Annotated in this window: 45 protein-coding genes, 1 tRNA gene and 6 pseudogenes (2 of these 52 running past the window's edge); 19 read left to right on the top strand and 33 right to left on the bottom strand. The window is 65.9% G+C overall.

Going from position 1 to position 57,671, the window contains the following annotated elements:
* From KIV56_RS14260 to topA, 4 genes and pseudogenes are all read right to left on the bottom strand, one after another.
* Positions 1–457 carry the 5' portion of an alpha/beta fold hydrolase gene (locus tag KIV56_RS14260; RefSeq protein ID WP_281533963.1) on the bottom strand. Its footprint begins 260 nt before the window's first position, so only the first 457 of its 717 coding nucleotides appear in the window; it begins with the start codon at positions 455–457; its stop codon lies off the left edge, out of view.
* Between the two features lie 235 nt (positions 458–692).
* Positions 693–1,914: pseudogene (locus tag KIV56_RS14255) on the bottom strand (DNA polymerase III subunit delta').
* A gap of 50 nt (positions 1,915–1,964) precedes the next feature.
* Positions 1,965–2,564: pseudogene (tmk, locus tag KIV56_RS14250) on the bottom strand (dTMP kinase); the annotation flags it as partial.
* 89 nt (positions 2,565–2,653) lie between these two features.
* Positions 2,654–5,678, bottom strand: a pseudogene (topA, locus tag KIV56_RS14245) (type I DNA topoisomerase).
* A gap of 141 nt (positions 5,679–5,819) precedes the next feature.
* Between topA and KIV56_RS14240 the strand changes: the two are divergent.
* On the top strand, positions 5,820–6,062 hold the full coding sequence (locus KIV56_RS14240; RefSeq protein ID WP_281533962.1) for a hypothetical protein: 243 nt from the start codon (positions 5,820–5,822) through the stop codon (positions 6,060–6,062).
* Between the two features lie 117 nt (positions 6,063–6,179).
* Here the strand turns inward: KIV56_RS14240 and KIV56_RS20540 are convergent.
* Positions 6,180–6,374, bottom strand: a pseudogene (locus KIV56_RS20540) (Rv3654c family TadE-like protein); the annotation flags it as partial.
* Between KIV56_RS20540 and KIV56_RS14235 the strand changes: the two are divergent.
* Positions 6,286–6,483, top strand: a complete 198-nt coding sequence (locus KIV56_RS14235) for a hypothetical protein (RefSeq protein WP_281533961.1) — start codon at positions 6,286–6,288, stop codon at positions 6,481–6,483. The pseudogene KIV56_RS20540 and the gene KIV56_RS14235 overlap by 89 nt on opposite strands.
* A 46-nt stretch (positions 6,484–6,529) precedes the next feature.
* Here the strand turns inward: KIV56_RS14235 and KIV56_RS14230 are convergent, their stop codons facing one another.
* A complete protein-coding gene (locus tag KIV56_RS14230) occupies positions 6,530–6,904 on the bottom strand; it encodes a TadE family type IV pilus minor pilin (protein ID WP_281533960.1) in 375 nt (124 codons plus the stop codon).
* Between the two features lie 49 nt (positions 6,905–6,953).
* Positions 6,954–7,154: a DUF4244 domain-containing protein gene (locus tag KIV56_RS20535; protein ID WP_432432640.1), complete on the bottom strand. Its 201-nt coding sequence runs from the start codon at positions 7,152–7,154 to the stop codon at positions 6,954–6,956.
* An 839-nt stretch (positions 7,155–7,993) separates the two neighbouring features.
* On the opposite strand from KIV56_RS20535, the gene KIV56_RS14220 reads away from it, so the two are divergent.
* Positions 7,994–9,511 carry a DUF2142 domain-containing protein gene (locus KIV56_RS14220; RefSeq protein ID WP_281533958.1) on the top strand — a complete coding sequence of 506 codons (1,518 nt, stop codon included), beginning with the start codon at positions 7,994–7,996 and terminating at the stop codon, positions 9,509–9,511.
* Positions 9,512–9,559: 48 nt separating this feature from the next.
* On the opposite strand, the gene KIV56_RS14215 is transcribed toward KIV56_RS14220, so the two are convergent.
* Both KIV56_RS14215 and KIV56_RS14210 read right to left on the bottom strand, forming a co-directional pair.
* Positions 9,560–10,636, bottom strand: a complete 1,077-nt coding sequence (locus tag KIV56_RS14215; RefSeq protein WP_281533957.1) for a hypothetical protein — start codon at positions 10,634–10,636, stop codon at positions 9,560–9,562.
* Positions 10,637–10,668: 32 nt separating this feature from the next.
* Positions 10,669–11,683 (bottom strand): annotated as a pseudogene (locus tag KIV56_RS14210) (TadA family conjugal transfer-associated ATPase).
* A gap of 495 nt (positions 11,684–12,178) precedes the next feature.
* Between KIV56_RS14210 and acs the strand changes: the two are divergent.
* Both acs and KIV56_RS14200 read left to right on the top strand, forming a co-directional pair.
* A pseudogene (acs, locus tag KIV56_RS14205) lies at positions 12,179–14,135 on the top strand (acetate--CoA ligase).
* 403 nt (positions 14,136–14,538) lie between these two features.
* A complete protein-coding gene (locus KIV56_RS14200) occupies positions 14,539–15,453 on the top strand; it encodes an acyltransferase family protein (RefSeq protein ID WP_281536164.1) in 915 nt (304 codons plus the stop codon).
* Between the two features lie 67 nt (positions 15,454–15,520).
* Here the strand turns inward: KIV56_RS14200 and KIV56_RS14195 are convergent, their stop codons facing one another.
* Together KIV56_RS14195 and KIV56_RS14190 are read right to left on the bottom strand one after the other, a co-directional pair.
* Positions 15,521–16,036 (bottom strand): RidA family protein, encoded by a 516-nt coding sequence (locus KIV56_RS14195; RefSeq protein ID WP_281533956.1) that lies wholly within the window; start codon positions 16,034–16,036, stop codon positions 15,521–15,523.
* A 2-nt stretch (positions 16,037–16,038) separates the two neighbouring features.
* Positions 16,039–16,200: a DUF4177 domain-containing protein gene (locus KIV56_RS14190; protein ID WP_166787392.1), complete on the bottom strand. Its 162-nt coding sequence runs from the start codon at positions 16,198–16,200 to the stop codon at positions 16,039–16,041.
* A gap of 110 nt (positions 16,201–16,310) precedes the next feature.
* On the opposite strand from KIV56_RS14190, the gene KIV56_RS14185 reads away from it, so the two are divergent.
* From KIV56_RS14185 to KIV56_RS14165, 5 genes are all read left to right on the top strand, one after another.
* Positions 16,311–18,827: a transglycosylase domain-containing protein gene (locus tag KIV56_RS14185; protein ID WP_281533955.1), complete on the top strand. Its 2,517-nt coding sequence runs from the start codon at positions 16,311–16,313 to the stop codon at positions 18,825–18,827.
* Positions 18,824–19,810: a metallophosphoesterase gene (locus tag KIV56_RS14180; protein ID WP_281533954.1), complete on the top strand. Its 987-nt coding sequence runs from the start codon at positions 18,824–18,826 to the stop codon at positions 19,808–19,810. Before KIV56_RS14185 ends, KIV56_RS14180 begins: the two co-directional genes overlap by 4 nt.
* A 171-nt stretch (positions 19,811–19,981) precedes the next feature.
* Positions 19,982–20,055, top strand: a tRNA-Pro gene (locus KIV56_RS14175).
* Positions 20,056–20,190: 135 nt separating this feature from the next.
* Complete coding sequence (locus KIV56_RS14170) at positions 20,191–20,754, top strand: PadR family transcriptional regulator (protein ID WP_281533953.1); 564 nt, start codon at positions 20,191–20,193, stop codon at positions 20,752–20,754.
* 2 nt (positions 20,755–20,756) lie between these two features.
* Positions 20,757–22,301 (top strand): DHA2 family efflux MFS transporter permease subunit, encoded by a 1,545-nt coding sequence (locus KIV56_RS14165; protein ID WP_281533952.1) that lies wholly within the window; start codon positions 20,757–20,759, stop codon positions 22,299–22,301.
* 117 nt (positions 22,302–22,418) lie between these two features.
* On the opposite strand, the gene KIV56_RS14160 is transcribed toward KIV56_RS14165, so the two are convergent.
* The 4 genes from KIV56_RS14160 to KIV56_RS14145 all read right to left on the bottom strand — a co-directional run bounded on the left by KIV56_RS14160 (position 22,419) and on the right by KIV56_RS14145 (position 27,278).
* Entirely contained in the window at positions 22,419–23,228 is an 810-nt protein-coding gene (locus tag KIV56_RS14160; RefSeq protein WP_281533951.1) for a hypothetical protein, read from the bottom strand.
* 413 nt (positions 23,229–23,641) lie between these two features.
* Positions 23,642–24,292 (bottom strand): DUF559 domain-containing protein, encoded by a 651-nt coding sequence (locus KIV56_RS14155; RefSeq protein WP_281533950.1) that lies wholly within the window; start codon positions 24,290–24,292, stop codon positions 23,642–23,644.
* A gap of 695 nt (positions 24,293–24,987) precedes the next feature.
* Entirely contained in the window at positions 24,988–26,037 is a 1,050-nt protein-coding gene (locus tag KIV56_RS14150) for a hypothetical protein (RefSeq protein ID WP_281533949.1), read from the bottom strand.
* A gap of 203 nt (positions 26,038–26,240) precedes the next feature.
* Positions 26,241–27,278, bottom strand: coding sequence for an LLM class flavin-dependent oxidoreductase (locus tag KIV56_RS14145; protein WP_281533948.1), 1,038 nt, complete (start codon positions 27,276–27,278; stop codon positions 26,241–26,243).
* A 223-nt stretch (positions 27,279–27,501) separates the two neighbouring features.
* On the opposite strand from KIV56_RS14145, the gene KIV56_RS14140 reads away from it, so the two are divergent.
* Positions 27,502–28,527, top strand: a complete 1,026-nt coding sequence (locus KIV56_RS14140) for an ATP-binding cassette domain-containing protein (protein WP_281533947.1) — start codon at positions 27,502–27,504, stop codon at positions 28,525–28,527.
* Between the two features lie 149 nt (positions 28,528–28,676).
* Here KIV56_RS14140 and KIV56_RS14135 read toward each other — a convergent pair whose 3' ends face one another.
* Complete coding sequence (locus tag KIV56_RS14135; protein WP_281533946.1) at positions 28,677–30,815, bottom strand: O-antigen ligase family protein; 2,139 nt, start codon at positions 30,813–30,815, stop codon at positions 28,677–28,679.
* A 253-nt stretch (positions 30,816–31,068) separates the two neighbouring features.
* On the opposite strand from KIV56_RS14135, the gene KIV56_RS14130 reads away from it, so the two are divergent.
* Together KIV56_RS14130 and KIV56_RS14125 are read left to right on the top strand one after the other, a co-directional pair.
* The gene (locus KIV56_RS14130) at positions 31,069–31,578 is read left to right on the top strand and encodes a VanZ family protein (protein WP_281533945.1); all 510 of its coding nucleotides are present in this window, start codon (positions 31,069–31,071) and stop codon (positions 31,576–31,578) included.
* A gap of 276 nt (positions 31,579–31,854) precedes the next feature.
* Entirely contained in the window at positions 31,855–32,106 is a 252-nt protein-coding gene (locus KIV56_RS14125) for a hypothetical protein (protein ID WP_281533944.1), read from the top strand.
* A gap of 36 nt (positions 32,107–32,142) precedes the next feature.
* Here the strand turns inward: KIV56_RS14125 and KIV56_RS14120 are convergent, their stop codons facing one another.
* Both KIV56_RS14120 and KIV56_RS14115 read right to left on the bottom strand, forming a co-directional pair.
* Positions 32,143–32,904, bottom strand: a complete 762-nt coding sequence (locus tag KIV56_RS14120) for a GntR family transcriptional regulator (protein ID WP_281533943.1) — start codon at positions 32,902–32,904, stop codon at positions 32,143–32,145.
* Positions 32,905–33,010: 106 nt separating this feature from the next.
* The gene (locus tag KIV56_RS14115; RefSeq protein WP_281533942.1) at positions 33,011–34,039 is read right to left on the bottom strand and encodes an LCP family protein; all 1,029 of its coding nucleotides are present in this window, start codon (positions 34,037–34,039) and stop codon (positions 33,011–33,013) included.
* Between the two features lie 200 nt (positions 34,040–34,239).
* Here KIV56_RS14115 and galU point away from each other — a divergent pair, with 200 nt between their 5' ends.
* The 5 genes from galU (at position 34,240) to KIV56_RS14090 (ending at position 42,700) form a co-directional block, all read left to right on the top strand.
* Positions 34,240–35,133: a UTP--glucose-1-phosphate uridylyltransferase GalU gene (galU, locus tag KIV56_RS14110; protein WP_281533941.1), complete on the top strand. Its 894-nt coding sequence runs from the start codon at positions 34,240–34,242 to the stop codon at positions 35,131–35,133.
* Positions 35,134–35,149: 16 nt separating this feature from the next.
* On the top strand, positions 35,150–36,166 hold the full coding sequence (locus KIV56_RS14105) for an acyltransferase family protein (protein WP_281533940.1): 1,017 nt from the start codon (positions 35,150–35,152) through the stop codon (positions 36,164–36,166).
* Between the two features lie 439 nt (positions 36,167–36,605).
* Positions 36,606–37,529 (top strand): carboxypeptidase-like regulatory domain-containing protein, encoded by a 924-nt coding sequence (locus KIV56_RS14100; RefSeq protein ID WP_281533939.1) that lies wholly within the window; start codon positions 36,606–36,608, stop codon positions 37,527–37,529.
* A complete protein-coding gene (locus KIV56_RS14095) occupies positions 37,429–40,770 on the top strand; it encodes a cell wall-binding repeat-containing protein (RefSeq protein ID WP_281533938.1) in 3,342 nt (1,113 codons plus the stop codon). The genes KIV56_RS14100 and KIV56_RS14095 overlap by 101 nt, the downstream gene beginning before the upstream one ends.
* A 220-nt stretch (positions 40,771–40,990) precedes the next feature.
* Positions 40,991–42,700, top strand: a complete 1,710-nt coding sequence (locus KIV56_RS14090) for a cell wall-binding repeat-containing protein (protein ID WP_281533937.1) — start codon at positions 40,991–40,993, stop codon at positions 42,698–42,700.
* Positions 42,701–42,706: 6 nt separating this feature from the next.
* On the opposite strand, the gene KIV56_RS14085 is transcribed toward KIV56_RS14090, so the two are convergent.
* The 7 genes from KIV56_RS14085 to KIV56_RS14055 form a co-directional block, all read right to left on the bottom strand.
* The gene (locus KIV56_RS14085) at positions 42,707–43,480 is read right to left on the bottom strand and encodes an HAD-IIB family hydrolase (RefSeq protein WP_281533936.1); all 774 of its coding nucleotides are present in this window, start codon (positions 43,478–43,480) and stop codon (positions 42,707–42,709) included.
* Between the two features lie 50 nt (positions 43,481–43,530).
* Positions 43,531–44,844 (bottom strand): UDP-glucose dehydrogenase family protein, encoded by a 1,314-nt coding sequence (locus tag KIV56_RS14080; protein ID WP_281533935.1) that lies wholly within the window; start codon positions 44,842–44,844, stop codon positions 43,531–43,533.
* 194 nt (positions 44,845–45,038) lie between these two features.
* Positions 45,039–45,587, bottom strand: a complete 549-nt coding sequence (locus KIV56_RS14075) for a sortase (RefSeq protein ID WP_281533934.1) — start codon at positions 45,585–45,587, stop codon at positions 45,039–45,041.
* A 211-nt stretch (positions 45,588–45,798) separates the two neighbouring features.
* Positions 45,799–46,782: a GDP-L-fucose synthase family protein gene (locus KIV56_RS14070; protein WP_281533933.1), complete on the bottom strand. Its 984-nt coding sequence runs from the start codon at positions 46,780–46,782 to the stop codon at positions 45,799–45,801.
* A gap of 2 nt (positions 46,783–46,784) precedes the next feature.
* On the bottom strand, positions 46,785–47,816 hold the full coding sequence (gene gmd / locus KIV56_RS14065) for a GDP-mannose 4,6-dehydratase (RefSeq protein ID WP_281533932.1): 1,032 nt from the start codon (positions 47,814–47,816) through the stop codon (positions 46,785–46,787).
* Positions 47,813–48,346: a glycosyltransferase gene (locus KIV56_RS14060; RefSeq protein ID WP_281533931.1), complete on the bottom strand. Its 534-nt coding sequence runs from the start codon at positions 48,344–48,346 to the stop codon at positions 47,813–47,815. The genes gmd and KIV56_RS14060 overlap by 4 nt, the downstream gene beginning before the upstream one ends.
* Positions 48,258–49,133, bottom strand: coding sequence for a glycosyltransferase (locus tag KIV56_RS14055; RefSeq protein ID WP_281533930.1), 876 nt, complete (start codon positions 49,131–49,133; stop codon positions 48,258–48,260). Before KIV56_RS14055 ends, KIV56_RS14060 begins: the two co-directional genes overlap by 89 nt.
* A 302-nt stretch (positions 49,134–49,435) precedes the next feature.
* Between KIV56_RS14055 and KIV56_RS14050 the strand changes: the two genes are divergently transcribed.
* Entirely contained in the window at positions 49,436–50,023 is a 588-nt protein-coding gene (locus tag KIV56_RS14050) for an acetyltransferase (RefSeq protein WP_281533929.1), read from the top strand.
* Between the two features lie 27 nt (positions 50,024–50,050).
* Here the strand turns inward: KIV56_RS14050 and KIV56_RS20530 are convergent, their stop codons facing one another.
* The 8 genes from KIV56_RS20530 to KIV56_RS14015 form a co-directional block, all read right to left on the bottom strand.
* Positions 50,051–50,572 (bottom strand): acyltransferase, encoded by a 522-nt coding sequence (locus KIV56_RS20530; RefSeq protein ID WP_432432557.1) that lies wholly within the window; start codon positions 50,570–50,572, stop codon positions 50,051–50,053.
* 38 nt (positions 50,573–50,610) lie between these two features.
* Positions 50,611–51,327, bottom strand: coding sequence for a glycosyltransferase (locus KIV56_RS14040; protein WP_281533928.1), 717 nt, complete (start codon positions 51,325–51,327; stop codon positions 50,611–50,613).
* 474 nt (positions 51,328–51,801) lie between these two features.
* Entirely contained in the window at positions 51,802–52,584 is a 783-nt protein-coding gene (locus KIV56_RS14035) for a hypothetical protein (protein ID WP_281533927.1), read from the bottom strand.
* An 89-nt stretch (positions 52,585–52,673) separates the two neighbouring features.
* Positions 52,674–54,107 (bottom strand): O-antigen ligase family protein, encoded by a 1,434-nt coding sequence (locus KIV56_RS14030; protein ID WP_281533926.1) that lies wholly within the window; start codon positions 54,105–54,107, stop codon positions 52,674–52,676.
* Positions 54,108–54,111: 4 nt separating this feature from the next.
* Positions 54,112–54,468 (bottom strand): serine O-acetyltransferase, encoded by a 357-nt coding sequence (locus KIV56_RS20525; RefSeq protein WP_432432556.1) that lies wholly within the window; start codon positions 54,466–54,468, stop codon positions 54,112–54,114.
* Between the two features lie 183 nt (positions 54,469–54,651).
* Positions 54,652–55,494, bottom strand: coding sequence for a glycosyltransferase (locus KIV56_RS14025; RefSeq protein WP_281533925.1), 843 nt, complete (start codon positions 55,492–55,494; stop codon positions 54,652–54,654).
* Between the two features lie 66 nt (positions 55,495–55,560).
* Positions 55,561–56,625 carry a lipopolysaccharide biosynthesis protein gene (locus KIV56_RS14020; RefSeq protein WP_281533924.1) on the bottom strand — a complete coding sequence of 355 codons (1,065 nt, stop codon included), beginning with the start codon at positions 56,623–56,625 and terminating at the stop codon, positions 55,561–55,563.
* Between the two features lie 119 nt (positions 56,626–56,744).
* Positions 56,745–57,671, bottom strand: partial view of a polysaccharide biosynthesis tyrosine autokinase gene (locus KIV56_RS14015; protein ID WP_281533923.1) — the 3' portion only. The gene runs 339 nt beyond the window's last position; only the last 927 of its 1,266 coding nucleotides appear in the window; its start codon lies beyond the right edge, outside the window; it ends in the stop codon at positions 56,745–56,747.

Raw genomic sequence — 57,671 nt, 5'->3', positions numbered from 1 at the left:
TCCAGGCGTCCGTGCCGCGGGCCGCGGCCGGGATCGCGTAGAGGTACTGGTCCATGTCGGCGGCCCCGTAGCATTTCACCGCTGACGAGCGGCCGACACCGCGCGGGTCGAACCCGACGATGTCGAATCCGGCCTGCAGCTTCGCATCCGTGGCGTAGTCGAGGGAGGCCTTCACGAAGTCGTACCCGGACCCGCCGGGACCTCCGGGGTTGACCAGGAGCGAGCCGACCCGGGTGCCGGTGGCGACGTGCCGCACGAGGGCGAGGTCGACGGTGTCCGTTCCGGGCGCACTCCAGTCGAGCGGGGCCTTCGCGGTGGTGCACTGCAGGCTGTTGCCACAGTCGGTCCAGGTGAGCACCTGGTTGTAGAACGGGTCGAGGGCGCTGCTGACGCTCTCCCCGGTGGGGGGACGACGTCGAGGCGGAGGGTTGCGGCAGGAACGCCGGCACGCATCCACTCAGCCCCAGCGTGACGACGACGGCTGCGGCGAGGATCGCGAAGCGTCGGGCGGCCGGGCGGCGCGTCACTGCGCCATTCGACGCCGGGCCATTCGACGCCGGGCGCTGGCGGATGCGTGTGGTCAACGGTTCCTCATTACTGGTCTGGTCGTGCAGGTGTGCTCAGGCTTTCACGAGCGCCGCGGGTGGGCGGTGCCATTGTCGCGGTCTTCGTCCTCGTCATGGTCATCGGTGTCAACGTCGAATGGCGGACACCAGCATGGCCTCGAGGGCCAGGGCCGGTGCCACATTGGATTCAATTCTTTGCCGGGCGATCGCGATGGCGTCCAGGGTCGCGAGCGTCGTGACGGTCGCACAGGCCGCTGCTGCAGCACGCACTCCGGCGAGGAGCTCACGGTTGATCACTTCATTCTCGCGGCCAAACTGTACCATCATCACATCCCGGTACAGCGAGGTCAGATCGACGAGAATCCGGTCGATCCCGTCGCGCAGGCTCCGGGTGGCCCGCCGTTTCTGGTCGTCTTCGAGCGCCTTGATCTGGCCGCGCAACGCAGGCGGCACCGACTTGCCCGGCTCGACGCCGAGGGAGCGCAGCACGCTTTCGCGTTCGGCGGCGTCCCGCTCGAGAGTGATCGCCTTCGCGTCGTCTCCCGCGATCGCGAGCAGTCGCGCCGCGGCGTTCACCGCGTACGACACCCCACGGATGCCGAGCGCGGCCTTGAGGGTTTCCTCGCGCCGATCGCGGGCCTCGGGGTTCGTGGCGAGGCGCCGGGCCATGCCGATGTGGCTTTGCGCCTCGCGGGCGCACCGCTCGGCGACGACGGGGATCGACGCCCTCGCGGGCGACGAGGAGCGCGGCGACGTCGGCGACGCTCGGCACGCGCAGCCGAACGGTGCGCACCCGGGACCGGATGGTCGGCAGCAGGTCGGCCTCGCTCGGCGCGCAGAGGATCCAGACGGTGCGTTCCGGCGGCTCTTCGAGCGCTTTGAGCAGCACGTTGGAGGTGCGCTCGACCATGCGGTCGGCGTCTTCGACGACGATGACCCGGTACCGGCCGACCGATGGCGAGTACTGCGAGCGTTTGACGGCCTCTTTGACGGAGTCCATCTTGATGATGACGCCCTCGGTGGCGAGCACGACGAGGTCGGGGTGGGTGCGGGCCTCCACGAGCCGTTCGGCGGTCGCGTCTTCGGCGGGCGTTCCCGGGCTGAGGAGGGCGGCGGCGAAGGCGAAGGCGAGGTTGGACCGGCCCGAACCGGGCGGGCCCGTGATGAGCCAGGCGTGCGTCATGGACGCAGAGGCGCTGGACGCGGAGGTACCGGAGGCGGCCGTGCCGGCTTTGCTCGCGGGGGCGTCAGCCGTTGTGCTCTGTGGCTCCTTGCCCTGTGGCTCCGCGGCGGCACGGAAGATCGCGATCGCATCCGCCTGGCCGGTCAGGTTGTCCCACACGCTCATTCCTTCAGGGTACCGGTCGCCACTGACATCCCGCCCAGAGGCCTGCGGTGTCAGAGGAGGGGTGCGATGCGGGCGCGGATCGCGGCGGCGATCTCGTCGACCGGGCTCGCGGCATCCACGACCAGGAACCGGTCGGGTTCTGCGCGGGCGAGGTCAAGGAACGCGGCACGAACCCGGCGGTGGAAGTCGCCCTTCTCGGCCTCGAGGCGGTCGAAACGCTTGTTGGCGGCGTCGAGCCGGCCGCGCGCGACGGTCTCATCAAGGTCGAGCAGGATGGTCAGCTCGGGCAGCAGCCCTTCCGCAGCCCAGAGCGACAGGTCGCGGATCTCGGCGGCGCCGAGCACCCGCCCCGCACCCTGGTAGGCGACGGATGAGTCGAGGTAGCGGTCCTGGACCACCACTTCGCCGCGGGCGAGCGCCGGACGCACGGCCGTGGCGATGTGCTGGGCGCGGTCAGCCGCATACAGCAGGGCCTCGGCGCGCGGGGACACCTCGCCGGTGTGGTGCAGCACGATCTCCCGAATTTCGACGCCGACGACGGTGCCGCCGGGCTCCCGGGTGCGCAGCACCGTACGGCCCTGCTCGCCGAGCCACTCGGCGAGCAGCCGGGCCTGGGTGGACTTGCCGGACCCGTCACCGCCTTCGAGCGTGATGAAGAGACCGGTCGGGGCCTGACCGGTCGGGGCCTGACCGCTCGGGGCGGCCTCGGTGGAGGCTGCCCCGGTCACGTCTGGCACGGTCACGACTGGGTGGTCGAACCCGCGGGCGTCTTCGTCGCTGCAGTCCTGGTCGTCGCGGTCTTGGTGGAGGTCCCCGTCTTGGTGACGGCCGGCTTGCGGACGGCGGTCTTGGTGACCGTGGTCTTCGCGGCGGTGGTCTTCGCGGCGGTGGCCTTCTTCACGGCGGGCTTCTTGACGGCCGCAGCTTTCACGGCCGGCTTCTTGGCGACCGGCTTCTTGGCCGGGGCCTTCTTGGCGGGCGCCTTCTTGACCGCCGGTCCCTTGGCGCGCTTGTCGGCGAGGAGCCTGTACGGCCCGGTCGAAGTCGATCTCCTCGACCGTCTCGGCCTTCGGGATCGTCGCATTCGTGACGCCGTCGGTGACGTACGCGCCGAAACGGCCATCCTTGATCTTGATCGCCTTGCCGCTGTCCGGGTCGGGCGTCTCGAATTCCTTCAGGGCGCTCGAGGCGCGACGCGCGCCGTACTTGGGCTGGCTGTACAGCTCGACCGCTCCGGGCAGGTCGATCTCGAAGATCTGGTCTTCGCTCGTGAGCGAACGGGTGTCGACGCCCTTCTTCAGGTAGGGGCCGAACTTGCCGTTCTGGGCGGTGATCTCGGTCTGCGTTTCGGGGTCGAGGCCGACGATGCGCGGGAGGTCGAGCAGCCGGAGCGCGGTCTCGAGGTCGATCGTGGCGAGGTCCATCGACTTGAACAGCGACGCGGTGCGCGGCTTGTCCGCGAGGGCGATCTTCTTCGCGGCCGGCTTGCGCTTGGGCTTCGCTGCGGGAGCTCCGGCGTCGACCAGCTGGGTCACTTCACCGGTGAGCGGGTCGATGGTCTCGCCGGCGGACTCGGTCTGGGTCTCGACGAGTTCGACGACGACGGGCTCGGCGGGTGCCGGGTCGAGCTCGGTGACGTATGGACCGAACCGGCCGTCCTTGGCGACGATGTTCTTGCCGGTCTCCGGGTTGACCCCGATGACGCGGTCGATGACGACAGGCGCATCGATGAGCTGACGTGCCTTCGCGGGCGTCAGTTCGTCGGGTGCGAGGTCCGGCGGGATGTTCACCCGGCGCGGCGGGGCATCCGCTGCGGCAGCGGGGTCGATGACCTCGAGGTAGGGGCCGTACTTGCCGATGCGGAGGGTGATGTCATCGCCGATCGGCATCGAGTTGATCGAACGGGCATCGATCTCGCCGAGGTTGTCGACGACCTGGCGGAGACCGCGGTGCTTCTCCGAGCCGAAGTAGAAACTGTTGAGCCAGTCGACGCGGTCGGCCTTGCCGTCGGCGATGCGGTCGAGGTCGTCTTCCATCTCGGCGGTGAAGTCGTACTCGACGAGGTCGGTGAAGTACTCCTCGAGCAGGCGCACCACGGAGAAGGCGATCCAGTTCGGCACGAGCGACTGGCCGCGCGGGGTGACGTAGCCGCGGTCGGTGATCGTGGAGATGATCGAGGCATACGTGGACGGACGGCCGATGCCGAGCTCTTCGAGCTTCTTGACGAGGCTCGCCTCGGTGTACCGGGCGGCCGGGGTGGTCTCGTGGCCCTTGGCCTCGACCTCGAGCAGGGACAGCGACTGGCCCTCTTCGAGCGGCGGCAGCTTGGACTCGGTCGGGTCGGTGGGCGCGTTGCGCTCTTCGTCGCGGGATTCCTCGTAGGCGAGCATGAAGCCGCGGAAGGTGATCACCGTGCCGCTCGCGGAGAACTCGGCGAGAACGCCGGACGCCGCGGGGTGCGGCGAGACGCCGGTCGGGCCGGCCGCGATGGTGACGGATGCGGTCGAACCGGTCGCGTCGGCCATCTGCGAGGCGACGGTGCGCTTCCAGATCAGGTCGTAGAGGCGGAAGTCGTTGCCGCGGATGGTGTTCGCGAGCGAGGAGGGCGTGCGGAACGTGTCGCCCGAGGGACGGATCGCCTCGTGGGCCTCCTGCGCGTTCTTGCTCTTGCCCTTGTAGAGGCGCGGCTGGGCAGGCACCGTCTCGGGGCCATACAGCGAGGACGCCTGGTTGCGGGCGGCGTTGATCGCCTGCTGCGAGAGCGACGGCGAGTCGGTACGCATGTAGGTGATGTAGCCGTTCTCGTAGAGCGACTGGGCCACGCTCATGGTCTGCCGGGCGGTGAAGCGCAGCTTCCGTGCCGCTTCCTGCTGCAGGGTCGACGTCGTGAACGGGGCGGCGGGGCTGCGGCGGTACGGCTTGGACGCGACCTTGGTCACGGTGATCGCGACGTGGGGATCCTTCAGCGCGTCGGCGAGGGCGAGGGCGGATGCCTCGTCGAGCGTCGTCGCCGTGACCTTGGGCTTGAGACGACCGAGGTCGTCGAAGTCGCCGCCGGAGGCGATGCGCTCACCGTTGAGGCGCACGAGCTTGGCCTGGAAGGCGGCATCCGTCGTTGCGGCACCGGAAGCGAGCTGGGCCGAGAGGTCCCAGTAGCCGGCGGAGACGAAGGCGAGGCGTTCGCGTTCGCGGTCGACGACGAGGCGGGTCGCAGCGGACTGCACACGGCCGGCGGACAGGCCGGGGCCGACCTTGCGCCAGAGCACGGGGGAAATCTCGTAACCGTAGATGCGGTCGAGGATGCGCCGCGTCTCCTGCGCATCGACGAGGGCCGTGTCGAGGTCGCGGGTGTTGTCCTTCGCCTTGAGGATCGCTTCCTTGGTGATCTCGTGGAACACCATGCGCTTGACGGGAACCTTGGGCTGGAGGACCTGCAGCAGGTGCCAGGCGATGGCCTCGCCTTCGCGGTCCTCATCAGTTGCGAGCAGGAGTTCGTCGGCCGTCTTCATCGCCCGCTTGAGTTCGGCGACGGTCTTCTTCTTGGCGTCGGAGACGACGTAGTACGGCTCGAAGCCGTTGTCGACGTCGACGGAGAACTTGCCGAGGGGCCCCTTCTTCAATTCAGGGGGCAGGTTTTTTGGCTCGATCAGGTCCCGAATGTGGCCGACCGAGGACAGGACCTCGTAGCCGTCGCCGAGATACGCGGCGATCGACTTCATTTTTGTCGGCGATTCGACAATGACCAGCTTCTTAGTGCCTGGCACCAGACTCCTCTTTATAGGTATCGGCCCGTTGAAGGGCCAAGGCACACCATACACACAGAAAGATGGTGCCCACCTAATCGGCCACACGTCACACAGGGCTTTGGGGCTTGCCAGCCTCGCCTTGGTGAGGACAATGGAGGCATGGGTACAGCAGCTACGGGCACGTACACCGCGAAGCTTACGGACGGCCCCCTCGAAGGCAAAACGATCACCACCGAATTCCTCGACACGGGCGATATCCGGCCTCGTCTGGAGATTCCCGCGGAGTCCGGTGGCAAGCGCTACCTCTATACCCGGGGAGCGGGTCTGGAGTTCGACTCCACCGAATTTCCCGAGCGACCGACGGCCGTCGACTACCGCTACCTCGAGGCCCTTTTCGACTGATCCGGCGCCTCCTCCTGGAGCGATCCCGGGCGACGGCGAGTCTCCCGCCGAACCCGGTGGACCGGCCCGGGCGTGCGCCCTCAGAGTCCAGCCGAGAAATTCCCGGGTGACCGTGACGCTCGCGATCGGGCCGGCCGTTGTGCAGAGCTCCACGGATGCCCCGTCGAGTGCCGCGATCTCGGCCGCGGCCTGACAGGGCACCCCGGCCACGAGTCCCGACAGCGTGTCCGCTGCGGCGAGCGCCCCGGCATCCGCCGCCGCCCGCACGGTCTGGCCGACGACGAACACCGCCAGGACCGGGAGCAACATCACCGTCAGCAGCACAACCGCCCCAATCACACCCACGGCAAGCACCGAGCCGGAGCCGCGCTCGCCGTCGCCGTCGCCGCTGCCCACACGGAGGGGCGAGCGCCCGTACTGACCGGTGCCGGCGCAGCGAACGCTCGCGCCCGACGAACGGATGCGCGTCACGTCGCGCCGCCGAGCGCGCAGGAGCCCGCCGTCACGGTGATCCCGAGCGCGGCGGGCGCGCTCAGCCGGGCGCACACCGCAGAGCCCCGCTGGTCCACCGAGACGACCGCGTCGCCGACGAGTTGACGAGCCAGGCTGGTTGCGTGGTCGAGCCCGTCGCCCCGGGCGAGGGACCGGGCGGCCTGGGCCGCGGCATCCGCCAGCCGGACCTGCTGGCCGCCGACCTGCACCCCGCCGAGGCAGAGCAGCAGCACGAGGAGCACGGCCGGAATGACGGCGGCGAACTCGGCCGTGACACTGCCGCGCTCCCCCGAGACGCTGCTCCCTGCGATACGGGACATCGCGGCACGGGACATCGCGGCACGGGACATCGCAGCACGGGACCCGGCTCGGCAGGCGGCGCGGGCCGCACCTCCCCGGCTACCCCACCGTGAGGGCATGGCGCACCAGCTCGGTGAGGATGCCGCGCACTTCGTCTCCCCGCAGGATGAGGATGAGCAGCCCCGCGAAGCCGACGGCCGCCATCGTCGCGATCACATACTCGGCGGTCGCGGCGCCCGCCTCGTCGCGCAGCCGTCGCAGGGCGCGCGTCGTGTTGGTGGGCACAGTTCGGGTGCGCACGATGCCGTGCGGCACCGCGCCCGCCGCAACGTCGGCCAGGCCGGAGACCCGCCTTCTCGGTTTCGGCGGAAGCGCGCCCTCCGAGACCGGCGGCTCTGAGACGCGCAGGGCGGGCACGGACCCGGTCTGGTCGTGGGACGTTGCTGTGGTGCTCGGCATCGGTTCTTCTCCTCTCGCGTCCAGCGACGCGGTAGTCCGGCGGCACGATCGAGTCCAGATTCGCCCCGCCGGTCGCCGGTGCCGGCTTCCGTCCGAGATCCGTGCAGAACCCCGCCCGACCCGGTCCCGTTGAGGACCCGCGCACCCCGCACAGCTTCCGCGAGAGTACGATTTCGGCCCTTAAAACGGCGGTTTAAGGGCCAAAATCGTACTCTCGCGGAAAGACGCGGGACGATTCTGGGACCCGATTTGTGGTCCCCGGAGACCAATTTGAGAAAGGGGTTACCTTTGGCGAAAGATGAGCGTAGTGTCTTCCCAACGGCACCCACCAGGGTCCGGGGAACGAGGCGCTGATGGCAGACAAATCCCCTAAGAAGAGCACCGGCAAGACTGCCGCAGCGAAGACTCTGAAGGAAAAACGCGCCGACAAGAAAGCTCGTCCGGAGCGCAAGGACTAGAGCAGCTGGACAGATTTACCGTGACTTCGAAAGAGCCGGGCCCTCGGGTCCGGCTCTTTTTCGTGTGCCCTATGCGGGTACCGGCCGGCTCAGGTGACCTGTACAACCCGACAGGCTCGTTAGGCGGCACCGGCGCACGGGTCGTCCGACCGAGCGCGAGCCCGTAGTAGATTCAGTTCCTGCGCCCGGCATCCGCTTTCGGCACGAAATGATCGGATCTACATGACTGAGCGACGCAGCAAGATTCTGCGGATCGTTGCGTATTGCCTGGCACCCATCACTCTGCTCGTCGCGCTTCTGTCCTGGAGTGCGTCGTCGCCGGTCGGCTCCGGCGCAGACGAAGACTTCCACCTCGCCAGCTCGTGGTGCGGTGCCGGACTCCGGGACGGCCTCTGCGAAGCAGGATCTGACGACGCACATCGGCAAGTCCCGCTCCAGCTGATCGTCGCGAGCCAGTGCTTCACTCACCTTCCGGGACAGTCTGCCTCGTGCCCCGCTACACCGTCATCGGTCTTGACGGACACGGACCGGGGAAACTTCGTCGGCGTCTACCCGCCGGTCTTCTATGCCACGATGAGCATTTTCGCGGGCACCAACATCTCCCTGTCGGTGCTCTTGATGCGTGCATTCAACTCTTTGCTCTACGTGGTGATGATGTCGCTGCTGTTCCTCCTGCTCCCCCGCGCCCGTCGCGGGCTCCTGGTGTGGGCAACGCTGGCCACTCTCGTGCCCTTCGGCGTGTTCCTGATCGCCAGCGTCAACCCCAGCGGCTGGGGAGTTCTGTCTGCCTCGACCCTGTGGCTGGCGATACTGGGATTCTTTGAGGCTGAGACTCGGGGCCGCCAGATCGGCCTCGCTGCGCTCGCGTTGGTCTCCACGGTCATCGGCGCCGGCTCACGGGCCGACTCCGCGGCGTACGCGGTTGTGGCGATCGTGCTGGTCGGTGTGCTCAAGGCCGAACGGACGCGCGCCTTCGTGCGCCGCGCCGTGTTCCCGATCGCACTCGTGGCACTCGCCGGCGTGGGCTATCTCACCTCAGGCCAGACGAGAGCGGTCAATCTGGTGGGGGAGAACATCTCCAGCCCGGAGGGCAGCGTGCCAGGCGGTTGGGCAGATCTGTTCTGGAACAACCTGATCCGGCTGCCAGAGCTCTGGGCCGGTGCTTTCGGTACGCCCGTTGCCGGACGCACGCCGTCGCTCGACGCCGGTGCGCCGGGCCTCGTGTGGTTCCCTGTGATGCTCGCGTTCGGCGGCGTCGTCTTTCTCGGCCTGCGGCGGCTCAGCGTCAGGAAGGGTCTCAGTTTGGCGATGATCATCGGCCTGCTGGTGCTGCTGCCGATGGTGTGGCTCATGCGCGACCATATCCTTGTCGGGCAACAGGTGCAGTCGCGGTATCTCTATCCGTTGTTGATCATTCTTGCCGGAGTCAGCCTTCTGGGCTTCCGCAGTGCCAGTGCCGGACTGGGGCGTGTGCATATGGTGCTCGTTGCCACCGCTGCGATTCTCAGCAACCTCACCATCCAGTGGTTCACCCTCCGCCGGTTCACGACGGGGCTCGACGTCTTCTGGCCGAACCTCGATAAGAACGTCGAGTGGTGGTGGGGTCTCCCCATCGGGCCCATGCCGCTGTGGATCATCGGCTCAATCACCTTCGCGATCGTCTGCGCGCTTGCTGTTCTTTACGCGTGGCGCGCCACCGACTCGTCAGACAGCGCTGAGCGGACCGCGATTCGCCTCTGAACGGGCCGTACACTCTGGTCTGGCTCTGTCGTGTCCGGACGCCAGCGGCTAGAACTCCGACAGTGTCGTCGACAGCACCGTGACGAGGAGCGGGACCACGCCGAGCAGCATGAAGGCCGGGAGTACGCATAACCCGAGGGGAACCAGCAGGGCCATCCCAAGCGCAATCACCCGCCGCTGGCCCTCTGTGCGGGCGTCGCGGCGCTGCTGGTCGGCTTCACTGCGCAGGAGCTCGGCGGCGGGCACGCCGGCGCGCACCGCCAGGTCCAGCACCCGGTCGCCGGCGGTGCGCCGGACACCGTCGGCAGGGAGATACCGACCGAGCGCCTCCGTCACCAGAGCCTGGGCGCGTTCGACCGAACCGCCGCCGCTCATCGCGATCGCGGTCAGGTCGAGTTCGAGACCCGGCGTCGGGGCCCGTGCCCGTGCCCGCCGCAGCAGCCGGCGATTCCACACGCTCCCCGCGAGCATGAGTCCGGCACCGCTTCCGAGACACAACCAGCCCGGTACCGTGAGGAACAGCGTCGCGACAGTGTTGAACCCGAGCAGGCCGCCGAAGGCGATCCCGACGAGCGGCAGGACGGCGACCAGCCGCGCGGTCGCGGCCGGTCCGGCGAGCGCCGTCTCGAGGTCGGCGTGCAGCTGGCCGAGGTCGCGCAGGCTGGCCGCGAGTTGACGCAGGCACGCGGCGAGCGGCGCCCCTGACCGCGTCGCCACCTCCCAGGCGGCGGCGACAGCGAACCAGGCGTCTCCCGGCTGCCCGCCCACGGCCCGCGCCTCCCCCGCAATGGCCTCCGCGACGCTGTCTCCACGGCCTGCCGCGAGACCGGCGGCCCTCACGACACGGATGCCCACGGCCGGCCCATCGGCACCGGGGCGGTTCGCGCAAGGTCGCCTTTGATGGGTACCGAGCGGGACAACACGAGAGGCGTCCGGGCCGGTGTCGTCGTCCAGATATCCCCACGCGGTCACGGGCGACACCCCCGCCGAGAGGAGAACGGCCAGCCGCTGCACGATCCGGGCCGCGTGCTCGATGTCGACGTCCCGTCGCGGGTCTCGGCGAGCCCGGCGGCGCCCCGTCCCGCGACGATGCCTCCCGGCATCCGCACGCGGCGCACGGCCCACACGCGCCGCCGAGTCGGCCTCACGCCGGCGCATCACGGGACGACCGGCACGGCAACAGGCACGGTGACAAGGAGCCCCCGGGCGTCGAGCTCGAATCGCCCGAGCTGGGCGATCCTCCGCGAGCCGCCGCGGCGCTCGAGGTGCAGCACAAGGCCGATCGCGCTGACCGTCTGCCGGGCGACGGCCGCCTGGCTCATCCCGGCGAGCGCCCCGAGGGCCTCGAGCCGGGCGGGCACGTCGCCCAGCGAATTCGCGTGCAGGGTGCCCGCCCCGCCGTCATGCCCGGTGTTGAGGGCGGCGAGCAGTTCGCGCAGGCTCGCCGCCACGGCACTCACCGAGCACCAGCCGGTCCGGGCGCATCCGCAGCGCCTCGCGCAGCAACGCATCGAGGCCGACCCGGCCGGCGCCCTCGAGATTCGGCTGCCGCGACTCGAGCGCCACAACGTGCGGGTGCTCGATGCGAAGCTCGGCGACGTCCTCGATGACGACGATGCGCTCCCCCGGCGGCGCCTCGCCGAGGAGCGCAGCCAGCAGGGTCGTCTTGCCGCTTCCCGCCGCCCCGGTCACGAGCAGGTTCTCCCGGCCCTGCACGGCGGCGCGCAGGCGCGCCGTGAGCGCCTGGCCGGCCGCCCCGGAGCCGCAGAGCCCCGCGGCGGCGAGCGCGGCCAGTCTCGGCCGGTCGGGCCGCGGCAGCCGGATCGAGAGCAGGGTGCCCGTACTCGACACCGGCGGCAGCACGGCGTGCACGCGGATGCCGTCGGAGAGCCGCACATCGACGCACGGGCTCGCCTCGTCGATGTGCCGGCCGCCGAGCGCGATCAACCGCACGGCGAGCGCTCTGACCTCCGCCTCGGCGCTCCGCCAGCCCGGCTCCCGCACCGGGCCGAGGCCCGCGTCGACCCACAGGCCGGCCTCGCCGTTCACGAACAGGTCGGTCACGCCGGTGGATGCCGCGTACCGCGCGAGTGCGCCCAGTTCGGAGAGGTCCCGCCCGGGCAGCGACCGCGCCACCGACGCGGGCTCCCCCGTGCCGGGGGCGCCCGGCATCCGCTCACGGCTGAGCGACGGGACGGCGATGAACGGTTGCACCATGCCCCGACGGTAGGCCGTGACGAGCGATTGACCGGGGCCGCCGCGAAGACTGTGGACAATTCGTCCAGCGCGGCAGCGGTGCAGGAGGGGCCGTCGACCGGCCACACAACCGCCGAGTCGTTAAAAAAGGGGGCGGCACCTATTGGGGGAACAGGTGCCGCCTCGGCATCACGCTGATTGGGGGGAACCAAACGTGATGCAGGTCAAAACTTTCGTTCGGACGTGTCTAAGTGTATAAGGAAAATCCAGATGCGCAAGTCCCCCGTGTCCTCATAAATGAGGACACGATTCCGTGGCCCCTATCCAGGGGGTCTTGCGGCGATCGCGGCGCGTTCGGCGCGGAGGGAGCCGCTCCGCAATTCCCCGCAACGTGGGTTCGCGGATCCTCAGGGTATGGTGCACGAGGGGCTTGTTACGCACCCGGCCGTCATCGCAAAGGAGCGACAAGCTATGAGCGTTCAGATCGACCACCTTCTCAACGAAACCCGCAGGTTCGCACCGAGTGCCGAGTTCGCGGACCACGCCGTCGGCACTTCGCAGCTTTACACGGATGCCGCGGACGACCGCCTCGAATTCTGGGCCGATCAGGCCCGCAGCCTGCTGCATTGGCACAAGCCGTTCACCAAAGTGCTGGACTGGACCAACCCGCCGTTCGCGAAATGGTTCGAGGACGGGCACATCAATGTGGCCTGGAACTGCCTCGACCGGCACGTGCTCGCGGGCCATGGCGACCGGGTCGCGCTCTACTTCGAGGGCGAGCCCGGCGACTCCCGCGCGATCACCTATGCCGAGTTGACGGCGGAGGTGAAGCGAGCTGCGAATGTGCTGACAAAGCTCGGTGTGCAGGCCGGGGACCGGGTCGCGATCTACCTGCCGATGATCCCCGAGGCCGTGATCTCGATGCTCGCCGTCGCCCGCCTCGGTGCGGTTCACTCGGTCATCTTCGGCGGCTTCAGCGCCGAGAGCCTGCGCTCCCGGATCGACGACGCGAACGCCGTGCTCGTGATCACCGCGGACGGCGGCTACCGCAAGGGCCGGGTCACGCCCCTCAAGCCCGCGGTCGACATGGCACTGTCCGGCACGCCGACGACCGTGCGCAACGTGCTCGTCGTCAAGCGCACCGGCAACGACGTGGAGTGGACCGACCACGACCTGTGGTGGCACGACGAGCTCGCGAGCGTCGACGCGGAGCACGAGGCCGAGGGCTTCCCCGCCGAGAATCCGCTGTTCATCCTGTACACCTCGGGCACGACCGGCAAGCCCAAGGGCATCCTGCACACGAGCGGCGGCTACCTCACCCAGGTCGCCTTCACGCACAAGAACGTCTTCGACCTGCACCCCGAAACGGATGTCTACTGGTGCACCGCGGACGTCGGCTGGATCACGGGTCACAGCTACGTGACCTACGGCCCGCTCGCCAACGGGGCAACGCAGGTGCTCTTCGAGGGCACCCCGGACACCCCGCACCCGGGCCGCTGGTGGGAGATCGTCGAGAAGTACAAGGTCAGCATCCTCTACACGGCGCCCACCGCGATCCGCACGTTCATGAAGCTCGGCCGCCAGATTCCGCAGGGTTTCGACCTGTCGAGCCTGCGGCTGCTCGGCTCGGTCGGCGAACCGATCAACCCTGAAGCGTGGATGTGGTACCGCGAAGTGATCGGCGGCAATGTCGCCCCGGTTGTGGACACCTGGTGGCAGACCGAGACCGGCGCGATCATGATTTCCGCGCTTCCCGGGGTCACCGTCGCGAAGCCGGGCGCCGCGCAGGTGCCGATCCCCGGGGTGTCGATCGACGTGCTCGACGAGGCCGGCGTGCACGTCGGGCACGGCAACGGCGGGCTGCTCGTCGTCACCGAACCCTGGCCGTCCATGCTCCGCGGCATCTGGGGCGACCCCGAGCGGTTCATCGAAACGTACTGGGAGAAGTTCGGCGAGGAGAACCCGCGCTACTTCGCCGGCGACGGCGCCCGTCTCGACGAGGACGGCGACATCTGGCTGCTCGGCCGGGTCGACGACGTGATGAACGTCTCCGGGCACCGGCTCTCGACCGCGGAGATCGAGTCGTCGCTCGTGTCGCACCCGATGACGGCCGAGGCGGCTGTGGTCGGCGCGCACGACGAGACGACCGGCCAGGCCGTCGTCGCGTTCGTGATCATCAAGTACAGCCACCTCGAGGAGAGCTCGCACGAGGACATCCAGGCGGTGTTGCGGGCGCACGTGGCGCAGCAGATCGGCGCGATCGCGCGTCCGCGGCAGATCTTCATCGTGAACGAGCCTGCCGAAGACCCGCTCGGGCAAGATCATCCGCCGCCTGTTACAGGATGTCGCAGAGGGCCGCGAAATCGGCGACACGACGACCCTCGCCGACACCTCGGTGATGCAGGTGATCAAGAGCACCCTGAAGTAGGCGCATCGGCGCCGGACGAGGGGGCAGTGAGGGTTTTCACAAGCGGCCCCCCTATCGTGGGGACAATGCCTCGCCTTCCCTCGTCCGGACGCCTGGTCGCCCTCGATGCCCTCCGCGGTGTCGCGGCCGGCATCGTGCTCGTGCACCACGTCTCGATGACCGCTCCCGGCATCGCCGCCGCCTACCAGTCCACTGTCGGCGTGAACACCGGTTCGGCGGGCTGGTGGTCGACCCTGACCCCGCTCAAGTTCCTCGTTGCAGGCCCCGAGTTCGTGCTCGTCTTCTTTGTGCTGAGCGGCTTCGTGCTTGTGCGCTCCCCCTCGCAGCCCGAGCCATCGGCACCGGCTACGACTGGGTCGCGTACTACCCGCGCCGCATCATCCGCCTGGCGATCCCCGTCGTCGTGTCCGTCGCCCTCGCCGCGGCGTGGATCCTGCTCGTGCCGCGCACGGGCATCGACGTCGGCGGCAGTTGGCTCAAGCGGCAGGACAGCCCCGACATCGGCCTCCCCAACCTGCTCGGTGAGGCGAGCGTCATCGGCGGCTCCGGCCGGCCGGACGTCAACCCGCCCCTCTGGTCGCTGACCTGGGAGATGTGGTTCTCGCTTCTGTTGCCGATCTGCGTGCTGCTCGCCGTCGCGACGCGCCGGCTGCCCGCGCTCTGGGCCGCTGCCTTCCTCGCCGTGAGTGCGACCGGGTACGTCACCGGCATCGAACCGCTGATGTACCTGCCCGCGTTCGGCCTCGGCGCCCTGCTCGCCGCGAACTACGAGTCCCTGCGCACCTGGGCCGCCCGGGTCGCCGCGCGACGCGGGGGCACCGCCGTCTGGATCGGGCTCACCGCCCTCGGCCCAGCCCTGCTCGTGTCGCACTGGCTGCTCCGCCCGCAACTCAGCGGGCTCTGGGGCGACCTGACCCTCGCGCTGCGGGTGCCCGGCGCCGTGCTCGTCGTCGCCGTCGTCGCACTGTGGCCTCCGCTGCAGCGCCCGCTCTCCGCCCGGCCGCTGGTCTGGCTCGGCACGGTGAGCTTCAGCCTCTACCTCGTGCACTTCCCGGTCGTCGTCGCCTTCGGCACGATGTTCGGACCGGGCCGCTGGTGGCTCGGCGCGCTCGTCTCCGTGCCGCTCAGCCTCGTGCTCGCGCAGCTGATGTACCTGTGGGTCGAGCTGCCCGCGCAGCGCCTCGCGACCTGGACGGGCCGGTGGGCGAGCGAGAAGGCCGGGGCGCTTCGCGGGCGCGGCGGCAGGCAGGCGGATGCCGCGGCATCCGCTGACCTCGCAGCCCGCGCCCCCGAAAACGACCGCGCCCTCGCCGAGTAGTGACCGGCCCCTCACCAATTCGACGGAGATTTTGTCCGGAAAGCGCTTAAAACGCGCTCCTACGTACTCAAAACCCAAAAACTCCGTCGAATTCGTTAGAGAAAAACGGGCTAGGCGAAGGAGACGATGATGGCTCCACCTCGACGGGCGAGTCGAGCGGCAGCACGGCGACGCCGACCGCCGAGCGGGCGTGCACGCCGCGGTCGCCGAAGATCTCGCCAAGCACCTGCGATGCCCCGTTGACGACTCCGGGCTGGCCGGTGAACGCGGGGTCGGATGCGACGAAGCCGGTGACCTTGACGACCTGCGTGATGCGGTCGAGCGACCCGATCACGGCCTTGATCGCCGCGAGCGCGTTGAGCGCGCACAGGCGGGCGTACTCCTGGGCGTCCGCTGCGGGCACGAGTCCGTGGCCGTCGCCGACCTTGCCGGTCTCCGGCAGCACGCCGGACACCATCGGCAGCTGGCCGGAGGTGAAGACCAGGTTGCCGGAGATGACGGCGGGAACATACGACGCCACCGGAGGAACCACGCTGGGCAGGTCGATCCCGAGTTCGGCGAGGCGAGCATCAATGATCGACATGATCAGGCCTCTTTCACAACGGGACGCTTGAGGTAGGCGACGAGCCCGCCCTCCGGTCCGGGTACGACCTGGACGAGCTCCCAGCCGTCCGATCCCCAGCTGTTCAGAATGGCCGCGGTGTTGTGGATCATCAGCGGGGTGGTGAGGTACTCCCAGGCAGGCATAAGACTCCGATTCAGGCGATTTTACAGATTTGTCCCTTACGCTCAATTGTATGTCTGCCAAAAATCGAACGGTCAGCGGCTCCCTGGGCGGTCTCCTGGGTTTCGTTGGAATGAGTGCAATCGTCGGTGTTCTCGTGACGGCTGCGGTCACTCCCGCTCTCGCTTTGTCGGGCATGGCCGCGACGAACACGATCAATGTCTTCGAGAATCTGCCGGACTACCTGAAGATCGACCAGCTCTCGCAGAAGAGCAACATCTACGCGACCACGGGTGACGGAACGCAGACCCTTCTGGCCTCGTTCTACGACCAGAACCGCGTCGAGGTCGGGTCGGACGCGATCAACCAGTTCGTCAAGGACGCCGCGACCTCCGGTGAAGACCCCCGGTTCTACGACCACGGCGGCGTCGACCTGCAGGGCACCGTCGGCGGCCTCGTCTCGACCCTCGCCGGCGGCGGAACCCGCGGTGGCTCCTCGATCACCCAGCAGTACGTGAAGAACGTCCTCGTGCAGAAGTGCGAAGTGCTCACGGATGCCCAGAAGAGGTCGGACTGCTATGACGCGGCGACGGCAACCACTCCCGACCGCAAGCTCAAGGAGATGCGCCTCGCGATCGGCGTGGAGAAGAAGTACGCGAAGGACGACATCCTCCGCTCATACCTGAACATCACCGGCTTCGGCGGCACCGTCTACGGCATCGAGTCCGCGGCGGAGTACTACTTCGGCTCGACCGCGGCGACGCTGACGCTCCCGCAGGCGGCGAGCCTCGTCGCGATCGTGAACAACCCGGTCAAGTTCCAGCTCGACCAGCCCGACAGCGCGACCAACGGTGCAGCGAACGGCTACGCCGCGAACAAGGACCGCCGCGACTACATCCTCGACGAGATGCTGAAGTACGGCAAGATCAACCAGGCCGACCACGATGCCGCGATCGCCTCGGCCATCGAGCCCAGCATCCACGAGCCCTCGACCGGCTGCCAGACCGCCGGCGGCAGCGCGTACTTCTGCGACCTCGTCGTGAACACCCTGCAGAACGACCCCACTTTCGGAGCCGACGACACCACCCGGATGGCCAACTTCCGCCGGGGCGGGTACAACGTCTACACGACCCTCGACCTGGACCTGCAGATTGCCGCCGAGACCACGATGAAGGCCAACGTTCCCGATACCTACCCCGGCTGGGACGTCGGTGGCGTGATCGTCAGCGTCGGCGTCGGCACCGGCAAGGTTCTCGCGATGACGCAGAACAAGGACTACAGCCAGGACCCGGCCGTCCAGGCGACCGGAGCGAACTACACCGGCATCAACTACAACACCAATATCGACCAGGGCGGCTCGAGCGGCTTCCAGCCCGGCTCGACGTACAAGGTCTTCACCCTCGCGGAGTGGCTCACCGAGGGGCACTCCCTCAACGAACGGGTCGACTCTCGGCGCAAGGCCAACTGGGGTACCTTCCGGGACAGCTGCGCGACTGGTGGCACGGTGAGCTTCCCGGGCTACAACCCGAAGAACGACTCCGGTGAAGCCGGCGCCAACTACAGCGCCCTTGAGTCCACGATCGGGTCGATCAACACCGGCTTCATCGGCATGGCCAAGAAACTCGACCTGTGCGGCATCCGCAAGACCGCCGAGGCGTTCGGCGTGACCCGGGCCGACGGCGCCCCGCTCGAGCAGGGTGCCTCCGCGGTGCTCGGCACCAACGAGGTCGCGCCGCTGAGCATGGCGGTCGCCTTCGCCGGCATCGCCAACAAGGGCACCACCTGCAGCCCGATCGTGATCGACCACATCACCGGCACGGACGGGGCCGCAATCCCGGTGCCGGCCAGCTCGTGCACCCAGTCCGTCGATCCGGCCGTCGCCGCAGGCATGACGACGGCGATGCAGCAGGTCATGACCCGGGGAACGGCGACTGCGTCCAACGCGGCTACGAGCCCCAAGGTGCCGATGATCGGTAAGACCGGAACCACAGACGGCAACAAGGACACCTGGATGAGCGGTGCGACGACCAAGGTCGCCACGGTCGTCGGCGTCATGAGCGTCACCGGAGACCGCGATCAGCGCAACACCCGGTTCGACAGCGGTACCGCGGCCACCGCCCGGCACCGGATGTGGCCGGTCGTGATGAGCGTCGCGAACGCCAAGTACGGCGGAGACGCCTTCCCGGTCGCGTCCGGTGCCATCGTCAATGCCGTCCAGGTGCCGATCCCCGACCTCCGCGGCAAGAGCATCACCGAAGCCCAGTCGACACTCGAGGCTGCCGGATTCCTGTTCGTGAACGGCGGGATCACCGACTCCGAGCTTCCCGCAGGCACGGTCGCGAAGACCGACCCCGCCGGCGGAACCAGCACCAACCGTGGCTCGAGCGTGACGGTCTACACCAGCAACGCCTCGCAGATCGTCGTCCCCGACGTCGTCGGCAAGAGCGAGGCTGAGGCGAGATCGCTGCTCGGCAACTTCGCGGTGGTCAAGAATGAGGTCGACGTGACCGACCCGGCACAGGTCGGCAAGGTCGTCTCGATGAGCCCGGCCGCCGGTGCAGGCGCCAAGCCCGGTGACACCGTGACGATCTCGATCGGAAAGCTCGCGGCCGCCGCCAACAAGAACGGCAACGGCAAGGCCGGCGGATGAGCACCCTCGGCACCGGGGCCAAGGCCCTCCTCGTCGGCACAGGCGCGCTGACCGCGGTCGGTGCCGGTGCGTTCGCCTGGGGGTCTCTGCTCGAACGCCGGATGTTCACCCTGCGTGAGGCATCCGTGCCCGTGCTCGCCCCCGGCTCGAAACCGATTCGCGTGCTGCACATCTCCGACCTGCACCTCGCCCCCTGGCAGAAGGACAAGCAGGAGTGGGTGCGCGGGCTCGCTGCCCTGAAGCCCGACCTCATCGTCGACACCGGAGACAACCTCGGCCACGCGGATGCCTTCGACGCCCTCGCGTACACGCTCGAGCCGTTCGCGGGGATCCCCGGGATCTTCGTCAACGGGTCCAATGACTTCTGGGGACCGCAGGTGAAGAACCCGTTCCGGTACTTCGGCGGACCGTCGATGCTCAAGGCCGCCCCGCAGAACCGGCTCGACACCGACCGGCTGCACGGGATCTTCGCGAACCTCGGCTGGAACGACATCAACAACGCCGCGGAAGCGCTCGACATCAACGGCACCCACCTCGAGCTGTTCGGCGTGGACGACCCGCACATCGGACGCGACCGCCTCGACCTGATCACCCGGGCCGTGGACGACCTCCGCGGCGACGACCCGCTCGGCGACGAGACCTGGCCGGACTCCGCGGAGCACCGCGAGCCGCGGCCGACGGTCACGATCGGCGTCGCCCACGCGCCCTACCGCCGGGTGCTCACCTCCTTCGTGAACCACGGTGCGCAACTGATCCTCGCGGGGCACACCCACGGCGGCCAGGTCTGCGTGCCCGGCTTAGGCGCCCTCGTCACGAACTGCGACATTCCCCGGTCGCAGGTCAAGGGGCTCAGCCTCTGGGGATCCGGACTCCGCAGCGCGTACCTCAACGTCTCGGCCGGCCTCGGCACCTCGATCTACGCCCCGGTGCGCTTCGCCTGCCCGCCCGAGGCGACCCTGCTGACCCTGACCGCCTCGGCGTAGGCCGCGCTCGCGCCGATTTCGGCAGGCCGCGCCCGAAACGGCGGTAGCGGCCTGCGCAAACCGGCGCGGTGGCGAGAGCGGATGCCTCGCGGCGGCCTGCGCGGGGTCCGTTCGGGGGTGCACCGAGCATCCGTGTGCATGGGGTTATACTTGACAAGGCTTACGGGCCATCGGGGTATGGCGCAGCTTGGTAGCGCGCGTCGTTCGGGACGACGAGGTCGCAGGTTCAAATCCTGTTACCCCGACAGCAAGACACAGAAACAGAAAACCCCCACTCGCGAGAGTGGGGGTTTTCTGCTGTGCGCGCGGCAGGCATCCGCTGGAGAAGTGCGACGACTTACGGCCTTGACTCACGCGACTACTCATGCGAGAGTAAGCGCATGTCCTCGATCCGTCTGTTCATCCTCGGCTCCCTCGCCGAGCGCGGGCCGATGCACGGGCACCAGCTGCGGCTGCTTGCCGAGGAGGAACACGTGCACATGTGGACGGATATCTCCGTCGGCGCGGTGTACGGCGCAATCAAGCGGCTCGCGACCGAGGGGCTGATCCACGTGGCCCGCGTCGAGCGCGAGGGCAACTACCCCGAGCGGCAGGTCTACGAGATCTCGGATGCCGGGGGCCGGGACCTCGCGGCCCTCCGGCTCGACGGGCTGCGCACGATCGTGCTCAAGCCCGACCCGTTCGACCTCGCAATGACCCGGCTCGACCCTGAACGACTCGACGAACTCCCCCTGATGATCGAGGCGCGCCTGCTCGCCCTGCGCGCCCTGCTCACCGATTCCGAGGCCACCACGGCCCACGCCCTCCCCTATCTCACCGCCAGCGAAGCCTTCGTCATGCAACACAAGGCCGCCCGCCTGCGTGCCGAGATCGCCTGGCACGAACACCTCGTCACCGTCCTCCCCGACATCGTCGCGGACGAACTAGCCCGAAAGGCCGACTGACCATGTCAGACACCAACGCTCCGACCACCACCGGGACCGGCTCCGGCTCCGGCACGCCCGGCGCCCCCGGCACTCCCGGCACTCCCGGCACCGCCGGCGCCCGCCCTCCCGTCGTGATCCCCCGCCACGCCTGGCAGGCCCTGATCGTGCTGCTCGCCGGCATGTTCATGGCCCTGCTCGACACCACGATCGTGAATGTGGCCCTGCCGACCATCCGCGAGAGTCTGAACGCCTCCGAGGCGACGCTCTCCTGGATCATCTCCGGGTACGCGCTCGCGTTCGGCCTCGCGCTCATCCCCGCCGGGCGCCTCGGCGACCGCATCGGCCACAAGTGGGTCTTCTTCACCGGCCTCGCGCTCTTCACCCTCGCGAGCCTCGCCTGCGGCCTCGCGCAGAACGACCTCCAGATGATCATCGCCCGCGTCGTGCAGGGCCTCGCCGGCGGCATCTTCGTGCCCGCCGTCACCGCCGTGATCCAGCTCGTCTTCCCGCCGCAGGCGCGCGGCAAGGCCTTCGCGATCATGGGCTCGGTCATCGGCGTCTCGACCGCGCTCGGCCCGATCCTCGGCGGCCTGATCATCCAGGCCTTCGGCGACGAGAACGGCTGGCGCCTGGTGTTCTGGGTCAACCTCCCGATCGGCATCGTGGCCCTCGTCGCCGCCGTGTTCATGCTCCCCGCCGGCGCCGAGCGCGACCCGAACAAGGCAAGCTCGGGCATCGACTTCGTCGGACTCGTGCTGCTCTCCGGCGGTCTCGTCGCCCTGCTCGTGCCGCTTATCGAGGGCCAGGACCAGGGCTGGCCGCTCTGGACCTACCTCACCCTCGTCGGCGGTGCGCTGCTCCTCGCCGCGTTCGGCGCCTGGGAAGTCAACTACACCCGCCGCGGCAAGAGCCCCCTCGTGCCGCCGCACCTCTTCTCGCACCCCGCCTTCTCCGGTGGAGTGGTGCTCGCCCTCGTCTACTTCGCGGCTTTCACGAGCATCTTCTTCACGATCTCGATCCTCTGGCAGGCCGGCCTCGGCCACACCGCCCTCGAGTCCGGGCTGGTCTCGATCCCGTTCGCCATCGGCAACATCGTCGGCGCCTCGCAGAGCAACCGGCTCGCGCAGCGGCTCGGCCGCACGGTGCTCGTGATCGGCGTGACTCTCGTCACCATCGGCCTGATCTGGATCTACCTCGCCCTGCTCCTGATCGGCCCCTCGATCACGAACTGGGAGCTGCTGCCGCCGCTGCTCATCGCGGGCCTCGGCAGCGGGTTCTTCATCGCTCCGAACGCGCAGTTCATCGTCGCAACCGTCGACCGCGCAGAGGCCGGCGCCGCGAGCGGTGTCGTCGGCGTGATGCAGCGGGTCGGCGCCGCGACCGGCATCGCCGTGATCGGCAGCGTACTCTTCGGCAACCTCGTCGTCACCGGTCCGGGCAAGGACGCGCTCGCGTCCGCGTTCACGACCGCTGCGACGGATGCGATGGCCGTCAGCGCCGCGTTCAGCGTGCTGGCGCTGCTGCTCGTCTTCGTGCTGCCCAAGCGGGTCGACGCGCACTTCTAGCGCGGCGGCATCCGCTCTCGCCTCCGCGCCGGTTTCCGCAGACCGCCGCCGCCCTTTCGGGGTGCGGCCTGCCGAAACCGGCGCGGGCGTCAGGAAGGAGCGGGTCGACGCGCACTTCTAGTGTGGCGGCATCCGCCCGTCGGGTGGCCCTGAGGGTTCCAGCGGCTCAGGCGTGTCGTCTCCGACGACCGTTTCCTGGGCATCGGGGTCGACGGGTTCCGGCGGGTGGATCGCTGAGATCTGCACGTCCCGTGCCACCTGCCAGTGTGCGCACGCCGCTCTCCGGTTGCGCACCGAGACCCGGATGTTCCATTGGAGAGTCGCCGCGGCACCGAAGACGATCGCGAGTGCACCGGCAATGACGCCGAGATACCCGCCCACGTGGGCCCCCACGTCGGCGAGTGCGTAGAGGGAAATCGTCGCACCGGTTGCCACGGCGCTGACCAACCACCACATGGCCAGGCGCTTGAACGGCGGGCGCTCAGATGATCGGCCGACGTTCAGGCTCGCGTCGATCCACTCGAACACCTGCACGTCGTTCGCCAATCTGAGCCGGTCCCCCACGGCCACCGTGTACGGCCTGACCGCGCGCCGTTCGTCACCGGCCGCGTTCTCCACCATGAACTCGACAGCGGTCGCGTTCGTCGCACCCCGGGCTTCGACGTGTCTCGGGTAGATGTACTCAGCGGACTCGGCAAAAGCCACCCGGGTGTGGTCACCGGTGCCCACCTCAAGCCACCGCCCGAGGCCGTCCTCGATCGACGTGAGCACGACCGCGTACGGGTCCATCGCCGCCGCCTCGAGGAGGAGAACCCGCGCGAGCTCCGCGGGAGTCGCTCCTGCCCGGCTGTCCGTGACGTCGCCATCCCCGGGGTCGCCGTGACCTCCGGGGTCACCGCCGGTCGGCGCCTTGGGTGGTTGCGTCATGCCCTTTTTCCTTCGCTGGGCGATGGCCGATGCGGAGCGCATCGCCGGCCAGACGACGCACTGGAACGTCGCCTGGGGCCTGGTACCGTGCGCGCAAAGCCAGTGAGGGCGAAGCGAAGTTGGTGAGGCTAACTAAACAATATCGGTAGCGTCTGCCCCGGCGGATGCGGCGGGTCGCCTGGCTTCGTGAAGTGTCGCATATCGACGTTCGCAAGCCACGGGAACCTCGATCTGCGACACCTCACCAAGTGGATGCGCACAATTGCGACTGCGAGCTGGCAAGGCAGGAACAATACACACCTCACGCAAGTGGATGTGGCGCGTCGCCTGAACTTCGTGAAGTGTCGCATATCGACGTTCGCAAGCCACGGGAACCTCGATCTGCGACACCTCACCGAGTGGATGCGCGCAGGTCAGCGAGCGGGGTGCAGCGCGAGGGTGTCCCGAATGATCTGCAGCAGCATCCGTCGGTTCTCGAGCTCGTCGCCGGCGATCTCGACGACCGTCCATCCCGCTGCGGCCAGTCGGGCCTTGCGGGTCTGATCCTTGCGCCATCGTTCGGGTTCGGTTCGGTGATAGTCGCCCTGGTACTCGAAGATCACCCGGTGCGCAGGGAAACAGAGGTCGCCTTCGGCTATGACGACGCCCCGGGCATCCGCGATGGGCTGGTTCACGACGAGCCCTTCGATGCCCGCGAGCACGATCGTGGTCCGGATGATTGACTCGGCCCGTGACCGCGACCGGTCGGAGAGCAGCCCCAGCGCTTCGAACAGGCGCGCCCGGCCGCGCCGACCGCGGTGACGCCTCGCAGCGGCCTCGAGTTCTGAGTATGTTGCGAGCCCGTATTCAGTGTTGATCACGTAGTCGCCGGCCGCGACGAGGTCCTCCAGATCGAGAACAGTCGCGAGATCGCACCACGTGCGTACCGGGGCCGTCATCCGCAGGCCGTTCCACTCGCAGAGGTCACGCCGGTCGATCAGGAACTTGTGCCCCACCGTCCCGACACACCGGCTCGAGCGCAACGGTGACGGCATCCCTACGTGCAGGCTCGTGCGTGCGTTCATGCCGTCGTGAGAGCGGCATCCCCTGAATGAGCGCCGCCGTGATCGAGCAGAAGAACCCCGGCTCGGGAAGCCGGAGCCTGTAACGCTCGCGCGCGATGCCCGAGCGCGACCGCGGACTGCGGTGAGCGCACGCCGTGGAACGGACGGGCGAGGTCGGGGCCTCTGAGACGCGCCTCACCGACGCCCAATTCGGCGGCGACGCGCGTCGTGAAGGGTCCATCGCCAAGGCCTGGCGGGAGAGGAATGCGACTGGTCATGCGACGAGGATGCGCAGCCGGGCCACTGCCGGTGCCGTTGTGCACACAGCGGATCATTGTGCGCGAACTACCCACCTTGTTAGGGAGCCGCGCACACGGGTCGTGGTGGCCGTTCCTCCCGCTGAGGTGTCGCAAATCGAGGTTCCCGCAGCCCCTAAACCTCGATATGCGACACCTCACGGCTGGTCATCGGGGCAGGCCGGTCCGCCACGAGCGTCGCCCTCGTGAGGTGTCGCAAATCGAGGTTCCCGCAGCCCCTAAACCTCGATATGCGACACTTCACGGCTTGGGAGAGGCGGTGGCTAGTGCATCCCCCGGTGAGGTGTCGCATATCGACGTTGGCAAGCCCCAGGAACCTCGATATGCGACACCTCAGCTCAACTAAGGTCGCCCCGCGGGCCGACCCGGCGGTGAGCTCCAGCCGGCGGATGCGGCGGGTCAGCCGACGCGGGTCAGCTCGGTGAACGACATGGTCGCGTTCGAGCCGTTGATGCAGGTTTGGTAGAGCAGGTCGTAGCCGCGCGGGATGGAGTCGGTGCGTTCGGTGTTGGCGTTGAGGATCGCGACGACCGGGCCGACCCGGTAGGTGCCCGACCGCACGCCGGTCAGCGCGATGATCGTGCCGTCCGCCGGGAAGTGCGACCCGCCGCACGACCAGTGCTCGGCAATGACCGCGACTCCGTAGTTGCCGCTGAGGTCGACGGCACCCTGGCAGCTGTCGATCTCGGCCTGCCAGCCGCTGGTCCAGACGTACTTCGTGTAGGTGGGCGCGCCCTGCGCGGCGGCGGATGCTGCCGCTTCCGCCTCCGTGGCGGCCTGCGCGGCCGCGGCGACCCGTGCGGCCTCGGCAGCAACGGCTGCGGCTTCCGCGACTCGCACCTCCTCTGCAACCCGCGCCACTTCCTCAACCCGCGCGACCTCCGCGACCCGGGCTTCCTCCGCGACCCGGGCGACCTCGGCGACGCGCGCCGATTCCGCGATCCGCTCCGCGTGCGCCGCGGTCGCCTGGGTTGTACCGAACGCGAGCCGAGCCACCGCCCCGGGGAACCCCTGCCGCGGGGACTGCCAGTCGACGAGACCGCGAGAGGCACCTTTCCGGTCGAGGGTGACCGGTACAAGGGTCACTCTCGACCGGAAAGGGGTCCGTTGCAGGTTCGCGTACCGGCCGGACCCGCCGGCGCCGACCGACGAGCCAGCGCCGACCGATGAGCCGGAGGAGTCGGACGTGGCGGAGGAGTCGGGCGAGGTGGAAACGGTCGCGCGGGCCCCGGCGGCCGACGGCGCGAAGCCCGTGACCGAGGCGGTGCTGGAGCCGGGCGCGACACCGGCGGACGCGGAAGCAGGGTCGGGCGCGGGGGCATCCGCTGTGATGCGGGCGGCCGCGAACGTGGGCGTCGCCGCGACGAGCACGAGGCTCACCGCGCCGGCGACGCGGGCGCACCCGCCGACCGCGCGACGGAACCACGACCGGTGGTGTGGCGCGTCCATAGCAACCTGCCCGTGCCGCCCCTGTTCGGGTGGGGACGGCCCAGTCAGTAAAGCCCGGTCAGCGGGACGTGACTACCCCTCAGTTTCTTGCCCGAACAGGGGTATTATGCCGCGCTGCCGACGCCCGAACCGGTGCTGAGGTGTCGCATATCGACCTTCGCAGGCCCGGGGAACCTCGATATGCGACACCTCACGCAACCGCGCTATGCCGCGGCGGGCTCGACCGGCTCGACGGGCTCTTCCCGCAGGCCGGCCACGATCTCGAGCGAGCGGATGCGCCCGGCGAGTGTCGCCGACTGGGCACTGAGCATGAGTTCGTCGGCCCCGGTGGCGTCGAGGAGCGCCGTGAGCCGGGCATCCACCTCGGCCGGGGTGCCCACGGCCTGGCGGCGGTTCCGGGAGGCGACAAAGGTGAGCTCGTACTCGGTGAACCGGTACGCGAGCGCCTCCTCGAGCGACACCGGGGCGGGCTTCTTGCCCTGCCGCATCCGCAGGAAGGTGATCAGCCCGGGCAACGACTCCCGGCGCACGACCTCGGGGTCGTCGTCGCTGATCAGCCCGACGGCGATCATCGCGTGCGGGGTGGCCAGGAACGCACTCGGCTCGAAGTGCGCCCGGTACAGGTCGAGGGCTTCCTCGGTGTGCTCGCCTGCGAAGTGGTGCGCGAACGTGAACGGCAGCCCGAGCGCCCCGGCGAGCTGCGCGCTGAAGCCGCTCGAGCCGAGCAGCGACATTTCGGGGGCGTCGCCGAGTCCGGGGTATGCGGTGATGCCGCGCAGCGGATTGTCCGCCGCCATGCCGCCGTGGAAGAACCCGATCAGGTCGACGAGCTGCTGCGGGAAGTCGTCGACGCCGAGCCCCTCCGCGCTGCGGCGCAGGGCGAGCGCGGTCGCGCCGTCGGTTCCGGGTGCGCGCCCGATCCCGAGGTCGATCCGGTCGCCGTAGAGGGCGCGCAGGGTGCCGAACTGCTCGGCGACGACGAGCGGGGCATGGTTGGGCAGCATCACGCCGCCGGATCCCACCCGGATCCGCGTCGTGCGCGCGGCGATCCCGGCGATCAGCACGGGCGGCGCGCTTGAGGCGATCGCCGGCATGTTGTGGTGCTCGGCCACCCAGAACCGGTCGTAGCCGAGCTCCTCCGCACGCTGCGCCAAATGGATGCTGCCGGCCACGGCCTCCGCGTTGGTGCCGCCCGCGGGGCGGCTGGCCAGGTCGAGAACGTTGATCGGCAAAGTTTTCATCGTCCGTTCCAACCGTGGACACCCATGCTTGATTCCCCGCTTTCCGGCCTGCACGGAGCATAACTCCTGCAAATTTTCGCCCGACCCCGCAGAATGGGCGTTTTTGGCCCATTTCGGGGAAATCTGCAGGAGTTATGCCGTTCCTGAGAATCTCTCTGGAATCGGCTGCAGTTGAGGGCGATTGGATACAGTCAATCACCAACGCAACACGATAGGCCCGGCCATGAACCACTTACGTGACCACACCGTCAGGGATGCCGGAACCAAGTCAATCACTTCGGAGCGCGAGCGCCCCGACCAGAACCCCATGCCCTCGCACGCATTCCGGGCCATGGCGTTGCTGGATGTGCGCGGACTCACCGTGACCACCACCCGTCCGGTCCCCCGCCGGAGCGCCGCTCAGCCCGGTGAAAACGAGGTGTTCCGGGTCGCGCTCACCCTCATGCAGGGAGAGTCGCTCGCCCTCGTCGGCGAGCCCGGCAGCGGCATGACCGCCACGGCGCTCGCCATCGCCGGGCTGCTGCCTTCGACCGCGACCGTCACGAGCGGGTCGATCCTGTTCAACGGCCAGGAACTCGCCGGCCTGAACGGCCGAGCCCAGGCCCGCCTCCACGGCACCAACATTGCATACCTTCCTCCCAACCTTGCGGGGTCCCTCGACCCCACTCGCACCATCCTCAGCCAGCTCGCAACCCCGCTGCGGCGGCGCCTTGGCCTCGACCGCCCAGCCGCCCGCGCACGTGCCCTCAAGGCCCTCGTCCGCGTCGGCCTGGACAACCCCGAGGTCGTGGCCCTGTCCTACCCGGGCGACCTCTCCACCGTCGTCGTGCAGCGGGTGGCGCTCGCGGCGGCGCTGTCCCTCAACCCCGAACTCCTGATCGCCGCGATCCCCGCCGACCCCGCGCACGCTCGCCCCCTCGCCGATCTGCTCCGCCTCGTGCGCGCCCTGCAAAGCAAGCACCAGTTCGCGCTCATCCTCGTCACCGACGACGTCGGCGTCGCCGCCGAGTGCTGCGAGCGCATCGCTGTGCTGCAGGCCGGCCGCATCGTCGAACAGGGCTCGGTCGACGAGTTGTTCGCGTCCCCGCGGCATCCGCACACCCAGCGGATGCTCGACGCCCGCCAGCGGTACAGCTTCAGCCCCCAAGACTCCACGCCCGGCGCCGGCACCGGCGTTCTGCAGGTCGTCGCGCTCCACTCCGTCGACGCGTCAGCGTTCTACCACGGTGCGGACGCCATCGCCGGGTAACACCACCGAGCGCGCCGGGCGGTGACCGCTCGGCGAGGCAGCGCGGCCGGGCTCCGCGGCGTCTGTGCGCGGCGTGGATACCGCGCACGCTGAACTCGGCGCGGTCGAGCGTGAGGGTTCGACGAACCTCGAGGCGGCCGACCGGAGCCTCAGTGCGCGGCGAGGAAGTCGCGCACCGTGAGCGCGGCAGGGTCGGCCGGGTCGAGCGCGAGGGCCCGACGGACTTCGAGGCCGCTCGCGTTCGCGTCACCGCCCAGATACAGGGCGACCGCGTGCTGCACCGCGACCGCGACATCGTTCGGAGCCCGGGCCGCGAGGGCGGCGAGGGTTGACTGCGCGCCGGCGAGATCCCCGGTGCCGATCTGCCCGACCGCGAGCGCCCGCTCGGTCGCAACCGTGCCCGGCAGCAGCGCCCGCGATCGCTCCGCCCACTCCACGGCCAGCCCGGCGGCACCCGCCACCTGCGCATCGGCCTCCGCCGCAAACGACTGCGCCGCGATGCTCGCCAGATCGCCATCCCACGGTCGCAGCGCCTGCGCCCGCTCGAACGATGCCGCGGCACCGGCGACATCGCCGCGAGCGGCGGCGCTCACACCCGCGGCGAGCGGCACATCCGAGCCGACGAGTACGACCAGCCAAACCGCCCAGGCGACCAGCAGCACCGAGCGGACGCCCGCTGCCCCGCGCCGCATCGCCGCGCCCTCGCCCGCAGATGCGGACGGAGACGGCACCGGGGCCGTGGGCGCCTGCGACACCAGGAGACCGAGGAGCACTGCGGCAACGATCGTCGTCGACGGTGCCGTGAAGTGGGTCAGGAGCGCCACACCGTAGCCGGCCAGACCGGCACCGGCGGCGGCGAGAACGTCGGCGCGGGCGGCATCCGCCTGCCCGGTCGCGGCCCTAAGCCAGGCCCGGACCCCGAGAACGCCCACCGAGACCAGAATGGCCAGGACGACCAGGAGCAAGGGGATGCCTCCGGCCAGCAGCACCTGGAAGATCCAGTTGTGCGGGGAATCGAGAGTGTCGACCCCGGTCGAGGCGGAGGCGTTCGCATTCAGGAAGCCGCTCGCGCCGACACCGAACGGCCGCCCGGCGAGCGCGTCGAGGCTCTGCTGCAAATACGTGAACCGGGCCTCGAGGGACGACCCGGAGAGTGGGCTCGCGCCGAGCAGGCGATCGCGGGTGAACGGCATAGCAAGAGCCGCACCGATGAGGAGCAGCACCGCGCCGCCCGCCACAACGACAGTACGGAGTGCCCGTCCGCGGCCCGTGCTGTGCCCCGGGCCCCGATCCGGGTGAAGCAAGCCGACGGACTTCTTGCCCGAAACCCGCGCGGGAAGACTGTTCTTGCCCGTGTTGCCTGCAAACTCCGTGGAATCGGTTCGGCGACGGGCGAGGTGCAGGCGGGTGAGCTCGAGTACCGCGAGGGTCACCAGCACGACGACCGCGGCGACGAGTCCCGCACGCGACGCCGACAGGACGACCGTCGCAACGGACAAGACCAGGGCCGCACTCAGCACGGCCCGCTCGCGCACGCCCACGGCAGCCGCCACGACCCTGGTTCGGGCAGCGGATGCCGCGCCGCCGGTCACGGACGCGGCGGGCGGCATCCACGCCCGCAGCACGGGCAGCGCGAGCAGCGCCAGGAACAGGGCGCCCAGGACCCCTTGGTCCGTTGCGTTGCCGGTCAGGGCACCGGGACGGGCGAGGTCGGAGGCGAACGGTCGGGCGCCCCAGGCCTCGAGCACCGAGACGACACCCAGCAACAGGGCCGCACCAGCCACCGCGCGCACAAGCGTGCGTATTCGCGACGCCCCGACCAGCGCGGCGGCATGGGCCACGTCAGCCGCACGGGCCAGGAGGGATCGGTTCCCGGGTCTCCCCGACGCCTCTGCCCGAGCGCCGGCACCGTCACCGGCTGCAACCGCCGAGTCGGGCCCGGGTCCCAGCAACCGCGCCCCGGCCCAGACCGCACCGAAATACACGGGGAGGGTGACCAGGCCTTCATAGCGCGGCCAGCGTCCCCAGAACTGGGAGGCTGGTGCTGTGGAGAGGAGTACAGCGGTCAGCGCGAGGGCCGCCGCCGCCGCGCTCGCGGCGACGACCCAGCGCGGAAGCCGTCCGCGCGCACCAGACAACGCGGCGCAGACGACCGCAATGGCGGCGAGCGCGTCCTTGGGCAGGAACCACCGCACGAACGCATCCGGCCAGAGCACGATCGAGGCGAGCACGAGCAACCAGATCGAGAGTGCGCCCAGCCGTTCGCGGGCGCGGCCGAATCGGCTCATGTACCTAGTCCTCCGGCACTCGCGCACCGCCACGCTCACACGTGGACCCCTCAGAAATCGCCATCTCGGGCCCCCGGCCTGAGCAATTCTGACCTGCCCACCGTATCCGCTGCCCTGACGGCCTGCAAACCCGCGCCAGGCCGGGCAGCGCGTTGCCAGCGGGGAGGATTACAGTGGACGGATCGATGGTGACGTGGTCCACAACCCGACGCCGTCGGACCGGTCGCTCACCCGCTCATGTCCGGGAGGTGCTGTGGTGTTCAACACGATCGCCGAACGGCAGGGTCCGCCCGCCCCCGCGCAGGCCGGGCACCGTCATCCTCTGCTGCGCCGCTGGGTGATCGCACTCGCCATCGTCTACGTCGTCGCGCTCGCCCTGATCGCATTCTGGCCGGTCCCTGTCGACCGCAACATCGACGGACCGCTGCTGCACTTGATCAACTGGCTGCACCAGCACGGCGCCCCGAGCTGGTTCCGCTACAGCACGGTGGAATTCGGCGCGAACATCGTGCTCTTCATCCCGGTCGGGGTGTTCATCGTCGTGCTCGCCGGCGCCCGGCGCTGGTGGTGGGCGATACTCGTCGGCTTCGCCGCGAGCTGCACGATCGAGCTCTGCCAGCTGCTCTTCCTCTCGAGCCGCTTTGCGACCCTCAACGACGTCATCGCCAACACGAGTGGGGCCGTCGTCGGCGCCCTCCTGGGCCTCGTTCTGCTGATCCTCGCCGAGATCGCGCAGCCGCCCACCCGTATGGCGGATGTCTAGCTCAATGTCCTGAGGAACGTCGGCCGAAACTGCAGGGCAATTGCAGCACCGCCCGCGACGAGGGTGAGCCGAAAGATCTTACTGGCCGTCGGCCCGGGAATGACCTAGCATTTTGCTTGTGAGCCGCGCAGCCTCGGCGCAGCGCAGCGCAGGTCGGGGGAATCATGAAAAGAATGTCGTTCTGCGGCATGACGTTCCTCACCACGGATGCCGTTGCCGATGCTGTGATGGAGCCTGACAGCACTGCTCCCGGACGGGCACAATTCGGAACTGCTTGTGGTGCCTTCATTCACCCAAGACGGCAGCGAAAGACTCGTCAACCTTCTTGTCGCCCCCGGCAGCGAACTCATCAGCATTCCGGAGGACGACCTCGGCGCCGAACGTGACACGTCCCGCGCCGTGGCGGTCCTGCGCGAGCAAATCGACGTCCTCGCTTCCGAGCGCGACACCGGAATCACCACCACACGGGCGGTCGCATCGTCGAGCGCCGACTGGGCGTTCGAGGACCACTGGGACGACGTCTACTAGCTCCGCCCGAGCCCGGTGTGCACTACTCCCCGGCCCCTAGTCAGTATCAAGACCCGCACCTCGACCCGCATCCACATCCGCCTCGAACCCCGCACCATCACCAGAACCGGACTCAGCGCCGTCCCAGCCCAGAATCGCGTTCCGCGCGCCCAGTACATGAGCGCGCATCGTCGCTTCGGCCCACAGCGCATCGTGCGTTCGGAGCGCGGTGAGGAGGTCTCTGTGGTGGTGGTTGCTGGTAGCGCGAAAATGTCCACCATCACGTCGGAAGACCTCCGCCATCATCGGCACACGGCCCACTGAGTTGATCAGCCGGACCAGCTTCTGATCCCCCGATGCCGCTACGACAACATGGTGGAATTCGGCGTTGAGCTCGCCCAGGCGGGCTACACCCGCGTCGTCTGTGGAGAGCACAAAATCGTCCATCATCACGATGAGTTCAGAGAGTCGAGCGAGAGTGACCTCGTCAATGCGGGTCGCAGCCAGGCCGGCGGCACGACTCTCCAGGTCGCCGCGCAGGACATACGTGTCCCGCACCTGTTCGTTCGTCCACGAGACGACGGTCGCACCGCGATGGGGCATGAAGTCCACCAACCCGGCCTCGTGCAGGCGGCGGAGGGCCTCCCGAATCGGGGTGCGGCTGAGACCCAGCTCTTCCGCAAGGGACTGCTCCCTGATCACGGCTCGTGCGGGGATCTCACCCGACAGGATGCGACGACGGAGGTACTCGAACGCGGCCGCCCCGCCCGTCACACCCTCCGGAGCACGTGTGGCTTCGGTTGTCTGCACTGACGCCATGGCCTATCCATTTCTCACGAGCATGCGCGCACAACGTCCGGACGCGCAGAACACTTTCGGGTGAGCACGATTATCGCTCAGAAGGCCCCCTGTGGGCAACGACTTCCTACGGCGTCGGCACCGTCTGCATGGTCTGATACTCGGGTTCGAAGGTGTCCAGAGCGTCCGTCTGGAACGCGTGCTGCACCGCCTGGAACTTCTGCAGGTCGAGGTTCACGATCGACTGCCCGTCACTCGACTCCCCGATGCCCTTCGTCGGCGCGGTGAAGAAGGTGAAGTCCGTCGAGCGGATGCCGGCCAGCGACGCCGCAAGCGCCGTGAGGTAGTCCACGTTGAGGCCTTCGTCCACGGCAATGAACGGGCGCACCGCGGACAACAGGCTCGACACCTTGCCGGGGTCGGTCAGCGTTTCCGGCTGCATCGCCTTGGTGAGGGTGGCCCGCATCACCAGCTGCTGGTTGCGCACGCGCTGGAAATCCCCGTCGGGGAACGCCCGCCACTCCCGGGCGAAGGCGAGGGTCTCGTCGCCGGTGAGGTGCTGCAGCCCCGACGGGTAATAGTGGTCACTCGCAGAGGACTGGAATCCGACCGGGTTCAGGATGTCTACGCCGCCGAGCGTGTCGGTGAGGCCCTTGTAACCGGCATAGTCCACGAGGGCGACGTGATCGATCCGGGTGCCGATGAGTCCTTCGATCGTCTGCACAGCGAGCGGAACACCGCCGTACGACAGCGCGGCATTGATCTTGTCCGAACCGAAACCGGGCAGGTCGATCCAGCTGTCCCGCAGGATCGACATCACGTAGACGTGATGCCGGTCCGCCGGAATGTGTACAACCATGATGGTGTCGGAGCGCTGTTTGCTGATGTTCACGAGCGAACCATTGACCTTATCCCAGGTATCGGAGCCCAGCAGGAGGATATTCTGCGCCCCTGCGGCGAGCCCGGTCGAGACCGGCGGCCGGGCGGCATCCGCCGGAAACGGGTGGGACAGGGTGGGCAGCTTGAGATCGAAGAGCCGCCCGACGATGGACCCGATGCTCGCGACACCGGCACCCGCGGCGAGGAGGAGGACGAGCACGATGGAGGTGATTCGCCAGACCCCCGACGGCTGGCGCACAGCGGCCGCCTCCGTCACGATTCTCGATTCGGGTTCGACACGGGGGGCCTCCAGCAGTCGCGGTGTAGGAACGGTGCGGTTCAGGTGCAAACAATATAGCCCGGCCCGCAATCCTCATCCCGGGCCCCGCGGCCCCAATAGACCCCGCAAACGGGGGCCGACACGCCGTCCATCACCGCGTAATGACGCCGTAACCTTTCTTCAATACTCTGAGAGACATGACCACGAAGATAACCAAAGCCGTCATCCCCGCTGCCGGGTTGGGGACGCGCTTCCTTCCCGCCACCAAGGCAATGCCCAAGGAAATGCTCCCGGTCGTCGACAAGCCGGCAATCCAGTACGTCGTGGAGGAAGCCGTCGCCGCCGGCCTGACGGACGTGCTCATGATCACGGGCCGCAACAAGAACGCCCTCGAGAACCACTTCGACCGCATGACCGAACTCGAGGACCTCCTCGAGAAGAAGGGCGACCAGGATCGCCTCGCCAAGGTGCGGTACGCCACCAGCCTCGCGGACATGCACTACGTGCGCCAGGGTGACCCGCTCGGCCTCGGCCACGCCGTATTGCGTGCAAAGATGCACGTCGGCCACGAACCTTTCGCTGTTCTCCTCGGTGACGACATCATCGACGACCGCGATGTCCTCCTCACCAAGATGCTCACCGAGCAAGGCAAGCGCAACGCCACGATCATCGCCCTCATGGAGGTCGAGCCCGAAGCCATCCACCTCTATGGCTGCGCCGCCGTCGAGAGCACCGAAGACCCCGACGTCGTCAAGGTCCTCGACCTGGTCGAGAAGCCCTCCCAGGCGGATGCCCCGTCGAACCTGGCCATCATCGGTCGCTACGTGCTCCGCCCCGAGATCTTCGAGGTCCTCGAGAACACCAAGCCCGGCAAGGGCAACGAGATCCAGCTCACCGACGCGCTCAAGGTGATGGCGGTCAACCCGCAGTTCACCGGCGGCGTCTACGGCGTCATCTTCCGTGGCCGCCGCTACGACACCGGCGACCGGCTCGACTACATCAAGGCCATCGTTCAGCTCGCCACGGGCCGCCCCGACCTCGGCCCGGACCTCCGCGTCTGGCTCCAGGAGTTCGCCGCGACCCTCGAGTGAACCTAGAGTAAGGCGAATGAGACCTGCGTCGACCCGCTCCGCATCCATCGACGCCCTCCGCGTCCTTGGAACTATTGCGATCGTTGCCGGGCACACGTGGGACGTGCCGTTTGTGCGAGCGGGGATCTACTCCTGGCATGTCCCGCTCTTCTTCTTCCTGACCGGGTATCTCTGGAGGGCCCGGATCAGGACTCCAGGCGCCGAGGCGAAGAATCGGGCACGCACGCTGCTTGTGCCCTACGTCGCGTGGCTTGTGCTCATCACAGTGCTGGCACTGGCAATCTGGGCGCAGCCCCAGGGCCTCAACCTGACCTCACTCCAGCCGATCCTTCTCGGTGGTCACTACGTAGGAAAGCCGTTTTCGGCATTCTGGTTCGTGACCGCCCTGTTCGTCGTCGCCGTTGCGCTCAGAATCCTTGAGCGCGGTCCACGCTGGCTGCCGTGGGGGTGTGCCCTGATTCTCCTGGGCATCGCCTACTCCAGTCACGGTGCACTGGCCGCGATCCCCGAGGCCATTGGAACCGGACTCGCCTGCCTGGTGTTCGTACTGGCGGGCGCGCTGGTTCGACGCTTTCGGGACCGTATTACCCGACCGGTCGTGACGAGCCTGCTGCTGCTGGCGGTCAGCGCCACACTCGTCGCCACCGGGCTGTCCTCTCTGGTCGACCTCAAAGGGGCCGACTTCGGGACACCCATTGTGTCTGTGGCGGTCGCGCTCGCCATCAGTGTCGCCTTGCTGCTCCTGGCGGAGGTCGTCATCCCGCGGCTCCCCCGGCTCCTCCAGACCGGGTTCACGCAGCTCGCTCAGGTGAGCCTGATGGTGATCCTCACCCACAGCGCCGTGCTCTGGCTGATGCGCACCCCGCCATTGGGATCGACCGCTCCGCCGTTCGGACTGACGGTTTCGTTCCTGGTGGCCCTGGTCGTGCCATGGATGGCGGCGCTGGTCATCGCCCGCACGCCGCTCTCACCATTCCTGATCGGATTGCCTCGGGTGCCGCTCGCGAACCCACTGTCTGCCGGACACAAATAGCGCGTCGAGACGACCGCAGCGGGCGGTATGCCCGAGTAGGCGCCGTGCGGTCCCCCGGCACTAGTTCTGGGGGCACCCACGAGCACGAACTCGAGATTCAGCCGGTATGCCGCCGATAGGCTCAAACCGGGGGGTTACCTCCGCGCGCACGCACGCGGAATTCTGCAGTTCGGCGCGTTGGAAACACGAAGGTTGTCATGGGGAACATTTTTCGGAAAATCAGAGAGCGCAGTGTCTTCACTGCCCTGATGACCACAGCACTGCTGGCACTGGGAACACTTGCGGGGGCGCACCGGCCAGCGCGGCAACCACCGTCACCGCCGGGGATCCGAGGACGGGATCGATCAACGGAACCGTGAGTCGGATCGTCGACGGTGTCCAGACGCCCGACGCCTACGGGTACGTATACGCGAATTCCACGAACGCCGGCGGCGGCGGAATGAGCGCATCTGCCCCGGTCGGTACCGATGGCCACTACTCTCTTGAGTCGCTCGCTGCCGACAGCTATACCGTGAGCTTCAATTCCTCTGACCGGAACTTCGTTTCCGAATACTACGACAACGCCGCTGATCAAGAATCCGCAACGCGGGTCACCGTCGGCGCAGCCGCCACGGTGTCTGACATCAACGCCGTCCTCGACCTGGGCGCCTCGATCACCGGAACCGTCACGATCGGCACTTCACATGCGGCGGCCGCCCGCGTATACGTGACGGCCTACACCGCTGACAACTCGTGGTCGGCGAGCAGCCAAACGGACGACGAGGGACACTACGCCCTCGTCGGCATGCGCGCAGGCAGCTACAAGCTCGACTTTGACGGCACCACTGCAAACGGCGTTTCGGAATGGTACGACAACGCCGCAGACATCGGTTCGGCCAAGGCCGTCGTCGTTGCAGCGCAAGCAACCGTCCCCAACATCGACGTCAACCTCGAACCGGGCGGCACAATCACCGGCGCGGTGACCCAGAACATCGGCGGCGTCGTATCAGCGGCCGCAGACGTCAGCGTCTCGGTTCGGTCCGCGACAGGCAATTTCATGAACCAGACGATAACTGACACCGATGGTCATTACGCCCTCAACGGTTTGGCTGCCGCGAGCTACACCGTGGCATTCAACGGCGGTTGGGGCTCCAACTTGCTCACCCAGTACTACCAAAACGCGGCCACTGCCAGTACCTCAACACCCGTGGTTGTCACAGCAGCGGCCACGGTCACGGGCATCGACGCAGGCTCTCGAAACAGGAGCGGCGATCAGCGGGACCGTGACCAAGAACGAGGGGGCTCAGAAAATCGCCGCCGCCAACGTCCATATCACGGCGTACAACGAGGACAGTTCCTGGGCCGACGGCACGCAAACGGATGATGCCGGCCACTACAACCTGGACGGCCTCGCCGGCGGAACATACAAGTTGGAATTCGACGGACAATCCACAAACGGCGTCTCAGAGTGGTACAAGGACGCCGCAGATTTCGCTACGGCAACAGCAATCACAGTCGCTGATCACACAACGGTGACTGCCGATGACGTGAACCTCGAAAAAGGCAGCACGATCAGCGGCACGGTGACTCAGAACATCGGCGGCACCATCTCACCCGCCTCGAATCTCTACGTTTCTGCCTCATCGACCAACGAAGTTACAGGCTCCAATTCCGGCACATGGACGGACGCCGACGGCCACTACGTAATTCAGGGCCTTGCCGCAGGAAGCTACGCGATTCGGTTCAGCCCCGAGGCTGCTTCCGCCCTCATCCCGGAGTATTACGACAACGCAGCTGACCAGAGTTCGGCAAAACCCGTGCAGGTGGGCGTCGCCGCGACCGTATCCGACATCAACGCAGAGCTCCAGAAGGGTGGCACAATCAGCGGCACCCTGACTCGAAACGATGGGGGAACGACGGCCCCGCTTCAGGGTGCATATGTCACCGCATATTCGCCGGACCACCAGTACCTGGCAAGCGCCAGCACCGACGACGCCGGCCACTACTCTCTTTCCGGACTACGAGCGGGCAGCTACAAGCTCCAATTCGACGGCTACTCCACTACCGCACTTTCGGAGTGGTACAAGGACGCATCGGACTTCAACTCCGCGACTGCCGTCGTTGTCGGCGACGCGGCAATCGTTTCCGGTATCGACGCGAGCCTCGACAAGGCCAGTTCAATTTCGGGAACCGTCACGAAGAACGTCGGCGGAATCGTGTCTCCCGCAGCGGACGTGAATGTGATGGTGTCCACGGCGACCGGGTTCGGCAACAGCACGACCACGGATGCCTCCGGCCACTATTCCATCTCGACCCTCCGTACCGGTAGCTACAGCGTGAAGTTCACCGGGCCAAGTGCCTCGAACCTCGTGACCCAGTTCTATGACAACGCGGCCGACGAGACCACCTCGACGAGCGTCAAGGTAGGCGTCGCGGCCTCGGTGTCCGGCATCGACGCCGAGATGAAGACCGGAGCGACGATCAGCGGTTCGGTTACCCGGAACGATTCGGGTACGGCAACTCCGTTGGCAAATGTGGAGGTCACCGCGTACTCATCGGCCACTGGAGACTGGGTCGGGAACACCACCACGAACGCTGCTGGCCAGTACGCGTTTGGCGGGCTGCCGGCGGGTAGTTACAAACTCAATTTCAACGGCGCTTCGTCGAATGCGATCTCAGAGTGGTACAACAACGCCAGCACTGTCGAGACGGCGACCGCGATCGCCGTTGGCGCCCAGCAAACGGTCCCCAACATCAATGCGAGCCTCGAAAAGGGCAGCACGATAGCCGGAACCGTAACCAAGAACGTGGGCGGCACCGTGTCCCCCGCCGGGAATGTCAGCGTGAATGCGTCAGGCGGCAAACTCTACGGCTACGCGATGACCGACGCCGCGGGACGCTATTCCATATCGGGGCTCAGCGCTGGAAGTTACACCGTCCAGTTCACCGACGGACAGAATTCCGGATTGGTTTCTGAGTACTACGACAACGCCGCCACCAAGCAGGCCGCGAAGCCCGTTACCGTCGGTGCCGCAGCCACGGTAACGGGGATCAATGCGGCTCTCGACACAGGAGGGACAATCACGGGCACGGTCACCAAGACCGGTAGCGACGGTACGGTCCCATCGACCTCCGGCTACGTCAGGGTGATCGCCGCTGACAACGAGGACTCCGTCGCCTATGGATCGACCGATACCTCCGGCCACTACAGCGTTTCGGGCTTACGCGCGGGGAGCTACAAGGTAATCTTCAACTCCTTCGACAACACGGTTGTTTCTGGAAAGTGGTATCACAATGCCTCTGACTTCGACTCCGCCACACCTGTTGTGGTCGGCGACAAAGCAACGGTTTCCGGAATCGATGAGAACCTCGAAAAAGCAAGCAGTCTCAGCGGAACGCTAACCCAGACGAGCACTGGACCGGTTTCGGCAGACACAGTGCTCCTGGCGTCCATCTACTCCGCCAAGAGCGGACGGCTGCTGAGAGAATCGCCAGCGGACGCCACGGGCAAATACACATTCGGATCCCTCATGGCCGGCACCTACAAGGTCGGATTCAGTGGGTACCTGTCCAGCACCGGGCTTTCCTCGGGCCTTGTCCCTGAGTTCTACGACAACGTGTCTGACCTCGAGGCTGCGAAACCGCTCACCGTTGGCTCGGTGCAGGACCTGACCGGAATCGACGCGGAGCTCACAGCCACCGCGCTCCCGAAGACGGATCGTTTGGCGGGTGGTGACCGGTTCGCCACCTCGTCGGCGATCTCAGCAGAGAACTTCGACCCCGGTGTCGACGTCGTCTATATTGCCAGCGGCACCAACTTCCCCGATGCCCTCTCTGCAGCCCCCGTCGCCGGCAAGAACAAAGCCCCGGTGCTGCTGGTCACCCCCGACGCCATCCCCCAGGCCGTGCAGACGGAACTCCGCCGACTCACACCCAAACGGATCGTCGTCCTCGGCGGGGTGAGCTCGGTCTCCGACGCCGTCACCCAGGCGTTGCAGGCCTACACCGCGGGAACGGTCACCCGCTCCTTCGGCGCCGACCGGTTCGCCACCTCGGCGGCGATCTCCCAGTCCGCGTTCACGCCAGGTGTGCCTGTGGTCTACATCGCCAACGGCTACAACTTCCCTGACGCGCTCTCTGCAGCCCCCGTCGCCGGAAAAGACTCGGCCCCCGTGCTCCTGGTACCGGCCGACCGCATCCCGGACGAGATCGCCACCGAACTCGACCGCCTCAACCCGGGACGCATCGTCGTCCTTGGCGGTACGAACTCGGTATCCGAAACGATTCAGACTCAGCTCGCCCTCTACACCGACGGAGCCATCACCCGGCTCTCCGGTGCCGACCGATTCGCCACCTCGGCCGCCGTTTCCCATGCCGCCTTCCCGACTGGAGCAACCACCGTCTACATCGCCAACGGATTCAACTTCCCAGACGCCCTCTCCGGCGCCCCGGTCGCCGGCAAGAACACCGCCCCCGTTCTCCTCGTTCCCGGTGACAGGATCACCACCGAAATCAAGGACGAACTCACGCGACTTCGACCCACCCGAATCGTCGTCCTCGGCAGCGCCAGCTCCGTCTCCGACGCCGTCGCCAAGGCACTAGCCGGCTACATCGTCACCCCCTAGCACCACCCATCGAACACAACAGTGGGGCCCGCGAAAGCGGGCCCCCCACTCTTGTTGCATCCAGGGATGCTTTCACCGTGCGCCACTCCGGCATCCGAGGGGCCCCGCGCTCCCTTTTGGGGGCAGCACCGCCCCACAGGCCACCCTATGATTCGGAGTACTGCATCCGGGTGGTTTCACCCTCGTTACCTCGTGATGGCAGCCATGTCAGGGGGAACCGATGCGCGTATTGCGGGCTGCAGGCATCCGGTCGGCACGACGCGGACGGATTGCCGCCCTGCTGGCGTGCGCCCTGATGGTGTCGCTGCTCGCCGGCTTCGCCGTCAGTGAGCCCGCCCACGCGGCTACCGCGACAACGATCAGCGGCACGATCAGGCCCAACCCGTTGCCTCCGCCCCAGGGCGGCCCGATTCCAGATTTTCAGTTTGTCCAGGTGACCGCCTATACCCTCACCGGCGTCGCCGTCGACACCTGGTGGGATGTGGCGACGTACACCCTCCAGGTGCCGCCGGGCACGTATCGCATTGTGGCGACGGTCTCGACAGTGACCTCGAATAACACCGTCTACGCTCAAACCTGGTTCGGGAACACGTCCTACCAGCAGGAAAGCACGACTGTTTTCGCTTCCAGCACTCCCGTCACCGGGGTCGACGTGACCATGAACTATGGCGGCTCGCTCTCTGGGCACATCAGTGGCCCGGCCCCGTCGGACTACGCCGAATTCGCCGGTGTCGTCGCCACGGCCTACCTGTTCGACCCGGTCTCGAATTCGTACGCTGTTGTGAGCAACGGCGGTGCCGATCCGACCGGCGCCTTCACCGTGGGCGGACTTCCGGCCGGGTCCTATGCCGTGGAGTTCTCACAGGTGAACAGTCTCCCCGTTTTCGCGGACCGGTTCTACGGCGGGGGCACGCAGGCGGCCGGCAGTGTGCTCGTTCCGGTGGAGACAGGCCAGACGACGACGGGCATCGATGGCACGCTTCCCGCGTGGAAGACCACGGTGTCTCGTCTCTCCGGTGCAGATCGACTCGAGACGGCTGTAGCCGTCTCGCGGTCGGGATTCACACCCGGCGTGCCCGTTGTCTACGTCGCAAACGGCTACAACTGGCCGGACGCATTGAGTGCGGGCCCGGCAGCGTCCCATCGAAAAGGAGCGCTTCTTTTGGTGCCGCCGGACCGCGTCCCCGACGCGGTCGTTGTGGAGATCACCCGCCTCCAGCCCCAGCGCATTGTCGTGGTCGGCGGGGAGGCATCCGTTTCTCAGGCCGTGTTCAGCCGCCTGCAGGGGCTGAACCGGAACGTCGTGCGCATCGGCGGCCGGGACCGCTATGAGACCTCCCGGAAGATCATCACGGACGCATTCGGTCCCGACATCGAAGGCGGCCGAATCTTCGTCGCGAGTGGACTCAACTTTCCCGACGCGCTCTCGATCGGTCCCGCCGCAGCAAGATACGAGGCACCCGTGCTGCTCGTCGACGGATCCCAGCCCTTCCTCGACCAGGACACCTTCGACTACTTCAAGAGTTTTCAATTTGCGATTCGTGAAGTCTTCGTCGTGGGCGGCCCGGATGCCATCCGACCGAAAATCGTCGCCCAGCTGGGGTCCTTCGACCACTGGGGCGAGGTGATGATCCATCCCAGTGGGGTGGATCGGTACGACACCAACCGGCAGGTGAACAGCCTGTTCTTTGCCGGCATGCCGTCCGACTCCAGTGGCACGGCCTTCCTCGCGAACGGAACCGGGTTCGCCGATGCCCTCGCCGGGGTGCCGTTAGCGGGTCTCTCGCGTTCCCCACTGTTTCTGACACCCGGAAACTGCGTTCCGGCACAGACCGTCCACGACATGCAGGCCCTCAGGTCGAGCCACGTCACGATTCTCGGCGGTGTCGCCAGTCTGAGTAGCAACGTGGAGAATCTGGCACCCTGCTGAACAGGCTCAGAGGGATGCGGCGGCGAGCTTCGGGATCAACGTCTCCAGGAACGCGGCGGTGTCTTCCCAGCCCTCGACCGCGAAGCACTCGACCCCGAGCGCGAGCACCGGGTAGTCGTTGCCGTTCTCATCGAGCCGGTCGCCCACGAAGAGCATGTCGTCGAGGGGAACACCCGTGAGTTCGGCGAGCTTCTTCATGCCGTAGGCCTTGTCGATGCCCTGACGGGTGATGTCCACGGAGGTCGACCCACCCGATCGCACCTCAAGGTCGGGCAGCAGCTCTTGGACGGTTTCGCGGAGGGTGTTCTTCTTGCTCCCGGTCGGATCCCACGCGACCTTTGCGGCCACCGGAGCGGCCTGTCCCAGGGCCGAGAAGGTGATCTGCGATCCCCGGTCTTCGAGGATCGGACCCCACGTGTCACTCTCCCAGTACCCGAGCTTGCGAGCCTCGGCCTCGACCGCGGTCAACGCACGGGACTTCTGGTCCTCGGTCAGGTACTCGGCGTAGATCTGCGTCCAATCGCCATCGCGGTGCAGGTAGTACTGGGTACCGCAGGTGGGCATCAGGTGCAGACGCGAAAGCGTCGCGTCGTCGACATCGGTGAGGTTGTCGATCAGTTGCATATGGAACTGGCCGATCTGGCCGCCGGAGATCACGCACACCTCGACGACGCCGAGCAGACGCACCATGATCGCCGCCATCCGCGGATCGATCGGGGATTTGGAGGCCGCAAGGGTGTCGTCGAGGTCGAAGGCGACCAGTCGGGGAAGAGTAGTCATGTTGGTGCTGTGTTCCTTACTAGAGGCTGCGGTACCCGGGGCCGAACTGGTTATGGACGGCCGAGGCCATAGTAGGTCCAGCCCGCAGCGCGCCAGGTTGCGGCATCGAATGAATTGCGCCCGTCAATAACGATCTTATTCTTGACGAGACTGCCGACCCACTCGGGGTCAAGATGCCGGAATTCAGGCCACTCGGTCACGAGCACCACGGCGTCGGCATCGCGCAGCGTTTCTTCGAGCTCGGTGGAATAGGTCAACTGCGGGTGCCGAGCGCGCGAGTTCTCAATGCCCTGGGGGTCAGTTGCGACGACGTTGGCGCCCAGACCGTGAAGCTGCACGGCGACATCAAGCGCGGGCGAATCACGCACGTCATCGGAGTGCGGCTTGAAGCTGAGTCCGAGCACGGCCACCTTCGCGTTGTAGACGCTGCCGCCGAGGGCCGAGACGGTGAGATCAATGGCGCGCTGGCGACGACGCAGGTTGATCGCGTCGACTTCCTTGAGGAATGCCACGGAGTCGCCGCGGCCGAGTTCTTCTGCGCGGGCGGTGAAGGCACGGATGTCCTTGGGGAGGCAGCCGCCGCCGAAGCCGACGCCGGCTCCCAGGAAACGGCGGCCGATGCGGTTGTCATAGCCGATGGCGTCCGCCAGCTGGGTGACATCCGCTCCGGTGACCTCGGCGATTTCGGCCATCGCGTTGATGAAGCTGATCTTGGTGGCGAGGAACGCGTTCGCGGCGACCTTGACAAGCTCGGCGGTTGCAAAATCTGTGATCACGAGGGGCGTGTCGGCTGCGAGTGCAACAGCGTAGATCTCGTTGAGGAGGGCGGTTGCGTGCTCGCCGGGCTCGCCCGCCGCGACGCCGTAGACGAGACGGTCGGGACTGATGGTGTCCTTCACCGCGAAGCCCTCGCGCAAGAACTCGGGGTTCCACGCCAGGGTCGCACCGGCGCCGGATGCCTCGACGATGCCGGCGAGACGGCTGGCGGTCCCCACGGGGACGGTGCTCTTGCCCACGACAAGGTCGCCCTCGCCGAGGTGCGGCAGAAGCGCCTGGACGGCGGCATCCACGTAGGTGAGGTCCGCGGCGTAGCTACCCGGCTTCTGCGGGGTGCCGACGGCGACGAAGTGCACTCGGGAGCCGGCGACCTCGGAGATGTCCGTGCTGAACCGGAGGCGCCCCGTGGCCATGGCTGAGGTCAGAATTTCCGGAAGCCCGGGTTCGAAGAAAGGGGGAAGGCCGAGTGCAAGCTGGGCGATCTTCTTCGCGTCGACGTCGATGCCGACGACTTCGTGGCCCAGTTCGACCATTGCGGCCGCGTGCACGGCTCCCAGGTACCCACAACCAATGACAGAAATCTTCATGCGTCTAACTCCATACAAAAAGCCTAACGGCGACGGACCGAGAATCGAACTTACCTCGGGGGTAACGGAGGGCAGCGGATGTGCCACCGGCGTTAAAGAAAGGCCCCGGACGATGTCCGAGGCCTTTCTTGAGGACTCACTTCGGGGCGATCAACTTCACACAGTGTCGGGAGAAGTTGCCTCTGGGGTAAACGCTACGCGGCCAGCCGGCGACGGCGAACGAAGCTCAGCACGACCACGAGGGCGACGCCGAGGAGAAGCGCACCAGCTGCAGCCCAGATGAGCAGAACCGGGGCGTTGTAGCCGGTGCTGGCGAGGCCGCCCGCACTGGAATCGGCCGAAGTCGCGCCCGCGTCAGCGGCCTTGACTGTGATGGTCGCGGTGCCGACACTGCCGGAGGTGAGGCCGGTGGCTGTCGTCGTGTAGGAGCCGGTCGCGTCGGCCGGGAGCGTGACATTCAGGCTTGCGGCGCCGGTCGAGCTGGCAGGCTTGACGAGCGTTGCCGTCGCCGACTTGAAGTTGGAGAGGGTCACGACGCCTGCGCCGGAGACGGAGAAGGAGATGTTCTCGCCGGCCGTAAAGGATGCGCCGCTGAAGTCGATGACGATGATGGAGCCAGCGACCTGGTTCCCGGAGATGGTGATGTTGGAGTTGGGGACGTAGCCGGCAGCGTTGGCCGCGGCAGGAACTGTGAAAACGGCCAGGACTGCAAGTGCAATCGTGGCGAGGGTCTTTTTGAGCATGATGTATCCCTGCTGTGGATCGTTGGTTTTTCGCCGACACTGGCTAACCCCAATTGGGGCTACCCCCCACTTTAGGTTACATTCACAGCCCGTTTCCAGTTCCAGTGTTTCAAATGGGTGAACATTTCGTTGCATTGCATACACCTGAACGCGAAATTGGCCGCACACCTCGCGGGCATGCGGCCAATTCGGACTCAAGTACGAACCGTCCTTACTGCCGAATCGTGGTGACGTGGTCGCGGTACCACTGCACGGTCGAGACCAGGCCCTCCTCGAGGCCGATCTGCGCCGTCCACCCGGCGTGTGCGAGTTTGGAGACGTCGAGAAGTTTTTGCGGCGTTCCGTCCGGCTTCTCGGTGTCCCACAGCGTTTCGCCGGTGAATCCGACAACCCGTGCGATCGTGTCGGCGATCTCCCGGATGGTGACGTCTGATCCGGTGCCCACGTTGACCTGATCCGGGCCGTCGTAGTGCTCCAGCAGGTGCAGGCAGGCGGCGGCCATGTCATCCACGTGCAGGAATTCGCGCCGCGGGGTGCCGGTCCCCCAGTTAGTGACGCTGGTCGCCCCGGACTGGGCGGCCTCGTCGTAACGGCGGATGAGCGCCGGCAGGACGTGTGAACCCTTCGGCGAGAAGTTGTCACCGGGACCGTAGAGATTTGTCGGCATCGCGGAGATCCAGGGCAGCCCGTACTGGCGACGCACGGCCTGAATCTGCAGGATGCCGGCAATCTTCGCAATCGCGTACGCATCGTTCGTCGGTTCGAGGTACCCGGTGAGCAGTGAATCCTCGTGGATGGGCTGTGGGGCGAGCCGAGGGTAGATACACGAGGACCCCAGGAAGAGCAGCCTCTCAACGCCACACTTCAGCGCGGCATCAAGCACATTGACTTGGATTCGCAGGTTGTCGCTCAGGAAGTCGACCGGGAAGGTGCTGTTGGCGAGGATGCCGCCTACCTTCGCCGCAGCGAGCACGACGTAGCGCGGCTTCGTCTCGGCGAAGAAGGCGAAGACCGCGTCGCGGTCCTTGAGGTCGAGCTCAGCGGAGCTTCGCCCGATGAGGTCAGTGAACCCCTCTGCTTCAAGGCGACGCCAGATTCCCGAGCCGACCAGGCCACGATGACCGGCGACATAGAATCGGCCTGCGCGGTCCAGAGCGCCCGGTATGAATTCGACCTGGTCGCGATCGTCAGCCATGACTACTTGGTGCCCCAGCTGGTGAGCTTGACCTCGTCGATCCAGTGCTGCCCGGCGTGCTCGAGGGCGACGATATCGGCGTCCACCATAATGCGCGCGAGTTCGGCCGTGTCAACGGTAGCTTTCCAACCCAATTTGGCTTCCGCCTTGGAGGCGTCGCCGACAAGTGCGTCGACCTCAGTCGGTCGCAGGTAGCGCTCGTCAAAACGCACATGTTCCTCCCAGTTGAGGCCAGCGTGACTGAAGGAGGTTTCGACGAAGTTCCGTACGGTGAAGTTCCCCCCGGTTGCAAGAACGAAGTCGTCCGGCTCGTCGACCTGCAGCATCCGCCACATGCCTTCGACGTACTCAGCGGCGTAGCCCCAGTCGCGGATGGAATCCAGGTTGCCGAGGTACACGTGGTCTTGCTTCCCGGCCTGGATGGCTGCGACGGCGCGGGTGATCTTGCGCGTGACGAACGTCTCGCCGCGGCGAGGTGATTCGTGATTGAACAAGATGCCGTTCACGGCAAACATGTCGTAGGCCTCGCGGTAGTTCTTCGTAATCCAGTAGCTGTAGACCTTGGCGGCACCGTAAGGAGATCGCGGGTAGAACGGGGTCTCCTCGTTCTGAGGTGGTGGTGTAGCACCGAACATCTCCGAACTTGATGCCTGGTAAAAGCGCGTCTCGATACCGGACATGCGTACAGCCTCTAGGAGACGAATCGAACCCATCCCAGTCGTGTCGCCCGTGTGTTCCGGCTCGTCGAAAGAGACGCGAACATGCGACTGCGCAGCCAGATTGTAAACCTCGTGCGGCTGGATTTCAGCGAGCAGTGTGACTAGCCGGCTGCCATCGCTCAAGTCGCCGTAGTGGAGGAACAGCTTGGCTTCCGGGTCATGGGGATCGACGTATAGGTGATCAATGCGAGCCGTGTTGAAGGTCGATGCACGTCGGATGAGCCCGTGTACCTCGTATCCCTTCGAGAGCAATAGCTCGGCAAGGTACGAACCATCCTGCCCGGTGATGCCGGTGATGAGAGCGCGCTTTGTCATGAAATGCCTCCTTCTTGCCCAACCGTCTGCACGGCGCCACATTTGTGGTCCGTCGTCAACGTGAGGCTCCTAAGCCATTGAGCAAAACGATCAATGGCCACTTCTTCTCCAAGTACATCGGTGCGATAGCGCATCCCATTTGCGCCGAACTGCGCCGCTCGCTGAGGGTCTTCCGCCAATCTCAGCGCAGCATCGACGAGTGCCGTCGGATCTTCCGCACTCACCACTACTCCAGCTCTGGCTGCGGTGATTTCACCTGCCGTGACACCCTCTCGCGCCGTCGCGGCAAGGACAGGTTTCCCCGCATTGAAATACGACGTGAGCTTGCTCGGCACGGCCATCTCAGAAACTCCATGCTTCTCGTTGATGAGCAACACGTCCGCCGCAGCCAGAGTCTCCTGGAATGCCAAGTCCCCAAGGGAGTCGATGAACTGCAAGCGTTCAATGCCAGAGCCCTCTGCCTTGAAATTGCTCTCTCGCTGACTTCCATTGCCCAGCAAGACAAATCTGAGCGGGAGGCTCTTGTTCATCAGCGATCCGTGCCGCCGCGATGACGTTCCCCAGCGCCTGTTTGACCCCCATATTCCCGGCATGGAGAACGACAGTTTCCTCGGGAAACCAACCGTGCGCAGCTCTCACCAATCGTGTGTCGATGGGCGGTATTTCTTCAAGGTGGGTCCAATTGCGCACAATTTCGATGCGCTTAGGATCGACTCCGAGATTCTCACTCAGGTAGTCCCGGAACCGAGAATGAATAACGACTACCCCTGAAGCGGCCTTCAACGTGGACCTCTCGATCCACGCGACGATTCGGGCCGTGGCCCTTCCTCCGGACCCGGTTTCGGTGATCCCCAGGCTATAGATGTCTTGAATCCAGATCGTCACGGCCGGCCTCTGGCGGCCGATCCGCGCCCTCACCATTGCGATCGCACTCGAGAACAACGCCGGGGAAACCAGTACAACAACGTCCGGCTTCCCCCATCGAGCGAAGAAGACCTGAAGCCCAAAGGTAACTTCGGAGAGTAGTCTCCTCATACCCTCCGGCTTTTCTGGAACGTAGTGCCGAAGCCTAGTTACATCAGCTCCATCGACGATTTCACGACCGTTGCGACGGTCGTAGCCAGGATGCACTTTCCACTCCGGATAGTGCGGGCGAGTCGTCAAGGCTCGTACGGCGTGCCCCCGTTGAGCGAGACCTCGAGCCAGTCCACTCGTGTAGGGCGCGACTCCAGTAAGCTCCGGCGCGTAGTTCAGGCCGATGACGAGAACGTTCAACGGCAAGTGGTCAGTCAAAGACGCTCCGATTTCTGGATTCATGTGCGCTGCGACGGCCGAACACCAATCCGATGAGGTTGTCCCGGCCCTGAGTTGGAACTACAACGTCGGAACCCTGTAGTCACATTAGTGGCGGGAGGGTCCAAAAATACCCCCCTTTGGGTTACAGCCTGATTTCGTTTTCGTGAAAAATGGCATCGATGCATTGTGCACAAAGATGGATTTCTCGACGCCTCGGTGGCAGTGGATGCGTCACTCGTTCAGGGCTCATAGAATCGTGTGATCGTGACGCGTGGTTTCGGCCTGGCTCAGTACACGATTCAGACGCGGACGATAGGGGCACCATGGCAAACGATCCCGAAATCGACAAGAATCCGACCGATATCCCGATAATCAGGCTTGCGGACGCACCCGGAGAACACGCGGCGTGGGATCGGCCGCTGGCCGTGATTTATCTCTGGGCGATCGCGGAATTGCTCCTGGTCACGAACCCGTGGCAGATCAGTTCCAGCCTCAGAGTTCGAGTACTTCGATTGTTCGGCGCCGAAATTGGCCCTGGCGTCATCTTTCGCCCTCGCACGCGGGTCAAGTTCCCTTGGAAACTTCACGTTGGCAGTGATTCATGGATCGGCGAAGGCGTGTGGTTCCACAATCAGGATCACGTCTATGTGGGTCGCGATGTCTCCATATCTCAGGAATCATTCCTTACAACGGGCAGTCACGCCCATCGCAGGGATATGGGTCTCATTACTCGCCCAATCCGTATCGACGACGGCGCATGGGTGACTTCGCGATGCATTCTCCTCGGCGGAACGCACATCGGCACGTCCGCATTGGTAACGCCCGGCACCGTCGTCGGTGGAACTGTGCCTGCAAACCGGATCTGGGGCAGCGGCGAACCCCACGACCTGGGGGCTCGCTTCGATCTCTGACTTCCAGCATTCCGCGGCAGTGAAACCTCACCTATCAAAGTGAAGGGCGGAAGAATGCACCTCCCGTTCGGCGTCCGATGCAAAACGTCGCCTAATAACCCGCGCGGGATTGCCAACGGCAATGCCATACGGCTCGATGTCGTGGGTCACCACTGCGCCGGCACCCACGACCGCACCGTGTCCGATTTTCACACCTCCGAGGATTATCACGCCTCCGCCGATCCACACGTCGTTCCCGATGACCACGACATCTTCATTGCGGGAAGATCGATCGCCAACCCATGTTGAAAATGCCATGGGCACTCCAACCTCATCGATCGCATGGTCTGCCCGCCCGACGATCTGGACCGCGCGCCCGATGAGACAAAGGTCACCGATCTCCCCGTCTACCTCAATGACAGTGCGTTGACCGATTGACACGTTGTCTCCAATGGTCAGACCGTGCAGGGAACTCACGACGCTGTTTCGTCCGAGACGCAGGTTCTTGCCGCACGTCACCGGTCCGTGCACCATCAGACGTTGCATGACCGAGCGAACGAACTTTTCCATTGGAGCCGGAATTCGACTTCGGTTCGCAGGCACTTGCACTACTGATTCGTTGGCCATCCGTCTGCTCCCAGTTCTTGATGAGTGTTGCGAAGTGCTGAAGTGATCCCGGCGGCCATCGCCTCAGCGGAATAGGTATCTCGCACGGCCGAATTCGTGGTCTGCCTCGAGGCAGCGTTTCCTTGGATCTGAAGGTCATTGAAGAGCCCCGCGAGCGACTTCGGTGAGTCGGTGTCAAAGAAGCTGACTCCTCCGATCCTTGCGAGCTCGAGTTCGGGAGAATGCGGTTCATCCCTTGAGACGAGCATGGGAACGCCGAAACCTAAGCTTTGCGTCAAACTCAGCCCGACGTAGCCCGGTGAAACGGAACAAATGGCGTCCTCGTATAAATGGCGCAGTTCATTGACCTCGGAGACTTGACCGAGAAAGGAGACAACGGCATCTCCTCCGAGTTCGCTGACTAGCGCCACGAGCCTGGCGCGTTCGCCACCTTCTCCGACGATCAGCAGCCGAACGCCGCGAGCAGAAAGGTCGCTCAGGAGGAATCCGCGAATTAGGACATCGACCTTCTTCTCGGCCACGAGCCGTCCCACGTAGAGAACGCTCGTGTAGGGCCCGTTGCTGGCGGACACTGTGAGGTCGTCTCGTGAATACAGCGAATTCGGTGCGACCCAGACACTCGCCCCTGGCACCTCTGAACGTGCGAAGGGCACACTGTCGTAGCCATAGAGAATTGTTCCGTTCGCCAGCCGCCTCATCGTCCGGCGCAAAAAGGCCGTTCGGCTCTCCTGGCCGGCACGAGGGTGCAAATGCCCCCAGAGAAGAGTGCGCCGACCCAAAACGCGTCGCAGAAGCACGAGACACCATGCAGTAAGGCTTCGAGGATTCAAGTCCAGAATCGTAGTCCTCGCGGCGACCGCGCTCTTCCACCCCCCAGCTGCACCAGCACACGTCCTGCTATGACGTAGTTCCTCACACGCGTGTAAAGAGTCGGACTAATCCCTGTGCGGATGGTTGGATCCACGTGGCGATCGCCCGCAAACAGCCTCACGTTCACCGTCTCATCCGACAGGAGCGATCGAATGCAATACTCGCGATAGAAGGGCAAAACGGCGAGATAGAGCACGTCAAACTGAGACTGCGGCAAGGAGGATTTCACATTGTGCTCTTTCTTTCGTGTCCAAGCGATACCGGACCGCCATCAGCAGCGGTTTCTCAGCGTGGCAATTGGCTCAGTCGGAATACATCGGCCAGAGGTTGAAATGGTCAACGACTGCTTTGAAGGCGGCATCATTCTCATTTCTGGACACGTTGCTACGCCAGAGCGCGGTGCCCTGAGTGGCACCATTGGAGGGATACTCTCGACCGGTGTCGATCTTAACTGCGGGGGCGCCTGCCAAGGACGCCATTGCCTTGAACCAGATGTCGTCCGCAGAGGCGCACAGCGACGACGCGGTTTCCCACTCGAAGACGCGTTCGTCGAGAGAGCCGGGCGGGTAGAGGATACCGCCCCTCCCGGTCAGGAAGATCTGATGGCTGGGACGATCCACCGGCGCCGGACGCCACTCTGTGTAGGGAAGTGCTGTTTCGCCCGAGCAACCGATGAGTGTTCCCCTCGTGCCGACCACACTGCCGGGGAATTGTTTTCCTGCCGAATCCAACTCCTTCATCCAGGACCGACGGTAGAGCACGTCGTCATCGGCGGTAATAACGGTAGCTCCAGGGTGTACTTCAAGTACCGGCAGCAGTTTTTTGAACGAACGCTTGTTGTCGGGCGTGTACTGGATGGTGATACGACCCTTCGAGGCGAGGACCAGGCGGCGAAGCGTCTTCGGGAGGTCCGGCTCACCGCCCGGGAACTCGAGACTCGATAGAACGAGATAGATCGAATCCGCGGAGAGGGATTGCTTGAGAATACTCCGCAGGGTCAGGTGAACAGAACGAATCCTGGCGGGGTAGGTGGTCAGCGAGACGATGCGATAGGAGCCGTCGGGTGAGGTGGCGGTGCGGGTCACCCGGCCGACATGCAAAGGTAACCGGACCCAGACCTGCGCCTGGACTCGATCGAGCCTCGTTCGGACGGCCGACCACGCTCGTTTCACATTCATGTCAGATGCTCTCCAGTTCCCGTCGACGAACGATTTTCATTGCCCGAAATGGACAGGGTGAGACTCCCAGGAATTTCAGGTCCATGTAGGTGTGGCTCCGTGAGTTTCGCGTGTTCCTCGGCGGCAAATACTGCTGGCACCTTGAGTCGAACCTCGCCCGGTTGGAGGGCCAATAGCGTTGCCGCTGCCATCCACCCGAACACGTCAAGCAAGCCAAAGGCCCAGGTGCGTTCGAGCAGGCCGGAATAGATCACCGGCATGAAGAGGAGCGCCGTTGTTGGCGCTGACCCCTTTGCAGTCTGCCGAAGAGCAAGGAGGATGAGAACGACGAAGAGGAGCACACCGATCGCACCGGATGTATATATGATGTCGAGCCACTGATTGTGGACGGAATACGCCTCGTCTCTGGAGATGACGCCGTTCGCGACTTGGTTTCCCCAGACCAACGCACCAAATCCGAAGATCGGGCTCGACGCGAGCTGGTCGGAGGCGAGACTCCACAAATACGCGCGATTAGTGAAATCCCCAGGAGCCAATGGAAGAAACGGCAGGATGACCCCAATGGCCAGACCGAAGAGCGCCGTCCCGACCGCGATGATTCGCGACCAAGCGCCTGCAACGTGCTCGGAGTCAAGCCGCGTGAGGAGAACCACCACCGTAACGATGAGAGCAACTTGAAGGGCGGTTCTACTCCCGCAGATATAGACAATGCTCAAGAGATAGAGAGCAAGAATCCACCGAGTGCTCCGACGAAAGACAAGCAATACAGACGGCAACGTGGCCGCAAGGATCAAACCGATCGTGTTCTCGCCTGTTGTCACGCCGAAGAACAAATTGCCAAGCGGACCGCACTTGTCCAGGCGGCACTCGCGGAACGCTGCCGTGAAGTTCACCAAGAGGAACAACCCGCTGGCGATACTGACGGAGAGACCGAATACCGCCATCCCGAGGCGAGCCCCACCTCCCCGTGGCAAAACGGATGCACCCAAGAAGAGCGCGACTAAGGCTACGATGCGCGGGTTTCCAACTGATGAGGCCCCGACCGCGGCGGAGGAGAAATCCGTTAGGACGACCAGCAGTCCCATCAGGATCAATGGCGAGTTGATCGGGTGTCTACGAACGAATGCCTGCACGAAGAACGTCAGGAAGCCGACTCCAATGATTACATAGCCGGCTGACTGCATTATCTGCGCCGCCCGAGGATTGGCAAGAATCGTTGTCTGTCCGAAGGCATTGACAACTGACACGTTTCCACCCTCGAACTGGGTAACGGCCGATGAAGCGAGGAGCAACCACGCGACGACAACGATGTAGGTCGTCGTGAGATTCCAGGTGGCTACAAGATTTCCGCGTCGCACCCCCTGAATAAGAGCGATCAAAGCGAAGGTGGACAGCCCCGTGACGATCAGGATAACGAGTGACTGGTTCATGGCTTCAGACCTCGGCGCTCCGGGCGGCCAGAACGCGTCCAGGATTTCCGACAACGGAGGCGCCCTTCGGCACATCGTGCAAGACAACTGCATTCGAACCTATTCGTGCTTGTGCGCCAATTGTTAGGGCACCGATTACGCAGGCTCCGGAGCCAATCGAGACTCCGTCGCCGATCACGGGAGACGGACCACCGTCACCTTTGTTCCCGATGGTCACTCCCTGTCGGACGACGACGTCGGCACCGAGCTGAGCGTCCACGTTGATGACTAACCCGAATCCGTGGACGATCTGAAAACGGGGCCCCACTTGCGTCTTGACTGGCAGGCTCCATGCCAAGCAGCCATTCGGAGACAAATACATACCAAGCCGTAAGAGGATACGAAATCAACCGTGGTCGACTCGAAAATGGATAGCGCGCCGACTGGGCAACTCTGAATGTCACAAGCAGGAGTCGGGCCCGCGGCCGATGGGCATTGGCCTTGAAGTCTTGGAATATCCAGCTGCGTCGAAACGTCGGTTTCAGCGGAACTTCGACTGGTGGCGTCACGATGAACGCATGTCAAAGTCGGCCGCGCCCGGAACATCCAACACGTACTCTCTTCCCAGCAAGTCAGGCACAACGCCACCTCGACGTTGAGAGAGTTTGTAGAGTGCACGGTCGACAACACCCTGGAGCGGACTCAGCGATCTGCGCAGACCATTGACGCGCGCGGAGTGAGTACGTGCACGCACTTCTTCCGCCTCCACACTCGAACGATTTGCTCCGGTGATACTTCCGGGATGCAGGCGAAAAGCCGCGACCTCAGTAGGCAAGTAGAGCAAGGGACCGACGGTGCGCAACTTCAGAAAAATGTCGAAATCCATGGCATAGCGGAGGCTGGTATCCAGTCCTCCCACTGCATCGATTGCGGTTCGTCGGAACAGACTCCCAGGTTGCGGGACCAGATCCTTGCCCCACGGCAAGTAAGCTCTCGCGATACGTCCCGGATGGGTCACGAATAGCGTTTCGTTCTCTGCATCGATGTAGCGCACATTCCCATAGGTGGCCGAGGCCATATCATTTCGTCCAAGCGCCATCTGTGAAATCTGCAGCGATCCGGGTGCAAGCAGGTCGTCGTCTCCTAACCAAGCGAGGTAGGTCGCGTCACGAAGTTCTGCCCACCCCTCGTTGACAGCAGCGGATATCCCTGGAGTGTCCGAGGCGAACACCCTAGCGGGCGTTCCGATAGCGATCTTCGTGACCTCGTCCGGCCGTGGCGTTACGATGACGACCTGAATGTCAACGCCTATCTGGCCAAAAATTGAATCAAGTGTCCCCCGCAACCACGTCGGACGGGTTCCCAGAGTGGGGATAACCATACCTATTTGAGCCATTGCATTCTCCACTTCGGTCTTACGTTCCTACGAGTCGACATCTGTACGGTGGGCTGCGACGAATCTCGCCCAACGCAATCACGTGCCGATAGTTGCAAATTGTTCAACCGTCATCCCCTCCCGCATTCGACGGGAGTTCGCTCGAACGCGAACGATGTTGGGGATGACCTGAAAGACGAGAACTCCAGCGGCAGCAGAAACGAACGGTGTGATCGCCCCCCATATCGGCGCGAACACCCACGTAGCACCCACGACGACCGCAGCCATGGGCAGCCCCCACAACGCTTGAAAGCGCAAATCTCTCGGCGACGTCAACGAGACTCCGAGAACTAGCTGCACTGCCTGCACGATGATCAACACACCACAACCAAGGAAGATCAGTGCGCCCGCCTCGACGATCGAATGCGAAATCCAACTCGCAAGCCACGGACCGAGTGCAACCAATCCGACCAGGCACAGCACAGCCGCGCCTACGAAATAGGAAACCATGCGCGCGAGCAATTTTGAAGAACTTTCGTTGCGCGAACGGCTGCGTGCGAAAATCGGCCACAGCGACGTACCTGCCGCGATGAAGAACGACCACAGTGGTGCATAGAACTGCATGGCAAGTGAATACGTAGCGACGTCGCCAAGGGTTGCGCGAGACGCAAGCACGACTCGACCCCATTGGAATGCGAACGCCGAAACGATGCTGATCATCAGGTACCACATTCCCTGAGAGAGGAGACCGGGTAGGTGATATTGCCTGTATTGAAACACGGTGATCCAACGAAAACCGATTCGCTTCATGGCGATTGAAACCGAAACCGCCGCACTTATGAGTCCACCGACGACCGGCGGGAAGACCATAAGTTCAGGTGGGAGACCCCGCCACACGATCAGTGCTGTGCCTGCCAGGCTCAGTATCGGTCCAAGTGCGGTGACGACAATCGCAACGGGATTGAGCAGAAGCGCAAGGAGCACGCGCTGCCCTACGCCCAACGGAATGGTCACAGCGAATGCGATAACCACAAGTCCTGTCACGGCGTCGACGTTGGCCAGCCCCGAATTGCCCAAGTTGAGCACATCTGACCACGAGAACACGGTGGCACCCAACGCGCCAATCGCCGAGACAACGAACATTGAGACGATCAACACCCGCATCGCACTTGCTATCGCTCGCGTCCGTATCGGGTCGTTTGGCTCCGACATCGAAATGGAGTTGATCACTCCCGCCCCAATCCCAAGGTCCGCATAAGGCACCAACTGAGACAGAGTGATCACTACGGCAATGGCCGCGTATCCCGCGCCGCCGGCACGCGGCCGGCCGCGGCCACGATGATGGCGCCGCCGACGTTCTTGGCGAGGATGGCGGCATCCGTCACCGGGAGGAGCGGCGGGGCGTCGAAGATGACGACGTCGAACTTGTCGTTGAACTCTCCGATGAAGTAGGACATGCGCGCGGAGCCGAGCAGTTCGCTCGGGTTCGGCGGCACCTGGCCGGCGGGGAGCACGAACAGCTTGGCCTTGCCCCAGGGCTGGATGATGTCGGCGAGCTCGGCGCGGCCGACGAGCAGGTCGGTGAGGCCGACGGTGCCGTCGACGCCCATATAGTCGGCCATCTTCGGGCGTCGCAGGTCGGCGTCGATGAGCAGCACGCGGGCGCCGGAGTCGGCGAGCGCGATGGCAAGGTTGGCGGCCGTCGTGCTCTTGCCCTCGCTCTGAATGGAGGAGGTAATCACGAAGCTGCGGTCGGTGCGGCCGACGTCGAGGAACTGCAGGTTGGTGCGCAGAGTGCGGAAGCTCTCGGCGCGCGGGCTGCGCGGGTCGACGTGCACGATCAGGGGGCGTTCGCTCGCCTTTGCGTCGAAGACGATGCCACCGAGGATGGGGATGTCGGTGATCTGTTCAACGTCGCGCTCGCTGCGGATGCGAGTGTCGAGGGTCTGGCGGAGCACCGCGGCGCCGACGCCCAGGGCAAGACCCACGAGCAGTCCGAGCGCGATATTAAGAGGTACGTTTGGGCTGACCGGGGCGCTCGGCACGGTGGCCTCCTGCGCGCGAGTGAGCTTGACCGGGGACACGGCTTCGGCGCCGGTTGACGTGGAAGCGGGGGTCTCGATGGTCTGCACGACGGCCGTGAGGCTGAGCGACGTGGCGTTGGCGATGTCGGCGGCGCGCACCGGGTCGGTGTCGATCACGGTGATCTC

This window comes from Cryobacterium breve (assembly GCF_027594785.1).
GTDB classification, from domain to species: Bacteria; Actinomycetota; Actinomycetes; order Actinomycetales; family Microbacteriaceae; genus Cryobacterium; species Cryobacterium breve_A.
This window is presented reverse-complemented; position numbering and strand designations above follow the sequence as displayed.

Bases quoted from the DNA above. Each gene is read 5' to 3' on its own strand.
- KIV56_RS14240 (WP_281533962.1), top strand. From the start codon at position 5,820: ATGGGTACAGCAGCTACGGGCACGTACACCGCGAAGCTTACGGACGGC.
- KIV56_RS14230 (WP_281533960.1), bottom strand. From the start codon at position 6,904: ATGTCCCGTGCCGCGATGTCCCGTGCCGCGATGTCCCGTATCGCAGGG.
- KIV56_RS14220 (WP_281533958.1), top strand. From the start codon at position 7,994: ATGACTGAGCGACGCAGCAAGATTCTGCGGATCGTTGCGTATTGCCTG.
- KIV56_RS14195 (WP_281533956.1), bottom strand. From the start codon at position 16,036: ATGTCGATCATTGATGCTCGCCTCGCCGAACTCGGGATCGACCTGCCC.
- KIV56_RS14190 (WP_166787392.1), bottom strand. From the start codon at position 16,200: ATGCCTGCCTGGGAGTACCTCACCACCCCGCTGATGATCCACAACACC.
- KIV56_RS14185 (WP_281533955.1), top strand. From the start codon at position 16,311: ATGAGTGCAATCGTCGGTGTTCTCGTGACGGCTGCGGTCACTCCCGCT.
- KIV56_RS14180 (WP_281533954.1), top strand. From the start codon at position 18,824: ATGAGCACCCTCGGCACCGGGGCCAAGGCCCTCCTCGTCGGCACAGGC.
- KIV56_RS14170 (WP_281533953.1), top strand. From the start codon at position 20,191: ATGTCCTCGATCCGTCTGTTCATCCTCGGCTCCCTCGCCGAGCGCGGG.
- KIV56_RS14165 (WP_281533952.1), top strand. From the start codon at position 20,757: ATGTCAGACACCAACGCTCCGACCACCACCGGGACCGGCTCCGGCTCC.
- KIV56_RS14160 (WP_281533951.1), bottom strand. From the start codon at position 23,228: ATGACGCAACCACCCAAGGCGCCGACCGGCGGTGACCCCGGAGGTCAC.
- KIV56_RS14155 (WP_281533950.1), bottom strand. From the start codon at position 24,292: ATGAACGCACGCACGAGCCTGCACGTAGGGATGCCGTCACCGTTGCGC.
- KIV56_RS14150 (WP_281533949.1), bottom strand. From the start codon at position 26,037: ATGGACGCGCCACACCACCGGTCGTGGTTCCGTCGCGCGGTCGGCGGG.
- KIV56_RS14145 (WP_281533948.1), bottom strand. From the start codon at position 27,278: ATGAAAACTTTGCCGATCAACGTTCTCGACCTGGCCAGCCGCCCCGCG.
- KIV56_RS14140 (WP_281533947.1), top strand. From the start codon at position 27,502: ATGAACCACTTACGTGACCACACCGTCAGGGATGCCGGAACCAAGTCA.
- KIV56_RS14135 (WP_281533946.1), bottom strand. From the start codon at position 30,815: ATGAGCCGATTCGGCCGCGCCCGCGAACGGCTGGGCGCACTCTCGATC.
- KIV56_RS14120 (WP_281533943.1), bottom strand. From the start codon at position 32,904: ATGGCGTCAGTGCAGACAACCGAAGCCACACGTGCTCCGGAGGGTGTG.
- galU (WP_281533941.1), top strand. From the start codon at position 34,240: ATGACCACGAAGATAACCAAAGCCGTCATCCCCGCTGCCGGGTTGGGG.
- KIV56_RS14105 (WP_281533940.1), top strand. From the start codon at position 35,150: ATGAGACCTGCGTCGACCCGCTCCGCATCCATCGACGCCCTCCGCGTC.
- KIV56_RS14100 (WP_281533939.1), top strand. From the start codon at position 36,606: ATGAGCGCATCTGCCCCGGTCGGTACCGATGGCCACTACTCTCTTGAG.
- KIV56_RS14090 (WP_281533937.1), top strand. From the start codon at position 40,991: ATGCGCGTATTGCGGGCTGCAGGCATCCGGTCGGCACGACGCGGACGG.
- KIV56_RS14085 (WP_281533936.1), bottom strand. From the start codon at position 43,480: ATGACTACTCTTCCCCGACTGGTCGCCTTCGACCTCGACGACACCCTT.
- KIV56_RS14080 (WP_281533935.1), bottom strand. From the start codon at position 44,844: ATGAAGATTTCTGTCATTGGTTGTGGGTACCTGGGAGCCGTGCACGCG.
- KIV56_RS14075 (WP_281533934.1), bottom strand. From the start codon at position 45,587: ATGCTCAAAAAGACCCTCGCCACGATTGCACTTGCAGTCCTGGCCGTT.
- KIV56_RS14070 (WP_281533933.1), bottom strand. From the start codon at position 46,782: ATGGCTGACGATCGCGACCAGGTCGAATTCATACCGGGCGCTCTGGAC.
- gmd (WP_281533932.1), bottom strand. From the start codon at position 47,816: ATGACAAAGCGCGCTCTCATCACCGGCATCACCGGGCAGGATGGTTCG.
- KIV56_RS14060 (WP_281533931.1), bottom strand. From the start codon at position 48,346: ATGAACAAGAGCCTCCCGCTCAGATTTGTCTTGCTGGGCAATGGAAGT.
- KIV56_RS14055 (WP_281533930.1), bottom strand. From the start codon at position 49,133: ATGAATCCAGAAATCGGAGCGTCTTTGACTGACCACTTGCCGTTGAAC.
- KIV56_RS14050 (WP_281533929.1), top strand. From the start codon at position 49,436: ATGGCAAACGATCCCGAAATCGACAAGAATCCGACCGATATCCCGATA.
- KIV56_RS20530 (WP_432432557.1), bottom strand. From the start codon at position 50,572: ATGGAAAAGTTCGTTCGCTCGGTCATGCAACGTCTGATGGTGCACGGA.
- KIV56_RS14040 (WP_281533928.1), bottom strand. From the start codon at position 51,327: ATGAGGCGGCTGGCGAACGGAACAATTCTCTATGGCTACGACAGTGTG.
- KIV56_RS14030 (WP_281533926.1), bottom strand. From the start codon at position 54,107: ATGAACCAGTCACTCGTTATCCTGATCGTCACGGGGCTGTCCACCTTC.
- KIV56_RS20525 (WP_432432556.1), bottom strand. From the start codon at position 54,468: ATGTATTTGTCTCCGAATGGCTGCTTGGCATGGAGCCTGCCAGTCAAG.
- KIV56_RS14020 (WP_281533924.1), bottom strand. From the start codon at position 56,625: ATGCGGGTGTTGATCGTCTCAATGTTCGTTGTCTCGGCGATTGGCGCG.